Below are 57671 nucleotides of genomic sequence, written 5' to 3'. Positions count from 1 at the left end.
CACCGGCGCAATGGATATCGCCGCGCTGCTCGACCGGTCGGCATCGGCGGCCCGCACCGACGGCGGCAGCAACGCGGCGAAGGACGATGCCACGGCCGCTCTCCCGCGGATCACGCCGACGCCGGTCGATGGTGTGCGCCGCTGGGATGTCGATGGGCTGGCGGCGGCGATCACGACTGTCGCGAACCGGTTCACCGATACGCCCATCGATGCCGATACCGATTTCTTCGACGCGGGCGGCACCTCCGTCGCCGCGGTCGAACTGCTCGCGGCGCTGACCCGGGAACTGGATATCCATCCGGACCTGGACACCGTGTTCTTCGACGCGCGCCCCCGCAGGCTGGCCCGCCGGTGGCTGGCCGACCATCCGGAATCCACCGCACCACAGCCGAACTCGTGTTCCGAGCCGGACACCGACGACCTCGCGCAGCTCTTCGCCGATCTCGCCGACGCCGACCGGCTGCCGATCATCGCAGCACCGGAGCGCGTCGTCCCGCGCCACATCCTGCTGACCGGGGCCACCGGATTCCTGGGCAGCCATCTGCTGCTGGATCTGCTGCGGCACAGCGATGCCCACGTGGTCTGCCTGGTGCGCGCCGAGACCGACGACCAGGCCGCCGTCCGGCTGGAGCAGGCCGTCCGCCGCTTCGCACTGCCCTGGTCGCGGGAGGTGCTGCGCCGGGTGACGCCGCTGGCGGGCGATCTGCGCGAACCCCGGCTCGGGTTGTCCGAGCGGCGGTGGCGCGAGCTGGGCGAGGACGTGGACTCGATCGTGAACGCGGGTGCGGCCGTGGACTTCCTGCGCGGCTATCCGTCGCTGCGCCGCACCAATGTGCTCGGCCCGCTGACCCTGGCGGAACTGGCCGGTACAGGCCGACCCAAACCGCTGCACCACATCTCGTCCCTGGCCGTTTTCAACGGCACCGAGGCCGCCACCCTGGGCGAGGACGATCCGACCGCCCACGTCGCCGCCCTACCCATCGGATACGACCGCTCCAAATGGGCCGCCGAGGCGGTGCTGCGGCGGGCGAGCGAGCACGGCTTGGTGGCGACCGTGTTGCGCCCCGGTGGCATCGGCGCGCACCCGGATACCGGTGCGCACAATCCACGCGATCTCAATGCCGGAATCACCGCCGCGCTCATGCGCTTTCGCGCCGTGCCAGGATTCCGCCACCTCAATGCGGCCCCTGTCGACTGGGTCAGCCGGGTGGCCGCCGGAATCGTCACCACGCCGAGCGCCTGGGGTCACACCTACCACCTCACCGGCGTGCCGACCACGCTGGAACGGCTGCTGGCCGAAACCACGCTGGGCGGCTTGGGCGTTCGCGTACAGCACTGGGAGTGGTGGTGCGAGGACGTGATCCGGGCGATCGAGGACGGTCCAGTACCGGAACTGACGTCGCTGGCGCAGGTTCTACGCAGTCCCGTCGCCCGGCGGCAGCTGGCCGCCATGGTCACCGCTCCGCCCGCGACGGCCGCCCGCACCGACGCCTTCGTCGCCGCCCACGGCCTGCCCGGACCCGCCTCCGGGCCGGCGGCCCGGGGGAAGATGCTCGAAACCTTGGCCGGTGTGGGTCCCCTGCCCGGCGAGGAACCCTATCTGCGCTTCGCCGAAACCCTGTCCGGCACGATCGGAGCGGTCGGCGAGGCCGCCGATATCCCCTGCGAGCTGCGGCTCGCCCTGTCCATCGCCACCAGTGCGCAGATGTTCGGTGCCCGCACCCTGGACGTCACCGGCGAGCTGACCTGTGCGCGACTGCACGACGAACCGCTCACGGTCGACGGCACCGCGACGGTGCGACCGCACGACGGCATCCCGCTGCGCGGCGAGACGCGGCATCCGATCATGCACTACCGGTTGGCCCTGCGTGCCGCCTCCGGCGAGACGTGGTGGCTGCACGGATACAAGTTCGCGGCGGTCCGGCGACGGCTGGTGCGCCAACTCGGCAGCCAGGTGGTGGAGATCGGCCGCACCGGCGAGCCCGCCGCCTTCACCGGTGAGGTCACCGTGCCCATGCACACCTACCTGCCCGACCAGATAGACGGCATCCGGATCGATCCCCGGCTGTCCGAACGCCAGCAGCGTCTGGCGAAACTGCTGTGGCTCAGCTGGTTCGGCGGTCAGCTCGGCAAGAGCCTGCTGGAGCCGATGCTCCGGGTGGGCACCGACCTGCTGGATCTGCGCCGCGCGCTGCGGAAGGAGCACCGTTGAGGAATCTGTCCGCCGTTTCGCCGGAATACGCGGTGGCGGAGGAGTTCTCCTTCCGCACCGACGACGGCATCGACCTACGACTGCGTCGCATCGGCCCCGCCGACGCCCCCGCGGTACTGCTGGTGCACGGGCACGGAATCTCGTCCGATATGTTCGCGCTACCCGAGATTCGCAATGCGGCAGCGGTACTCGCGGATGCGGGTTACCAGTCGTGGCTGCTGGACTGGCGTGGCAGCGCCCGGCTGCCCTACAACGAATCCGGCCCCGACTACAGCCTCGACGATGTCGCCCTCTACGACCTCCCGGCGGCGGTGGCGCGGATTCGGGAGCGCATCGGTGACCGGCCACTGTTCGCCGTGGCGCACTGCGTCGGCGCGCTGGCGCTGGCACTGAGTCTGACCGGCGGGCTGCTGCCCGGACTGGCGGGCGTGGTCGCACAGGGCGTCTTTCTCACGCCGAAGGTCAGCACCTCGGCACGGATGCGCGTGCTGGTGGGCAGCGGGCTGCTCGGTTCCCGCGTCACGCATATCGAATCCGACTTCCGCAAGGTCGGCCTGTGGTCGCGGCGCACGCTGCTCTATGCCGCCCTGTCCCGCAAGGGCGAATGTCCGGATCCTACCTGCCGTATGGTCCACCACGGCTGGGGTATGGGCGGCGAACTGTTCGAGCACGACCATCTGGACACGCGCACCCACGACCGGCTGGCCGAACTGTTCGGCGCCATACCGCTGTCCCTGTTGCCGCAGCTGCGACAGATGGAGTTGGCGCACGCGGTGCTGCGCTGGCATGTCGACGACGACCGCTACCGCGCGCTGCCGGAGAACGCGCTCGACCGGGCCGATCGCATCGACTGCCCGGTGCTGCTGCTGTCGGGTAGCCGCAACGGTGCCTGGCTGGACTCCAACAAGCTGTGTTCGGAGGTATTGTCGGCGCGCAATCCGGAACTCGATGTCCGCTATCGCGAGATTCCGGGTTACGGCCACCTCGACACGATCATCGGCCGGGGCGCGGCCCTCGATGTCTTCGGGTATCTGATCGATTTCCTCGACGAGCTGTCAGCTCGGCAGGCGTAGCGGCAGACCGGCGGACTCGTAGATGGCATCGATGACGGTCATGGTGGCGACGGCGTCGTCCGGTCCGGTGGCGACCGGCGCACCCCGCAGCACCGCGGCGGCGAAGGCGTCGAGTTGATAGTCGTAGGACGTGCGCCGGGCGAATCGCCGTACCCGCCTGCCCTGCTCGGTGCGGATGATCAGGGCGTGTCCGACGTGCGGCAGCACCGGATTCCACAGTCGCATCCGGCCGCGCTCGCCGGTGACGGTTGCCGCGATGCGCAGCACGTCCGACGACCACATGGAACATTGGATACGGCCGGTATGCCCGGAGGGGAAGCGCAGGTCGGCGGTCATGGCACGGTCGATCTCCGGTCCGCGCGACTTCGCCCGCGCCGCCAGCACCACCGGCTCCTCGCCGCCGAGCACGCGTGCCAGGTGCACGGCGTAGCAGCCCGCGTCCATCAGGGCACCGCCCGCGAGCCGGTAGTCGTAGCGGATATCGGAGAACTTCGGCAGCGGGAAGCTGAACGCCGTCTCCACCCGCAGCAGCCGCCCCAGCTCCCCGGAGGCGATGATCTCCTCGGCCGCCGTCACCAGCGGGTGATAGCGGTAGTGGAACGCCTCCATCACCACGCGATCGGAATCTGCTGCCAGCTCGGCGATCTCGCGCGCCTCCGCGGCGTTCGCGGTGAACGGCTTCTCGCACAGCACATGCTTCCCGGCCCGCAGCGCGGCGGCGGTCCAGCGGCCGTGCAGGCCATTGGGCAGGGGGATGTACACGGCGTCGACATCGGGCGCGGCGATCAGTGTCGAATAGCTGTCGTGGACGCCCGCGATGCCGTTCTTGGCGGCGAACCGATCGGCTCGCGCCCGATCGCGCGCCGCCACGGCGGTGACGGCGACCTCCCGATTCCGGCGGGCGGGTGCGATCAGGGCGGCCGGTGCGATGCGGGCCGCACCGAGAATGCCGATCCGGAGTTCGGGGCGCGATTCTGCGGTCACCCCGCGACACTAACACCGGCGCGCGCACCGAGACCGAGCCGACATCGTGACAATGGCAACGAATAGCCAAGTACCCCAGCGGATTACGAACGGAGACGAGAGCATGCGGATCGCTTTGCTGACGGCGGGCACCCGGGGCGACCACCAGCCGTACCTCGCCCTGGCCGATGAGCTGCGCACGCGCGGGCACCGGGTCGAGATGACAGCCACCGAGAACTACGCGGATGTGGTGCGCCGCTCCGGATTCGAACCGCACGTGATCCCGTTCAATTCGGCGGAGCTGCTGGAATCCCCGGCCGCGAAACGCGGCCTGTCCTCCGGCAATCCACTGCCGTTCGTGCAGATCATGCGGGATACGGTCAAGATCATGGCGGGTGAGCGCGGTGAGCGGATGCACCGGGTGCTCAGCGAAGCCTGCGCGTCGGCCGAGGTGATCGTCTCGTGCGCCTCCACCCTGCCGTGGGCCATGGAACGGCGCGAGAAGACCGGCCAGACCGTGATCGGCGGCCTGCCCTATCCGCTGGAGCGGACCGCCGAATTCCCGTCGTCGTTCATGGTCAAGCAGATGGTGTCGTCACGTCGGCTGCGGCTGGCCAGCTATACGGCCTTCGAAGTCGCCTACGGGGCGGCGTATCACAAGATGGACCGGCGGGTGCGGGAGATGATGGGCCTGCCCGGCAAACCCCGCAATCCGTTCCGCCGCATCCGCGAGGACGCGATTCCACTGGTGCACATGGTGAGTCCGGTACTGCTGCCGAAACCCGCCGACTGGCCGGACCGCTCGACCATCGTCGGCGCGCCCGTACTCCCGGCGCGGCTGCGCGGGGCGTGGGGTGAGGCGCGGGTCGACCCGGAGTTGGACGCATGGCTCGACGAGGGCGAACCGCCGATCTACTTCTGCCTCACCGGGATGCCGATTCTCGACCCGACCGGCAGCTGCGATCTGATCGCAGCGGTGTGCCGCCGATTGGGCGCACGGGCGCTGGTGACGGTGAAGGGCGAGGGCTACCCCCGGGGTATCGGCCACGACCGGCGACTGCTCGTCCTGGACTCCTTCGACTACGACCGCGTGCTGCCGCGCTGCCGGGCGGTGGTGCATCACGGCGGCAGCGGCAATACCCACGACGTGCTGCGGGCCGGCTTGCCCGCGGTGGTGATCGGGGTGCACAGCGACCAGTTCTTCTACGGCTGGCGGATTTCCGCGCTCGGTATCGGCGCCGATTTCCCGTATCCGAAGCTGACCGAGAGCCGGCTCTACGACGCCCTGGTGCGCACCCTCGCCCCCGAGGCCCGCGACCGCGCCGCCGAACTCGGACGGCTCGTGTCCGCCGAGAACGGGATCAGCGCCACCGCGGACGAGGTGGAACGTCTCGCCGTCACGGCATCGGCCTGACCATGGCCGATACCCTGCACATCGCCATGTTCACCGACTTCCACCCGGACACCCTGGGCGGCGTCCAGACCGCCCAGCGGGCGCTGTGCGACGGCCTGCGCCGCCTCGGACACCGGGTGACCGTCTTCTGCCCGCCCGCGCCGGGATCCACGACACCGGACGGAAATACGGTGCTCCTGCGCACGACGCCGTTCTCCATGTCGAACGGGCTGCCGGTGGCCCTGCCGACCCGAGCCAACCGCCGCATCGTCGACACCGCGTTCGCCGCGCGCGGGCCGGTGCACATCGTGCACGCGCTGACCACCTACGGCTGCGGAATCGCCGGTGCGCGGGCCGCCCGCCGCCACGGGGTACCGGTCGTACAGACCATGCAGAGCCGTGACGATCTGGTCATCGAGAAGTACTCCCCCGCACCGCTTCCGGCCGCGTTGATCATGCGGCTGCTGCACGGCTGGTTCGTGCCGCTGGACCGGCGTCCGGCCGCCACCGGCGACGGCCGGGTCGCACGGCTGGCCTGGCGTCCCCTGATCGCGCAGGCCCAGGCGGCGGATCGAGTGATCGTGCCCACCGAACACTTCGCCCGCCGCCTCACCGACCGCGGCGTGGACCGGCCGATTCACGTGGTGTCCAACGGAATCGACGATGCCCTGCTCGACCGTGCCCGCGACACCCCGGCGGCCGGCACCGCACCGGGCGCACCGTTGCGGGCACTGTGGTGCGGTCGCCTGTCCACGGAGAAGCGCCCGCTGGAGGCCATCGAGGTGATCCGGCGGGTCGGCAACGCCACGCTGGACGTCTACGGCGGCGGGCCGCTCGCCGATGCCGCCCGCGCCGCCGTCACCGACGCGGATCCGGGCGGCCGCGTCCACCTGCACGGGGAGGTCGACCAAGCCGCCTGCCTGCACGCCATGCGCACCCACGACCTACTGCTGCTCACCTCCGACTGCGACACCCAGGGCATGGTGCTGCTGGAGGCGGTGGCCATGGGTCTACCCATCGTCTACTGCGATCCGGAACTGACCGAAACGGTGCCCACGACGGGCGGCGTCCGCACTGCCGACCCGTCCGTCGAATCCTTCACCGACACACTGCGATCCCTTGCCGAGGACCGCGAGCGCCTGACGGCGGCGCGGGTCGCCCTCGCCGCCCATTCCGACGAACCACGGCAGTCCCGCCATATCGACCGCGTCCTGGCGGTCTACGCCGAGGCGCTGAGCGCCGCGACTGGCTCGTCCCGCCGAAGCTGAACGTCCTCCGCGTGCGCGGTCACCGCAGCGCGGCCTCCAGAATCGGCCAGGAGCGGTGGAAGGTGTCCTGCCAGTACATCCAGGAATGCGTTCCGGCGGGCTGGAATTCGACCGTGGCGGGGATGCCCAGCTCGGCCAGGCGGCCCGCCAGCCGGTGGGTGCACAGGTTCGTCGCGGCTTCGATCATGCCCCCGAGCACGATCTGATTCGCCAGGGTGGCGGGTTCGCCGCCCACCAGCGGATTGGCGAGGGTGTCCGCGCGGCCGGGCAGTCCGGTCGCGCTGGAGATGTAGATGGTCTTGCCGCGCAGCTTGTCGGCATTGAGTACCGCGTCGTGGCGCAGCCAGGCGGGATCGTCGGGCTCACCCCACATATTGCGGACGTCGGCGTCGGCACGGGCGAGAACGAGTTCGATGTAGGTGCGGCTGATGGCGTCGCTGGTGGAGGCGCAACCGCTGTAGGACGCCACCGCCCGGTACAGGTCGGGGGCGGCGATCGCGAGATTGAGCGCCGACGTGGCCGACATCGACACGCCCGCGATGGCATTCACACCGGTGGTGCCGAGGGCCGCGTCGATGACGGGCGGCAGCTCGCGGGTGAGGAAGGTCGTCCACCTGTGACGGCCGATCTCGGGATCGTCGGCGTACCAGTCGGTGTAGTAGGAGAACGCGCCGCCGATCGGGGTCACCACATTGACGTTCTTGTCGGCGAGAAACTGCACGATATCGGTCTGCCGATGCCAGTTCGCGCGGTCCTCACCGCCGCCGGCGCCATTGAGCAGGTACAGCGTCGGCCGTGGCTCGCTGGTGTCGAACGCGGTGATCACGTGCAGTGTGATGACGCGGGCCATGGACGGTGAGTAGACGTGCATGATCTGCTGCCGCTGTCCCGCCCGGTCGGTGAACACCAGTTCGGCCGTGGCGGGATCGGCTGCGGCGGGGTCGGCCGCGGCCGTGCCGGACGCGCCGGACAGTCCCGCGGCGACCAGGAGGCAGCCGATCGCCACCAGTATCGACAATCTTCTCTCGCGCATTCGTTCACCCATCATCGCTCGTACGACGCACCGCCGCCCGCCCCACCATCGGGGCGGGCGGCCGCACTGCGGACCGTCAGCTGCCCAGGAACTTGCGCAGCGTCTCGGCCAGCACATCGCTGAACGAGCCGGTCGAGCTGAGCTGGCCGTCGTTGGATCCGAGGCCGTTGTCGTCGAGGCTGCCCAGCACGGTCTCACCCGGGTTGGCACCGCGCGCGGTGAAACACGCGGTCAGATTCGGCATCTCGTTGCTCACGCCGACCGTGCCCGCGACACCCACACCGCCGCTGGTGATCTGCTGGCCCGCGCGCAGGTTGTCCGGCACCGGGTAGGTGATGTGCAGGGTCACCGGATTGCCGGAGTTGACGAACCAGCCGGTGCTGGTGACCTTCCAGCCGCCCGCGTTCGGGGTGGCGGTCACATCCTCGGTCTGCTGGCCCCGGCCCGCGTGGTACGCGGTGACGGCGACCTTCACCGGCGCGCCGAAGCCCGCGGGCGGGAAGTCGGTGATGGTGTTGACGTACGGGTTGCCGATGCCGGTGGTGCCGATCTTCACGTCGTAGGTCACCGTGGTGCCGATGCCGATGCTCTCGGCGCTGGCGATCTTCTCGTAGGTGTGGGTGATCCCTACGGTGCTGACGTCCTTCTTGGTCTGATAGCTGCGCACCTCGCAACCCCCGTCCGCCGTGGCGATGCCGGTGGCGGCGCTCAGTCCCGCAAAGACGAGCGCGGTGGACGCCGTGAGTGCGGTCATCCTCGTGGTTCGGAACATAGTTCTCCTCGAATTGTCCCGAAACATGCTCCGGGACAAGGCAATACCAACAGGGCCCTGCGGACGGCCCCGGGGCGCCGGTGGTCACCCGGCGGCCAAGTTAACACAGTTAACTGGTCCCTCGTCCAGAAATCGGCCCAATTAGAACTATGGATGTTTCAGACAGTCGAAAACGCCCCTCGAACCGGCTCATCCCATCTACACGAATCACCAATGCGAAGGACGGATGACAATGCCCTCGATTCAGGTTGCGGTGTGCGGGCCCAGGGATTGCACGTCGGCCGACGCCGACACACCGGCGGCGGCGGTGGCGACCCGCTTTGTCGTGCCTTCCGCCGGTCAGGTGAGCTGCCTGCGACGCCGGGCGAGCAGGATGGCGAAGGCGGGTACGCCGAGCAGGGCGGTGACCACTCCGACCGGTACCTCGCGGGCACCGAACGCACTGCGGGCGAGGGTGTCCGCCCAGACCATGAACACCGCGCCGAGCAGTACCGTGACCGGCAGCAGCCGGGCGTGACCGGGGCCGACCAGGAAGCGGGCGGCATGGGGCAGCACCAGGCCGACGAAGCCGATCGCACCGGCCGCGCTCACCAGCGCCGCCGTCACCACGGCCGTGATCAGCAGCAGCAACAGCCGGGTCCGGCCCACCGCGACGCCCAACGTGGCAGCGGCATCGGAGCCGAAGGCGAAGGCGTCCAGCGTCGGCGCGTACCACAGGCAGAGCACGCAGCCGACCGCGACGACGGTGGCGCAGACGACCACATCCGACCAGGTCGCCCCGGCCAGCGAACCGAGCAGCCAGAACAGCACGCCGCGCGTCTGTTCGGCATTGGCCGACCACAGCACGGTCAGCGAGGTCAGCGCCGAGAACAGTTGCGTACACGCCACACCCGCGAGAACCACCCGGTCCGGGGTGCCGCCCGCGGCGTAGGCCAGGGCCAGCATGAGCGTGAACGACAGCACCGCGCCCAGGAACGCCCCGCCCGACAGCGTCAGCGCCCCCGCCCCGACGCCGACCACCGCCACCAGCACAGCGCCGGTGGACGCGCCCGAGGAGACGCCGAGGACGAAAGGATCGGCGAGCGTATTGCGCAGCAGCGATTGCAGAATCGCCCCGCACAGCGCCAGCCCCGCCCCGCAGATCGCCGCCAGCACCGCACGCGGCAAGCGCAACTGCCAGACGATGCCGTCGGCCAGTCGACCGGCCGACGACGTCCCCAATCCGAGATGCTGTCCGATGATGGAATACACATCGCGCACGGATATGTCGGCGGGGCCGATGGATACCGTGACGGCTATCGAAAGGCACAGCAGGACAGCGCACGCCAGGCAGATCGACGCCGCGCGGCGGGTGCGGGTCAACGCGCTGTCGCGAGACCGTTCGCCAACTTCTCGATGGCGTCGATCTCACGGATTCCCGGATCCAGCTCCGAGCCGGTCATGACGACGTAGCGCTTATCCTGTACCGCCCGCATCCGGTTGGTCGCCGGATTCGATTCCAGGAACTCGATTTTCGTGGTCAGCGCGTCGCCGTCGATGCGCTGGCGGCTGAGATCGGCGAGTACCAGCACATCGGGATCGCTGGCGACGACCGCCTCCCAGCTGATCTCGGGCCAGTCCTCGCGCTCGTCGGCGAAGACATTGCGCGCACCCACCTCGCGGGCGTACATACCGGGGGCGGAACAACATCCGGCCATGTAGGGGGTCTTGATTCCGGAGAACCAGAAGGCGACCGTCGGCTCCGAGGTCGCGTTCAGCTTCGCCGTCGCCGCCGCCAACCGCCCGCGCAGCTCGTCGACCAGCCGCGCGCCCCGCTCCTGCACATCGAAGATGCGGGCCAGTTCGGTGATCTCCTGGAACAGCGTCTCGATGCCGAGCGGTTCGGTGCGCGTGACGGTTTCGCCCTCGACCGTCGCCCCCGTGCACACCGACGGCGACTGATAGGTGGGAATGCCGAGCTGCGCGAACCGCGACCGCTCCGCCACCACGGCGGAAGTGAAGGTGTGCGCGCTCGCCGAAGTCACCAAATCGGGTTCGGTGGCGAGCACCGCCTCCAGCGACGGATCGTTGTCGGCCAGCCGGGGCACCGTCGCATTGTCGGCCGCCAGCTGCGGCAGCACCGGATCGAACCACGTCGACGTGCCCACCATGCGGTCGGCGAGGCCCAGCGACAGCAGGATCTCGGTGGACGCCTGGTACAGCGAGGCCGCCCGGGTGGGCGCCTGGTCGAAGGTCACCTCCACACCGCAGTTCTCGATGGTCAGCGGATAGCTGGTGCGGCCCGGAGCCCGCGGGGCGCCGCTGGCGGCGGTCTCCGCCGTATCGGCCGCGCCACCGCAGGCGGTCAGCCCGGCGACGAGGCAGCCGACCAGGCCCAGGAGCGAAAGCAGCCGTGTCGGGCGCGTCGTCGATGTCATGGCGAGCACCGTATCAAGATCGATGATGACGATATCCACGCCCGGACTTGCGGGTTAACCATCCGAGGTCCCGCTAGACCAGACGGAGTTCCTCGACGGGCGTGGTCAGGGTGGTGCCGTTGATCTCGCAGTACAGCAGGCGTTCGGTAATCGAGACACTCATGGCATTGCGACGGTCCAGCGTCGCGGCGGCCGCGTCGACGAAGGTTCGATCCAGGCTGTAGACCGGGATGTCCTCGGCGCGGTGGATCTTCTTGCCGACGAGTTGAGCCAGCACCTTGGCGGGGTCGCGATGGTGGGTGTAGACGGCGGCGCGGTCGGCGAGTTTGCTGCCACGGTGCAGTCTTTCGGCGTCGGGTGCGCCGACTTCGATCCAGGCGGTGATGCGGCCGGTGAGGTCGCGGACGAGGACCGCGGGTTCGTCGGTCGAGGAGACGCCGCCTTCGCTGAAGGCGATGCCCTCGGTGTATTCGAGGCAGTAGGCCAGCAGCCGGGTCAGCATGAACGCGGGTGTTTCGGATGGGTGGCGAGCGACGCGTAGCTCGACCTCCTGGTAGACGCCGCGATCGACGTCGGCCAGGTTGACGGAGAAGTTGTACATCGTCGCACTCAGGGCCATAGGCGCAGAAGCATAGTCGTGGGCCGGTTCGGGTCCACCGGCCACGCGGTGCTGTGATCCGCGGCACTCCACTCCGAAGCGGCTTGACCTGAATGATTGTTGAGGTTTCAGGATGGTCTCACACGAACTGCACAGCTTCGACTCAGGAGATCATCATGACGACCACGACCACCACCCGCACCGCCCGCGACGCCATCACCGTCCCCGCGCTGAGCCGCCCGGTCGCCGTACTCGGCTCGATCACGGCCGCCGTCGCGGTCAACCTGGTTGTCTGGTTGATCGGTGCCGCCGCGGGCGGTTCCTTCGAAATGACGAACGAGGGCGTGACGCAATCCGTCGCGCCGGGCGGCATCGTCATCCTGACCGTCGTTCCGATGCTGGTGGGCCTCACCGCCGCCGCACTGCTGTCCTACAAGTGGGTGGGCGTGCTGCGAACCGCGGCCGTGATCGGTTCACTCCTGGCGGTCGCGACCATCGCGCTCACCGTCGACGCCGATTTCGACACCGCCTCCACCATCGCCCTGTCGATCACCCACCTCACCCTGGTGCCCGCCCTGGTCATCGCCACCGAGGGCATGCGGCGCAAGCTGATCGAACGTTGAGCAGGCGACACGGCCCGCATCCACCACGGATGCGGGCCATTCGCGTACCGGCGACAACAGGCCGTGGCGGTCACAAGGCCGCGAACAACGCGCCCGCCGCGGCGGGATCGGCAGTGCGGCCGGTATCGGTGAAAAAGACTGTCATAGCGCCGAATACCTCCTCGGACATACGAAAGGCTCGAAATCCACAGGGGCCGGGTGGACCCGGCATCGACCGGGCCCACCCGTAACGGAGGAGTCGAACGAAGCGTTCGCGAGGGAAGATATCTGCCGTGTCGCGGCGACCGACGCGGGTCGCCTGCTGCGCCACAACGGTGACCGTGCACAGCGGGTCACCCGATCACGAAGGTGTCCGCGGAGTGCCGGAGGCAGGCGTGACAACGCGTGTCGGCCGCGAAACGGCTGTCGAGCGATTCGAATGGACAGGCACCACCTCACTTCCGTGCGCGACTGATATCTCGGCGTCTGCACGACGCGAGTTCGGGGCCCGTCGCCGGGTACGGGTCAGGCGTTGATGGCCTGGCGCTCGCGCTCGGGGCGGGCGACTTCGATCTTGCGTGGCTTGGCCTGTTCCGCGATCGGAATGACCAAGCGCAGCACGCCGTCTCGGTAGTCGGCGCGAATCCGCTCGGTATCGAGGCTCTCGCCGAGGAACAGCTGTCGGCTGAACACGCCGCGGGAGCGTTCCGCGGCGATCATCGAACGGTCCGAGTCCAGTTCCGGGCGGGTGGCCCGCACCGTCACCACATTGCGTTCGACATCCAGATCCAGGGAGTCCGGGTCGATGCCGGGCAGATCCAACTCCACCAGGAACTCGTCGCCGTCACGCCAGGCGTCCATCGGCATCACCGCCGGACGTGCCGCCGTGCCGAACACCTGCTGCGTCCACCGGTCCAGATCGCGGAACGGATCCGCGCGCATCAGCATGGTCGCCACTCCAACTCACTCCAATCTCATTCGAAGTGGATTAGATAACTTGTGTCTGCTGACATAGATATTATTTAGCACTCCCCACAGGAGAGTGCAAGCCCTACTTCGGCGTCAGTCGCCAGCCCCGCGCCCGTTCCCGTTCCGTCAGAAGTGGCGGTAGCGGCCGGGGGAGGTGAGGTTTCGCTCTACACTGACCGCGTGCGCATTCGACGTCTGATCGCCCTGTCCGCCTGTGCCGTCTTGACCCCGCTCGGCGTGGCCGCCTGCACCTCGGAGGGCCCCGGATCCAAGACCGAGTGCCAGGTCAGCGGCTGCACCATCACCTTCGACCGGGGTGTGAACGCCAAGGCCAGCGTGCTGGGGGTGGAGGCGGAACTCGTTGCCGTGAACGGCAATCTGGTGACGTTGAAGGTGGCCGGACAGGAGGTGTCGGTGCCGGCCGGGGAGACGCAGCCCGCGGACGGCATGAACGTCTCCGTGCAGGAGGTCACGCCGGATCAGGTCGTGGTGAAGATCGCCACGGGTATCCAGACCAACTGACCGTTCACGGCGCGGGCTCCAGGGCGGGCGGCCGCCATTCGCCGCGCAGCACACTCGGTTGCGGCGCGTACAGGCGCATGGTCAGCGAGAACGGTCCCGCGTCCGGAATGGGCAGCCAATTGCCCGGCGGGACAGCGGAACCGGGATGCTCGTACTGCACCGCGATCTCCAGCGACCCGTCCGGATTCGGCACCGGCGGAATATGGTGACCGACCGAGTGCACGCCCGAGGGATGCGGGATCAGGAAGCCGTCGCCGTCGTAGGCGGTGATCGACCAGAAGGCGTCCACGGGCGGGATCTGATCCGGCGGGAAGCGCAGCCGGTAACGGTTGGGCGTGCCGTCGGTGTCGGCCAGCCCGTCCAGATTCGGATAGATCGCATGCTCGGGCAGATTCGCGCCCAGACCCTGCTGGGCCACCCGGGCGCGCAACCGGTAGTCGGTGCCGTAGTCGCCGAGTTCGGTGGAGTACTCCCAGCCGTTGGCGACCGTGGTATCCGGATCGGTGTAGGTCGGGAGCTGCCGCCGGGCGGTGGCCACCCCCGCGGCGAGGTCGGCGGCGGAGATCCCGGTGACCGCTCCCCCGGGCCGGATGCCGATCCGCGCGAAACGCGCCAGGGCGGGCGCGTCCTCCGGCGCGGGCGGATTCACCGCCATGAGCGCGCACAGGCGGGTGAAGAAGCTGCTCGCGTCCATGCTGCCGACCCGGAAGGCGGGCGGGGTCGTGGTCTCGACGGGTTTGACCGATCCCTCGGGGGCGGGCCGCCCGGCCAGCCAGTCACCGAGTGGCACCAGCGCCAACTCGCGTTGACGGGCCCGCACCGCGGGCACATCCTCGACGCCGTCGACCTGGATGCGGCCGATCAGCCACACCGTGGGCGTCGGCATCTCCAGGCGTACGGCGTCGTCGGGCACCTCTCCCGCCCACCCCGGCCCGGTGACCACGTACGTATAGGGCGGTCCGGGCGCGTCGGGCCCCACCCGCGGCTGGATGCTGCCCGGACTGTGCACGGTATTGGTCCAGGCGTCCAGGAACTGCATCACCCAGAACCGGCCCGATTCCACCGCGGGCACCCGCAGCACGATCGGCTCCGCGGCCAGATCCAGCCAGGAGATGGAGTACAGCGTGTCGATATTGACGCGCACCAGATCGCGACGGGCCGGGGTGGGCAGGCTGTCGGCGTGCAGGAAGCGATTCGTCGGGACAATGGCCTCGAACGCGGTGCGGGTGGCGTCCATGAGCACCAGCGGGTAGCCGAAGACGTAGGCGTCGGCGGCGATCCCCCGGAGATCGGCGGCGTCGGTCGACGTCGCACCCGCGCCGTCGTCGGAACGTCCGCAGGCGGCCAGGGTGACACCGGCCGCGGCGGCCAGCCCGAGGACGGTGCGGCGCGAGACGCGCGTCGACAACCGATCGAGTTCGCCGTTCATGGCCTCCCATTCTTACCCCGCCGCACCTTCGCCCCTTCACCCGATTCGGGTGAAGCGCCTGTGCAACGGATCAGGAACGGCTGACCCAGCCGCCGATCATCTCCGCGGTCTCGTCGATGAGCCGGTCGCGGTCGAGCTCCGGCGGCGGTTTCAGGCCGATGCGCAGGGCCGCGGCCAGGCCCGCATTGGCCATGACGAAGGCACGGACGTCCAGATCGTGATCGGGCAGCGGCCCCAACTGCTGGAGCAGGTAGGCGCGGGTGAGCAGCAGCAGGCGGCGTTCCAGGCCGCCGAAGCCCGCGCCGTCCACCGTCGCGTCGGCGGTGAGCGCGCGCACCAGCGGCTCCCGCTCGGCCAGCACCGCGACGATGGCGCGCAGGCTGGTGGCCACCGAATCCCGTGGGGACAGGCCCATGCCGTCGAGTACGGCCGCGGTGAACCGCTCCTCCAGTTCCGCGAGCAGCCGGGCCCGCAGCACCTCCACGATCTCGTGTTTGTCGGTGAAGTAGCGGTAGAGCGTGCCGATGCTCATATTGGCGCCGGCGGCGATCCGATTGGTGGAGGTGTCGGCGATTCCGCGTTCGGCGAAAAGTCGAGCCGCGGTCGCGACGATGCGCTCGCGGGACTCCCGGGCCCGCTCCTGCATCGGACGTTTACGCCGGTGATTTCCGGTTTCAGCCATGGAACCGGTTCGCCACGAAAAGTGAGTAGAACCTGAGCATCAGCTCACTTTACGCTGCAGACATGGCCCGCGAGAATGTGATCCCCACCGAATTCCATTACTGGGACCGGCTCGCCGATCCTCGGGTGCAGCAGGCGCGCCGCATGTTCCGCACCGTCTTCCGATTCGACCCGCAACCCTCGGAGGACCTGGTGCGCGCCTTCGGGGAGGCGTATTACCAGGCCGACCCGGTGGCCGAGGCGTTCGTGGACGAGGTGTACCTGGGTGAGCCCGGCCCGAAGGCGGGCCGGGCCATGCTCGACCGGGCCCTGGAGTACGGCGTGGATTCGGTGCCCGACGCACCACCCTCCCTCATCCGGCTGTTCGAGGAGTTCGAGACGCCGCCGGACTGGCTGGACCCGGAACTGGTCGCCCAGGGCGCGCAGGTGTTCCGACGGTGGGGCACTTCGGTATTCAGCTTCGCCACCACCAGCACCCTGGAAATGTATTCGGAGAGCTCCATCGCCAAACCGCTGTCCTACACCGGCGGCTACGCGGGCGACCGGGCGCACAAACGGCAGCTGGAGACCGTGCGCTTCTGGATCGACGTATCCGAACCCGGCGGACTCGACCCCGGCGCTCGGGGACGGCAGACCGCCATGCGGGTCCGGATCATGCACGTATTCATCCGCCGCAAGCTCATGGCCCGACCGGAATGGGACTACGACGCCTGGGGCGTGCCGATCAGCGTGGGCGACGCGACGCTCACCCTGATGGGCGGCAGCGTGGTACCCGGTCTGGCGCTGTGGAGCATCGGGCACCAGACCACGGTGCGCGAAATCGAAGCGACACTGCACTTCTGGCGATACGTGGGACATCTGCTGGGTGTACAGCCGCGGTGGTACCCGCGGGATTTCCAGGAATCGGTGCGGCTCATGTTCGCGGCCTTCGTCAAGCGCGCCCACACCGCGGGCACGGACGGCGCGGAGCTGGTGGAGTCGTATCTGCCCGCCTTCGAACCGAAGCCCGGGACGCCGTGGCGCAAACGACTGCGCGACGAGATCAACTACCGGATGCAGATCGGTTACACCGGCGTCTGGCTGCTGCCGTCCACCTACGCGCGCCACACCATGCCGCGCCGCTTCCCCTGGGTGCTGCACCCCATCGTCCAGGCCCCACTCATCTTCGGCGCGGAAACCCTGCGGCGCACCATCCCCGGACTGGATGCCGTCGCCGACCGCGTGCAGCGCCACCGGCGGGAGCAGTGGTACCGCAACGAGGTCGGGGACCGCGCGGCGGAATTCCAGCCGGTCGAGGAATTCCGGCGCTGAGCCCGGTGGCGCACACGTCGACGTGACGCGCATGCGATCGGCTCGGCACAGGGTGAAGCCGGGCTCCCTCCGCAGCTGGGAGCCCGGCCCCCTGTCGACACACCGGTGTGGGCGGTGGGCCGACGTCTACGCGCCGGGTGGCGCGGGGTCAGTGGGCGTGGCGCACGGCGTCCAGCGCCCGGCCCAGCAGGTCCAGGCCGTGGTCGAGCTCCTCGTCCGTAATCGTCAACGGTGGCAGCAATTTCACCACTTCGTCCTCGGATCCGGAAGTCTCCACCAGCAATCCCATCTCGAAGGCGATCTGGCTGACCTTGGCGGCCTCGGAGGCTTCCGCGAAAACCAGCCCGTGCACGAGGCCGCGGCCGCGCGTGGACACGCCGTCGAAATGCGCGACCAGGGCGGTGAGCCCGGTGCGCACCCGCTCCCCCTTCGCCAGGGTCGCGGCTTCCAGCGCGCCGTCGGACCAGTAGTGGCGCAGCGCCGCGGCACCGGTCACGAAGGCGGCATTGTTACCGCGGAAGGTGCCGTTGTGTTCGCCAGGCGTCCACTGGTCGAGTTCCCGCTTCATGAGTACCAGCGCCATGGGAAGTCCGTATCCGCCAATGGATTTCGACAGCGTCACGATATCGGGGGTGATACCCGCGACCTCGAAGGAGAAGAACGGGCCGGTGCGCCCGCAACCCATCTGCACATCGTCGACGATGAGCAGGATGCCGCGCTCGGAGCACAGTTCGGCCAACTGTCGCAGCCATTCGGCGCGCGCCACGTTCACCCCGCCCTCACCCTGCACGGTTTCCACGATGACCGCGGCGGGGCGGTCCAGGCCCGAGGAGGAGTCGTCGAGCGCCCGGCGCATCCAGGCGAAATCGTCTGCCGCACCGAGGTAGCCGTCGTAGGGCATGGGGGTGGCGTGCACCAGCGGCACACCCGCGCCCGCACGCTTGGCGGCATTGCCGGTCACCGCGAGCGCGCCCAGGGTCATGCCGTGGAAGGCGTTGGTGAAGTTCAGGACGGTGCCGCGGCCGGTGACCTTGCGGGCCAGTTTGAGCGCCGCCTCCACCGCATTGGCTCCGGTCGGGCCGGGGAACTGCACCTTGTAGTCCAGCTCGCGCGGGTCGAGGACCACCTCGCGCAGGGATTCCAGCAATCCCCGCTTGGCCGCGGTGGACATGTCGAGGCTGTGCGTGACCCCGTCCGCGAGCAGGTAGTCGATGAGCGCCTGCTTCAGGATCGGATTGTTGTGCCCGTAGTTGAGCGCGCCCGCCCCGGCGAAGAAGTCGAGATAGTCCTTGCCGCTCTCATCGGTCAGCCAGGCCCCCCGGGCGGTCGCGAAGACCGTCGGCCAGCACCGGCAGTAGCCGCGCACATTTGATTCGAGCGTCTCGAACACGGTCGTCTCGGCGGTGGTCATGGGCGTCCTCGCAGTGCAGCAAAGTGAAACGTGACTGTTTCTATCACTGCGGGACGGCGGATCGGACCGTTTTCGCCGAATCCCGGCGGGGTGGCCAGAATAAATCCTTTGCGCCATCGGCGCGGCCACCATACTGTCGACGTCTTGTGCGTGCTGACGTAGGGATCTACTGGCAGCTGGTCCGGGCGGGATTCCGCCGACAGTCCTATTACCGATTGGCCATGGTCGCGGGCCTGATCACCAATGTGGTCTTCGGCTTCGTCCGCGCCGCCGTGCTGATGACCGCCGTGGACAGCGGCAGTGATTTCGGCGGCTACGACGAAGGCACCATCGGCGCCTACACCTGGCTGTCGCAGGGACTGCTGGGCGCCATCGCATTCTGGGGCGTGCCGAATATCGTGGAGCGCATCAAGTCCGGCGATGTCGCCATCGACTTCCTGCGCCCCATCGACATCCAGCTGGCGCACCTGGCGGAATACTTCGGACGCGCCGTCTACACCCTGCTGCCGCGCGGGCTGCCCAGCGTACTCATCGGCGCGATCACCTTCGGACTCGCCGTGCCCGCCACACCGGGACCCTATCTGCTCGGCGCGATCAGTCTCGTCCTGGCCATCGCCGTATCGTTCCTGTCGCTGTTCACCGTATGCCTGGCCGGGTTCTGGGTGGTGGAGACGCGCGGACTGCGGACGCTGCACATGATCCTCGGCACCTTCCTGGCCGGACTCTTCGCACCGGTGCACCTGTTCCCGGAGTGGCTGCGCATCCTGGCCTACTGCACGCCGTTCCCGTCCATGCTGCAATGGCCCATCGACGTGCTCTCCGGGCGCACCGTCGGCTGGCACGCGGTGGGACTGGTCGGGGCGCAACTCTGCTGGCTGTTCGCACTGCTGGCCGCCGGGCAACTGTTGCTGCGCGCCGGACAGCGCAAGCTGGAGGTGCAGGGTGGGTGAGGCGCCCTCGCGACTGGCTCCCTATCGGGCCGTGCTCGCATCCCGGCTGCGCGCGCAACGCGCCTACCCGCTGTCGTTCGGGCTGGACCTGTGCAGCGCGCTCCTCATCGGCCTCGTCGAATTCGCGGAGATGTACGTGATCTTCGCCAATGTGCCGCGGCTGGGCGGGCTCGACCTCACCGCCATGCTGCTGCTGTTCGGCCTGAGCAATACCGCCTTCACGGTGGCGGACATGCTGGTGGGACACCTCGACACGCTGCCGAACTACATCCGCATGGGACAGCTGGACGCGTTCTATCTGCGCCCGCAGCCGCTGCTGCTGCAATTGGCCACCAGCGATATCGCGCTGCGCCGCATCGCCCGGCTCGCGGTGGCGGTGACGATCCTCGGCCTCGGCATCGCCCACAACGACATCGACTGGACCCCAGCGCATCTCGCGTTGTTCGCACTGACGCTGCTGTCCGGGATCGCGATCTTCGCGGGTTTGTTCGTCTGCGCGGCGGGGCTCCAGTTCTATCTGATCGACGGCGCGGAGCTCACCAACTCCTTCACCTACGGCGGCTCCTACGCTTCGATGCAACCGACCTCGGTGTTCCCCACACCGATGAAACTCATCTTCGGATTCCTGGTACCCGTGGCCTTCACCTCCTATCTGCCGACCATCGCACTGCTGGACCTCCCCGGCCCGGCCATGCTGCCGTCCTGGCTGGCCTGGGCCGCACCGCTGGCGACGATCTGGGTGTGGGCGGCGGCGCTGGGACTGTGGCGGCTGGGGACCAGGCACTACCAGGGAGGCGGCGGATGACCGGACAGATCATCGATATCGAGGAACTGACCAGGACTTTCGTCCTGCGCCGCCGCGAGGGGCGTTGGCGGCGACGACGCGAGGAGCTGACGGCGGTGGACGCCATGAGCTTTCGCGTCGAACCGGGCGCCGCGGTCGGCTATATCGGCGCGAACGGGGCCGGGAAGTCGACCACCATCAAGATGATCACCGGCATACTGGTGCCCTCGTCCGGGACGGTGCGCACCTGCGGGCTCGATCCGGTCCGGCAGCGGCGGGAACTGGCCGCTCGAATCGGGGTGGTGTTCGGACAGCGCTCCCAGCTGTGGTGGGATCTGCCGCTGCGCGAATCCTTCTCGATTCTCGCGGCCATCCACCGGCTGCCCGAGTCGGCGGCGCGGCGACGCCTGGACGAACTCGTGGAGCAGCTGGAGATGGCCGAGACCCTGGACACTCCGGTACGGCAGCTCTCCCTCGGGGAGCGCATGCGCGCGGAAGTCGCCGCGGCCCTGCTGCATTCGCCCGAGCTGGTCATCCTCGACGAACCGACCATCGGCCTGGACGTGCTGTCCAAACAGCGTCTGCGCGAATTCCTGCGCCACGAACGCACCCGGCGCGGCACCACGCTGCTGCTCACCACCCACGATATGGGCGATATCGAGCGACTGTGCGAGCGCGTCCTGGTGGTCGACCGCGGCCGTCTCGTCTACGACGGCTCGCTGACCGGACTGGCCGCCACCGTCGGTGCGCAGCGGGTGCTGACCGTGGACCTGGTCGAGCCCGCCGCCGAACTCACCGACCTGCCGGGCGCGAAACTGCTCGACAGCGAGGGCGCGGGGCTGCGGCAGCGGTTCGCCTTCGACTCCGAGCGCACCACGGCCGCGGAGCTGCTGGCCGCCATCTCGGCCCGCACCCAGGTGCGTGACCTGTCGCTGGAGGAACCCGATATCGAGGATGTGGTGCGGCGCATCTACGAATCCAGCGCGAAACCGCTCGGCTCGTAACAATCCCCGCGATACCGCCCGCGGCGACCGGCCGAACCGCCGCGGCTCTCGCGTACCGCCGACACGGCGGTGAGCCGATGGACATCTCGTTGTTTCCCGCCGGACCCGAACTCCACATCCCGCCCGAGCAGGATCGTGTGCGCATGTGACATGCCGTCCTCGACACGGTAACCGATCGAGCAGGAGTCGAATGGTGTTATTCCGACCTGCGGCATTGCTGCCGAACGGTAGCGGGAAGCGCGCGCTGGCAACCGCATTGGTACGGCCGCGCACGATCCGCGCCCGGCTGCGGCGCATCCTGCTGGTATCGGTGGCGATGGTGCTCGGACTGCTCGCGATCATCATCTCCCGGGAGGTCGCGGCCTACCGCGACACCGGGTCGACCGTGCGGGCGGTCACCCTCGCCCTGGCGGTCCAGAATCTGGTACACGAGGCGCAGCGCGAGCGCGGCCTCACCAATGGGCTTCAGGGCGGCGATGATTCGCTGCGGCCGGTGGTGGAGCAGCAGCGCGCCGCCACCGATAACGCCCTGCTGGCGCTCGAACGCGCGGTGGCCGCGCGGCCCGCCGGTGCCGACCAGGTGCGTTCGGCACTCACGCATGTGGCCGGATTGAGCGCCAACCGCGCCGACGTCGACGCCCGCCGCATCGACCGCTCGGCCTCCTTCCAGTTCTATACCGGCGCCATCACCGCACTGAACCAGGCCCGGCCCGGACTCGACAAGGCCCGGGACACCGAACTGTGGCACGGACTCCAGGCGCTGTACGCACTCGGCGACGCCAAGGAATACACCGGACAGGAGCGCGGGTTCCTGCACGGCGTCTTCGCCGCGGGCGGCTTCGAACCGGGCGAATACGTGCGGTTCCTCGATATCCGGGCCGCCAAACAGGCCGCGATCACCGCCTTCGACCGCGACGCCACTCCCGAGCAGCGCGCCCTGCTCATCGCCGCCATGCGTTCCGAGGACGCGGTCGGTGCCGGCGCTGCCGAGGCCGTCGCCATCGCGTCCACCGCGGGACCGCTGCTGGAACCGGTGAGCACCGCCGACTGGTGGCGGCAGATGACGGCCGTCGTCGACCTCGAACACGAGGTGCAGCAGTCGGTCGCAGCCGATATCCGCGCTCGCGCCGACACCCTGCGGGACCGGGCCGCGCTGCTGCTGGGCGGGTACGTGCTCGCGGCGCTGCTGGCCGTGCTGGCACTGGTGGCGCTGGTGGTGGCGACCGTGCGCTCCATCGTGCGGCCGCTGGCGCGACTGGCGTCGGAAGCCGACGACGTGGCAGGTCATCGGCTGCCGGAACTCATCGCGGCCTGGCACCGGGATGCGGACGCGGACCCCGCGCCGCCGCCACCGGTACGGGTCAGTGCCGGGGCGGGCGAGGAAATCGTCTCGGTGGCACAGGCTCTCGACCGCGTCCAGACCACCGCCTTCGACCTGGCCTCGGAACAGGCGCTGCTGCGGCGCAATACGACCGAATCCCTGGCGAATCTGGGACGGCGCAATCAGAATCTGGTGCGTCGCCAGCTCGGGCTGATCAGCGAATTCGAGCGGGCGGAACTGGATCCCACCGCACTGTCCAACCTGTTCGAACTCGACCATCTGGCCACGCGCATGCGCCGCAATGCCGAAAGCCTGCTCGTACTGGTCGGGGAGGCCAGCCCACGGCGCTGGTCGGAGCCCATTCCACTCAGCGATGTGATCCGGGCCGGGCTGTCCGAGGTGGACGACTACCGCCGGGTGGTGCTGCGGCGGGTGGACGAGATCGCCGTCGTCGGCTCGGCGGTCAGCGAGGTGGCGCATATGCTCGCCGAACTCATCGAGAACGGATTGTCCTTCTCCCCACCGGATCTGGAGGTGGAGATCTACGGGCGGCGGACCGGCCAGCGCTACCTGATCGCCATCGTCGACCACGGCGTCGGCATGCCGCCGGACCAGCTCGCCATCGCCAATGCCCGCCTGCGCGGCGAGGCCGACTTCCTCGTCGCCCCCACCCGCTTCCTCGGCCACTACGTGGTCGGCCGCCTCGCCCGCCGCCTCGGCGTGCAGGTGGAGCTCACCATCTCGCCGGTCAGCGGCGTGGTGGCGCGACTGCTGCTGCCGCCGGATCTGGTGGTGGACCAGCGCGCGGAGCAACCCGCACTGACGGCGAAAGACACTGCGCCCCAGAAGATCAGCGCACCGTTGACACGGGAATCGAACGGCGCGGCCATCCTGCCGCACGTGTCCGAGGACTCGCCCGCGCCGGTGCGGCAGTCGGGGGACGCTCCGGGGTCGGCGGACCCGGCGTGGCCGACCCCTGGCCGCCACCACCGGCCCGGACCTGTCGCCTCGACGACCGGGCACCGGTCCGCCCCCGCGACCAACGGCGCGGCCACCTGCGAGCGGCAGTCGTTCCCACTCGACCACGCACCGACCGATCGGACAGCGGGCCCGTCCCCGGTAGTCGAGGTGACGAACCCTCTGCCGGGCAACGCTTCTCGGATTGAGGACGAGGCGAACGGCACGGAGGTGCAACGCACTCGAAACGGGCTCGTCAAGCGGAACCGGAAGGCTCGGGGGCACACCGGTGCGGCGGAGAGCGTGCACCCCGCGCCGACCCGGCAGCCCAGCGCCGCGCTCGCACAACGCTCCCCCGACGAGGTGCGCGGCATCCTCGCCGGATTTCGTGCCGGGCATCAGCGCGGCGCGTCGAACACCCAGGAGGACCGCAGGTGACCACCCACTACACCGAGACCGATCCGCACACCTTCAACTGGCTGCTCGCCGACTTCGTCCGCACCACCGACGGGGTGCGCGACGCCGTCGCGGTGTCCTCGGACGGACTGCTCATGGCCATGTCGGCCGGACTGGACCGCACCGGCGCCGACCGGCTCGCCGCCATTGTCTCCGGCCTCACCAGTCTGAGCCGAAGCGCGTCCCGCAGTTACGATTTCGACGGCCTCCGGCTCATCATGATCGAGATGGGCCGGGGCTTCCTGCTCGTCTCCGCCATGGCCGACGGCAGCAGCGTCGGCGTCATCGCCGACAACACCTGCGATGTCGGACTGGTCGGCTATCAGATGGCGGTGCTGGCCGACCGCGCCGGAGCGCTGCTCACCCCGGCGCTCATCACCGAACTGAGAGAGTCGCTGTCGCGATGAACGATCGGCAACGGCTCCCGGACCCCCGCATGATCGCGCTGAACCAGCCCGCGGGCTGGGCTCGGCCCACCACCGCCCCGCGCGACAGCCAACTCCGCCCCGACCCCGCCGACGAACTCGTGGTACGCCCGTTCATGGTGACCGCGGGCCGCACCACCCCGCTGGTGGACGGTCTGCGCCTGGAGACCCTGGTTCGCGCCACCCCCGCCGCGCTGTCCGCCCCGCTGCGCTTCGAACTCGAACGCGTGGTGCGGTTGTGTCAGCACACCCACTCCATCGCCGAAATCGGCGCGGCCCTGCGGGTTCCGGTCGGCGTCGCCCGCGTGCTGGTCAGCGATCTGGTGAGCGCGGGCCACGTATCGGTCAGTGGGGCCGATGAACTGTCCACCGCCGCCATCGAAAGGATCCGGGACCTTGTCCGGGCACTCTGAGCACGTCACCGCCGCACCCGCCCTGGCCTCCTCCGTGAAGATCGTCGTGAGCGGCGGCTTCGGGGTCGGCAAGACCACCTTCATCGGGGCCATCTCCGAGATCGAGCCGCTGGCCACCGAGGCCGCCATGACCGAGGTCTCGGTGGGCGTGGACACTCCCGGCCGCGACACCGGCAAGACCACCACCACGGTGGCACTCGACTTCGGCCGCCTCACCCTGGACCGCTCCCTGGTGCTGTACCTGTTCGGCACGCCCGGCCAGGAGCGCTTCGAATTCCTCTGGGACGATCTGCTCGACGGTGCCCTGGGCGGCGTCGTGCTGGTGGACACCGACCGGATCGAGGACTGCTATCCGGTGCTCGACTTCTTCGAACGGCGGCGCACCCCATTCGTGGTGGCGGTCAACCGATTCGACGCCGGGCAGCGGTTCGAACTCGACGAGGTGCGCGAGGCGCTGGAAATCGATCCGGCCATCCATCTCATGGATTGCGATGCGCGCGACCGGAAATCGGTGCAGGCGGTGCTGGTCGCGCTGCTGGAGCAGGTCCTGCTGCGCCGCCGCGCGCCCGCGCTGGCGGGATGAACACGGCTCGCACGAAGACCGCCCCGGATGCGCTCGCATCCGGGGCGGTAGCCCGAAAACCCTTCGCGGGCGGTATCAGCCGCCGAAGGAACCCGTCCAGAGGGTGCTCAGAATGCCGTGCAGCGCGGCCGAACCGGTGCTGAACAGACCGTTCAGGGCGGCGCTACCGGTGTCGATGATAACCGGGATCATGGAATCAACCTCTCTGTCGTATGGCGCCCCCGGCGAGGATTTCCCGCCGTGGACGTGACCACACTGCCGACGCAGACTTACAGCGCACTGGCCGGTAGCTGAGAGATCGCTGAGTCCCGTTGTGGGTAGTGTCACCGTAACGAAAGCCGATGCGCGCCTATCCCGGCGGCTGCGCCCCGGCCGAATACAGACTCACCTCGCCGTCCTCCCCCAGGAAGGCGTTGACCAGCATCGTCGCCGAGGTACGCAACTCGTCCGGCTCGGGCGCGGCGGTGGTGATGGAGATCTGCGGAATGGCGGCCCAGTTGACGACATAGCGCTCCGGCGGGCCGTTGTCGGTGGACAGGTGCGCGAGCCGGAACACCGACACGGTCCGGCGAACCATGAGCGTGCGCACCACTTCCGCGATTCGCTCCGGGTCTTCCAGAGCGAACATGAAACCGAAGGTCAGCTCCGGTGAGGACACGTATGCTGGCACGAATATCGAGGCTATCCCCGCGGACCCGTCCGGCCCGGTCGCCACGCCCTGCGGATTGCCATCGATGCGCCTGGCGATCACCGGGCCGCATGCGCCGACGGTCCCGGCGCGTGGCCCACCCGCGCCGGCAAGCCGGGCACTCAGGTGTCGAATCGCCTCGAACCGCACCCCGTGTGTGACCGTCCCGTAATGGTGTATAACGATTCCCCGGCAGCTTCGGCGAATCGCGCGCCCGCTGGTTGCGCGTCTCCGACAGTCGCGCCAACCTGAATATGTCCCGTATTTCGGACAGTCTTCTCATCGCATCGTCGCGGATTTCCCGGTTTCTTCACCGTGTCGTTTGAGTGGTGGGCTGTGCGTTCCGCCATACGGGGCTGCGCCGGAGCCGAGGGGAGCCCCTCCCCGAAACCCCCTCGGCCCTGGCGCATCCAACACCACAGACAGTCGAGGGTGGAAGTATGACAACCGACTACGGCGCAGCGGTTTTCGGGGACGAGCTACCGGTCTCCGGGACGCGGCTACCCGCGCCCGCCACCCTGTTACGCGCCTTCCGCGAACCCGTCACCACCGAGCGCCCGGACCGGGAGGTCCTGGATGCCGCCCACGAGCTGGTGCGATGCCACGAATGCCGCCGCCACGCGCAGCAGGCCGCGCACGCCACCGGCGCGACTCCCCGCCGGGTCGCCGAGTGCAGCCAGCTCGTGGAGAACATCGACGCCCGCCGCGGCGAACTCGTCGAACGCATCGACACCTGGGTGGCCGCCAATATCGCGCATCGCAGCGGAGCCTCGCTGCACACCGAGACCCTGGGCGCGGTCATCGATCGAATGGCGGCGAAATGGGTTGCGGCACAACAGGCTTTGGGCATGCCCAGCAGTTCCGCCCGGCCCCCCACGGCCGACGGCCGCCCCCGCCCCCGCACCGGACCCCATCGAGGTGACGGACCACCGGTCCACACCGGCGACGGCCCACGCGGCGGTGCCGACGATTCCGCACGAGGCAATGGCACCGGCCGGGAACACATCGCCAGGAACGGCGACGACGCCGCGCGGCGCAATGGCCGGCGCGGCGTCGACCGGGAAACTCATCTGCTCTGGTATCGCCTGGCCGAGCTGGCCGACGGCTACCGGGATCTGATCACCGACGTGGCCGAGCACCGGCGTCGGCTACCGGTGTGGTGACCCGCGCGGATGATCGGTCGCAGGACCCGGCGACACGGGGCGTCGCCGGGTGGCGCGCCGTTATGACGGGTCAGTAGTGGCGAGGTTCAACCACGACCTCGGCGTCGATGACGTCGCCGGACGGCGAACGCTTGGTCGAGATATCTTGCGGCGCAGCGCTATCCGCGTCATCGTCGCGACCATCGGCACTGCTCGCCGCATCACCCTCCGCGGCACGCTGTGCCTCGGCGTCCCGGGCGGCGGCCGCGGCGGCCTCACGCATCTCGATGGCGTCGGTGATCCAGTCGCCGATCTCGCGGGTCACCTCGGCCACGGTGCCGGTGATGATGTTCGCGATATTGCCGACGTGCTTCGCGCCCGACGACGTCAATTCCTGGATCAGATCCTTGTTGCTCTCGAATTTTCCGATCATCTAAACGCCCACTTCGCTCGGCTTCCCCCGCCGCATGACGATAACACCCGGCTGCGGCGACTTCTTGACGAGGAAGTCCGGCAGTGCCAGCTTGAACAGCTTTGCCCACACCGAGCCGATCTGCTTGCCGAGCCGACCGGTGTTGTACGGCAGGCCGTACTTCTCGCACAGCGCGCGGACCTGGGGCGCGATCTCCGGGTAGCGGTTGGCGGGCAGATCCGGGAACAGGTGGTGCTCGATCTGGTGCGACAGGTTGCCCGACATGATGTGGAACAGCTTGCCGCCGGTGATATTGGCCGAACCCAGCATCTGCCGGACGTACCACTCACCGCGGGTCTCCTCGGCGGTCTCCTCCTTGGTGAACGTCTGTACGCCGGAGGGGAAGTGCCCACAGAAGATGATCGAGAAGGCCCATACGTTGCGGATCAGGTTGGCGGCCGCATTGCCCGCCAGCGTGGACAGGAACAGCGGCCCGGTGAGCGCCGGGAACACGATGTAGTCCTTGAGCACCTGCCGCCCGGACTTGCGCCACTGTCCGATCAGCAGCGGCTTGATATCCGCCCACTTGCGCTTGCCCTGCACGATGTTCTCGGCCTCGAGGTCGTGCAGCATGACGCCCCACTCGAACAGCACCATCAGCCAGAACGCGTAGATGGGGTTGCCGAGGTAGTAGGGGTTCCACTTCTGGCCCTCGTCGATACGCAGGATGCCGTAGCCGATATCCCGGTCCATGTCGTGGATGTTGGTGAAGGTGTGGTGCATGTAGTTGTGCGAGTGCTTCCACTGGTCGGCGGGGCAGACCGTATCCCACTCGAACACCCGCGAGTTCAGGCCCGGCTCACGCATCCAGTCGTACTGGCCGTGCATGACGTTGTGGCCGATCTCCATATTGTCGAGGATCTTGGACACGCCCAGGGCGGCCACGCCCGCCAGCCAGAACGGCGGCAGGAAGCCCAGGTACATCAGGCCGCGCCCGGCGATTTCGAAACCGCGCTGCGCCTTGATGATCTTGTAGATGTATTCGCGGTCGCGCTCGCCCAGATCGGCGACGACACGGGCGCGCAGTTCGTCGAGTTCGCGGCCGATCTCCTCGACCTGCTCGGCGGACAGGACCAGGGGTCCCGCGGTGGTTTCGGTCAGAATCGCCATGATGAACCCTCCTTTTCAGATGGCGATGTCAACGTCCCCGACCGGGGCGTTGATGCAGAGCTGGATGGGCTGATCCGGGTCGCTGTCGAGCTCCCCGGTGCGCAGGTTGCGGGTGCACCCGCTGGTCTTGACCGCCGTGCAGGAGAAGCAGATCCCCATGCGGCAGCCGTATTCGGGCGTGAGTCCGGCGGCCTCGGCCTGCTCGAGCAGGGTCGCGCCGGAATTGGCGGCGGTGACGCCGCTGCCGGAGAAGGTGACCTCACCCTCGGCGGCGTCCGGATCGGCCGGTGCCACCGAGAGCGTGAACTCCTCGCTGTGCAGGTGGTCGGCCAGTTGCTCGGCCTCGTAGACGGTGCGCACGGCGTTCATGAGCGCGGGCGGGCCGCACAGGTAGGTCTCGGCGTCGGCGAACCAGGGGGCGAACTCCTCCAACTGGTCGTAGGAGAAGCGGTGCCCCGGATCGCGTTCCGGATACAGCAGCTCGATGCGCACATTGCCGTGCTGCATGGCGATGGCGTCGAGTTCGGCGCGGTGCGGCACCATTTCCGGAGCACGGTTGTAATGCAGGAAGACGACCTGGCCGGCGTAGCTCTCGGCCGCCAGCGTACGCAGCATGGACAGCACCGGGGTGATGCCGCTGCCACCGCTGATGAGCACGATCTTGTCCGGGCGCGGGTCCGGCAGGTGGAACACCCCAGCCGCCGGGGACAGGTCCACCACCATGCCGGGAATGGCGTGCGCGTTGAGGTACTGGGAGACGAGGCCGTTCGGGTGGGCCTTGACGGTGAGTTCGATATGCCGGTCGCGGCGGTTCTGCGTATTCACCGGTGAATAGCAGCGGGTGTGGCGCACCCCGTCGATGACCACGCCGATCTGCACGTACTGGCCCGCCAGGTGTCCGGTCCACTGCCGGGTGGGGCGCAGGGTCAGGGTCACCGAGCCCTCCGCGCTGCCCGGCCCCGGATGACGGCGCACGTGGGTGATCTCGGCGCGCATATCGCGCACGGTCAAGGTCGGGCGCACCAGCTCGAGATAGCGGTCCAGCGGGTGCGGGCTGGTGAGCGTCTGCACCAGTTCGAGCAGTCCAACCATGCGGGCCTCCTGTCGCGTCGCCGAGTTCGCCTCGGCGCGCCCCGTCGATCTTGCGGTGCACCGGGAGCACTAGCTCGCCAACTTTTCGGTGCACATCTGTACACTGAACTAGTCTGCCGAGTACCCAGCCTCGAGTGCAACCAGCAGTTCGTGTGACCCACGCGACATCTCGTGAAGGAACTGAATGTGAACGCATGTATGCTCATCGACGTGAGCGAGCAGGCAGCTACCCGAGTCGAACGCAAGGAACGCACCCGCGCCGCGCTCCTCGAAGGCACCCTCGCTCTCGCCGCCGACCGCGGTTTCGCCGCCCTGAGCCTGCGCGAGATCGCCCGCTCCGCGGGCATCGTGCCGACCGCCTTCTACCGGCACTTCACCTCTCTCGACGAACTCGGCGCCACCCTGGTCGATCAGGGCGTGCGCGAACTCCGCCTGGCCCTGCGGGAACTGCGCCGCACCCCCGACGCCCGTCTGGCCGAGACCGTCCGCTTCGTCTTCGAGCAAGTCGACGGCAAGGAAGATCTCTACGGATTCCTGCTCCGCGAACGCCACGGCGGTTCCGCGGCCCTGCGCGGCGCCATCTCCGTCGAACTACAGCTCATAGTCCGGGAACTGGTGGTCGACCTCTCCCGCATCCGCGCCCTCGACACCTGGTCCCACGACGACCTCGAACTGGCCGCCGACCTCATCGTCTCCACCGTCGCCGCCCGCATAGCCGACTACATCACCGCCGCCCCCCGCGACCGCGCCCACCTGATCGACACCGCCGTCCGCCAGGTCCGACTGATCTCCCTCGGCATGAGCGCCTGGCGCCCGTGAGCCGTCAGTCGGCGCGCAGCGCGGGGGCGCGCACCGGCAGCAGGGCGAGTAGGCCGATCGTCAGCACCAGCAGCAGGCCGACTATGCCCGCGCGGTCGGCGTCGAAGGCGTAGGCGAAAAGGCCGAAAAGGGTGGGGGCGAGGAAGGATACGGCTCGGCCGGTGGTGGTGTAGAGGCCGAACATCTGGCCTTCGCGGCCGGGTGGGGCGAGGCGGGCGAGGAAGGAGCGGGCGGAGGCTTGGGCGGGGCCGACGAAGACGGTGAGCAGGAGGCCGAAGATCCAGAACATGAGGGGGCCGGAGACGGCGAGTAGGGCGGTGCCGCAGATGATCATGGACACCAGTGACACCACGATGACGGATTTGGGGCCGACGCGGTCGTCGAAACGGCCCGCGACGACGGCGCCGAGGGCGGCGACCACGTTCGCGGCGATACCGAACAGCAGCACGTCGGCGTCGGCGATGCCGTAGACGTTCACGGCCAGGACCGCGCCGAAGGTGAAGACGCCGGCCAGGCCGTCGCGGAAGACCGCGCTGGCCAGCAGGAAACCGACCGTGCGGCGGTCGACGCGCCAGAGTTCACGCAGGTCTCGCCACAGCACCCGGTACGAGGTGAGCAGGGCGCGCCACCAGCCGGTCAGTCTGCTGCCGGTCCGAACCCGCACGGCCGCACCGGGATCGGCGTCGGTACGCGGCAACTCCGGAACCAGGAACAGCACCGGCAGGGCGAAGGCGGCGAACCAGACGGCCGCCAGCACCGCCACCAGCCGGATGTTCAGGCCGGTATCGGTGGGGACGCCGAACAGACCGCGGAAATCGCCGTCACCGCTGATGAAACCGAAATAGCAGATGAGCAGCAGCAGGATGCCGCCGAAATAGCCCATGGCCCAGCCGAATCCGGAGACGCGGCCCACCGTGGCGGGCGTGGAGACCTGGCGCAGCATGGCGTTGTAGGGGACGTTCGCGAGTTCGAAGAAGGCCGAGCCGAAGGCCAGCAGCACCAGACCCAGCCACAGGTAGTGATAGTCGTCGCGCACGAAGAACATGAGCGACATGCTCAGCACGGTCAGTCCGGTCAGAATCGCCAGGGAGAGTTTGCGTTTGGCGGTGGCGTCGAACCACTGACCGCTCACCGGCGCGGTGAGGGCCACCACAAGACCCGCCGCCCCCAGCGCCCACCCCAGCCAGGCGCTCGCCGAGATGTCACCGGGCAGATTCTCGCCCACCTTGTCGGTGAGGTACACCGAGAATACGAAGGTGAGGATCACGGCATTGAACGCCGCCGAACCCCAGTCCCACAGCCCCCACGCGACCACCTGCCCGCGGCCACTGGCCTGCCCGACCGTCGCCTGACCCGAAACCTCCGCCATCAGCGCAGGGTATGCGACGAATCGGAAACGGCGGCGGGAAACACGCCACCGTGCACGCGGCGGCCCTGCGGCCGTGCCCAGGCTCACTATGCACCGAGTTGCATAGTACAAGTCGTCGCAGTTATTCTCGGCACATGGCCCTCGAACACGCGTTGCTGGTATCGCTGACCGAGCGCGCCAGTTCGGGCTACGAACTGGCGCGTCGCTTCGACAAATCCATCGGCTTCTTCTGGAACGCCACCCACCAGCAGATCTACCGCGTTCTCAAGCGTATGGAAGAGCATGGCTGGGTGAGCGCCGAGGCCGTGGCACAGGACGGGCGACCGGACAAGAAGGTGTACACGGTCAGCGACGCCGGGCGAGCCGAACTCACCCGCTGGATCGCCGAACCGCTGGATATCGGCCCCATGCGCAACGAGCTGGGCGTGAAGCTGCGCGCCGCCTCACACGGCGACATCCCCACGCTCTGCACCGAGGTGGCCCGCCTGCGCGATCAGCACGCCCAACGACTGGAGCTGTATCGCGCCTTCGAGAAGAAGGACTTCTCCGCACCGGATCGACTCTCCGGAACGGCCCTGCACCAGTACCTCGTCCTGCGCGGCGGCATCCGCGTCGAGGAGGGGTTCGTCGACTGGTGCGATGAAATCCTCGCCGCCCTGCGGCGGGACACGGACCCGCGAGGCGACACAGCCCCGTCGCCCGCGCCTTGAGAAAGGCAGTGCTCAGCGATGAGTAGTTATCCGCACCTCGTCGAACCGCTCGACCTCGGATTCACCAGCCTGCGCAACCGGGTGGTGATGGGTTCCATGCACACCGGCCTGGAGGATCGCGCGTGGAACACCAACAAGCTCGCCGCCTACTTCGCCGAACGTGCCAAGGGCGGTGTGGGACTCATCATCACCGGCGGCTACGCCCCCAACCGCACCGGCTGGCTGCTGCCCTTCGGCGCGAAACTGACCAATAAGACCGAGGCGTACCGGCATCGCGCCATCACCAAGGCGGTCCACGCCGAGGGTGGCAAGATCGCCCTGCAGATCCTGCACGCGGGCCGCTACTCGTACATGCCCGGCAGTGTGTCGGCCTCCTCGATCAAGGCCCCGATCAACCCCTTCCGCCCGCGCGCCCTGTCGTCCAAGGGCGTCGAGCAGACCATCGACGACTACGCGCGCTGCGCCCAGCTGGCCAAGTTCGCGGGCTACGACGGCGTCGAGATCATGGGCGGCGAGGGCTATTTCATCAACCAGTTCCTGGTGCCGCGCACCAACAAGCGCAAGGACAAGTGGGGCGGCAGCTCCGAGAACCGCCGCCGCATCGCCGCCGAGATCGTCGAGCGGGTGCGCGCGGCCACCGGACCGGATTTCATCATCGTATTCCGGCTCTCCATGGCCGATTTCGTGGAGAACGGCCAGACCTGGGACGAGATCGCCGCTGTCGCAAGGGATGTGGAGGCCGCCGGGGCCACCATCATCAATACCGACATCGGCTGGCACGAGGCGCGCGTGCCCACCATCGTCACCTCGGTGCCGCGCGCGGCGTTCGTGGAATGGACCGCGAAAGTCAAAGGCATCGTGAGCATTCCGGTGTGCGCGTCGAACCGCATCAATATGCCCGAGACCGCCGAGGAGATCCTCACCCGCGGCGACGCCGACCTCATCTCGCTGGCCCGCCCGCTGCTGGCCGACCCGGACTGGGTGGTCAAGGCGCAGGAGGCGCGCACCGACGAGATCAACACCTGCATCGCCTGCAACCAGGCCTGCCTCGATCACGCCTTCCAGGCCAAACACGTGTCCTGCCTGCTGAACCCGCGCGCGGGACGCGAGACCGAACTGAAACTGCTGCCCACCCGGCGCACCCGGCGCTTCGCCGTGGTCGGGGCGGGCCCGGCCGGACTCTCCGCGGCGGTCAGCCTGGCCCAACGCGGTCACCACGTGGACCTGTACGAATCCGATGACAAGATCGGCGGCCAGTTCGACATCGCCCGGCGCATTCCGGGCAAGGAGGAGTTCACCGAGACCATCCGCTACTACACGCGGATGATCGAGGTCGCGGGCGTGCGCCTGCATCTGGAGACCCGCGCCACCGCCCAGCAGCTCATCGACGGGAACTACGACGAGGTCATTCTGGCCACCGGCGTGCGGCCCCGCATTCCGAAGATCCCGGGCATCGACCACCCGAAGGTGCTCACCTACGCCGAGCTGGTGCGCGACGGCAAACCGGTCGGCAAGAAGGTGGCCGTGATCGGCGCGGGCGGCATCGGCTTCGACGTGAGCGAATTCCTCACCGTGGAAGGGCATCCCAGTCTCAAGCTGGACGAGTGGAAAGAGGAGTGGGGCGTCACCGACGACGAGAACGTGCGCGGATTCGTCACCACCCCCAAGCCCTCCCCCGCCGCCCGAGACGTCGTGCTGCTGCAACGCAAGACCTCGTCCTTCGGCAAGGGACTCGGCAAGACCAGCGGCTGGGTGCACCGGGCGGCGGTGAAAGCCAAGGGTGTCGAGCAGATCGGCGGCGTGAACTACGAGCGCATCGACGACCGCGGCCTGCACATCAGCTTCGGCGAGAAGCGGGAGCGGCCGCGCGTCATCGAATGCGACAACGTGATCCTCTGCGCCGGACAGGAATCCGTGCGGGAACTGGAGGAGCCGCTGCGGACGGCGGGCGTGCGGGTGCATCTCATCGGCGGTGCGGACCTGGCCGCCGAACTCGACGCCAAACGCGCCATCGAGCAGGGCACCCGCCTGGCGGCGGCGCTGTAATGCCGCTGCTGACCCGCCTCGGCCTGCCCGGAGACGAGCGGGCCTGGGCCGCACTCGGGTTCACCGTCACCGACGGCACCGTGCGTATCGGCCAGGTGACGTGCACCTTCGGCGAACCCGCGTGGGGCTTCGACGAGGTGCACGCCGACCCGGCGCTGCTGGATGTCCCGGCCCTGCTGGATACGACCGACGCACCGCCCGCGGCGCCGCATCCGAACGGCGTGACCCGCGTGGACCACATCGTCTACTGGGTCCCCGACCTGGACACGGCGGTCGAGGACCTGAACGCGGTCCTCGGCGTGCCCCCGCGCCGCCGCTTCCACCCGCGCGGCCCCGACGGCCCGGAAATGGCCTTCTACCGCGTCGGCGAAGCCTTCATCGAGGTCGTCACCTCCGGCCTGCCCCGAGCCCTGGTCGGCGTCGCCTTCATGGCCGACGACCTGGATGCCACGGTCACGGCCGTTCGCACCGCCGGCGGCCCCATCGGCGACCCCAAACCGGCGGTCCAGGGCGGCCGCATCGCCAGCGTCTGGCGAGGACATGTCGACTGGGGCATTGCTTTCATGGAGAAGTAGACCGCAGACGCGACAACTGATCTCGTGAGGCGATGGGAACTCGTCGGGTACGCCCAGCATGGTTTCGGCACTCACCGCCGGCGCGCGTGCACGACTGGCGACGGCTGTCAACCGCGCGCTGAAGGTTCGGGGAGGCGGGTAAGCTCGCCAACCGTGAGTCTTCCCGCACCCACCGCTGACAACCGTGCCGTCGTCACCGGAGCCTCGTCCGGTATCGGCACCGCCCTCGCCACCGAGCTCGCGTCGCGCGGCTACAACGTCATCCTCGTCGCCCGGCGCGAGGATCTGTTGAACCAGCTGGCGCAGCGGCTGACCGAGAAGTACGGCGTGATCGCCGAGGTGCGGGCGGTGGACCTGTCCGATCGGGAGCAGCGGGCTCCGCTGGCCAAGGAGCTCAGCGGCCGCGATATCGCGATCCTGTGCAACAACGCCGGGGTGGCCACCTTCGGGGCGCTGGCCGACCTGGATCTGGACTACGAGCGCGACATCATGGAACTCAATGCCGTCGCCGTGCACGATCTGTCCCTGGCGGTGCTGCCGGGCATGCTGGCGCGGCGCGCGGGCGGCATCCTGATCACCGGTTCGGCGGCGGGCAATATGCCCATCCCGAACAATGCCACCTACGCCGCGAGCAAGGCGTTCACCAATACCTTCTCCGAATCGCTGCGCGGTGAACTCAAGGACACCGGCGTTCACGTCACGCTGCTGGCCCCCGGCCCGGTGCGCACCGACAATCCGGATCAGGAGGATGTGGGCAACAAGATCCCGGACTTCGTCTGGGTCTCCGCCGCGCACGCCGCCAAGATCTCCATCGACGGCCTGGCCCGCAACCGGATGCGCATCGTCCCGGGCGTGCTCAGCAAGGGGATGAGCCTGGCCGGGCAGTTCGGCCCGCGTTCCATCACCTCGGTGGTCGCCGGCTCGGTTTACAAGAAGCTGGGCAGCTGACCGGCTGAGGATCAGGAATCCGTCAAGATCGACCGGGAGGCCGTCAAAGCAGCGTTACCGGATGCGCCGGTCCCCCGGAACCGGCGTAGTCCTGACATCGGCCCCGCATACCGAACGGCGGGGACGACAGCTGGAGACACCGTGACGCTGCTCGACATGTTCCCCTCCCTGGGATCGACGATGGTGCCGCGACTGGCCCCGTCGGTCTGGCCGACCGACACCCACTACGACACGGACGGCCGCATCACCGTCGGCGGGGTGGCCCTCTCCGATATCGCCGACCAGTACGGCACCGCCACCTACGTGCTCGCCGAGGACGAGGTGCGCGCCCGCTGCCGCGCCTACCGCAAATACTTCCCGGACGCGGAGGTCATCTACGCGGGCAAGGCGCTGCTCACCCGGGCGGTAGCGGAATGGGTTACCTCCGAAGGGCTTTCGCTGGACGTCTGCTCGGCCGGAGAGCTCGCCATAGCCCTGGCGGCCGGTGTCGATCCCAAGCGAATCATCCTGCACGGCAACGGGAAACCGTTTCACGAGATGCAGGCGGCGGTGCGCGCCGGTGTCGGTCGCATCGTGATCGACTCGCTCACCGAGATCCCGCTGCTGGCCGCGCTGGCCACCACACCGCAGCGGGTGCTGCTGCGCATCTCCCCCGATATCGACATCGACTCGCATCCGGCCGTGCGCACCGGCGTCGCCGACCAGAAGTTCGGCTTCCCGGTGGGCAGCGACCTGGCCGCCGAAGCGGTGGAACGCGTACTGCGGCAACCGAATCTGCGCCTGGTCGGCTTTCACTGCCACCTCGGATCGCAAATCCACGACACCTTCCCGTTCGGGGAGGCGGTACGCCGCCTGGTCTCCGCCATGGCACGGGTGCGCGACGACCACGACCACCTGCTCACCGAACTGGATCTGGGCGGCGGGCACGCGGTGGCCTACCGGTGCGGTGACGCCGAGATGAACCTGCCCGAACTCGCCGACATCGTCGAGGACGCCCTGGACGCCGCCTGCGCGCGCTACGGCTTCCCGCGCCCGACGATCGCCGTCGAACCCGGCCGCGCCATCGTGGCGCGGGCCGGGATCACGCTGTACCGGGTGCTGTCCATCAAGCGGATCGACGACGGCCACACCTATGTGACGGTGGACGGCGGCATGAGCGACAACCCGCGCGTGGCGCTGTACGGCGCGCGCTACGACGCCGTGGTCGCCAACCGGCACACCGTCGGCCCGGAGATGACCGCCACCGTCGCGGGCCGCTACTGCGAAGCGGGCGACATCCTCGCCGCCGACGTGCGTCTGCCCGCCGACCTGCGGCCGGGCGAGGTGCTGGCGATGCCGTGCACCGGCGCGTACCACCACAGCCTCGCCTCCACCTACAACGGCGTCGGCCGCCCACCCATCGTGGCGATCGGCGGCGGCCGCTGCCGCGAACTGCTGCGCCGCGAGACGGTCGACGACCTGCTGCGCCGCGACGTGGGCTAGCGGCGGGCGGTCACCGCTTCCTGGTGCCGAAGATGCTGCGGCCGATCTCGCGTCCGGCCACGGTGGCGGCGGAGCGCAGGAAGTTCTTGAAGGCCGCGTTGTTGACGATCTTCTCGGCCATGGACTCCTCCACCGGCTCGGCCCGGCGGGAGCGGGAGCGTGTGGGCGCGGGTTCGTCCTCGGCCCGCTCCGCCGCGGCGGCGACCTTCTCGGCGAGGATCTCGTAGGCCGAATCCCGGTCGACGGTCTGGCCGTATTTGGCGTACAGGGTGCTCGACTGGGCACGGGAGCGGATGCCGTCGTCACCGATGGTGTCCATGAGCGAACGCGGCGGCTGCATACGGGCCCAGGCCACCGGGGTGGGCGCGCCCTTCTCCGACAGCACGGTGACCACCGCCTCGCCGATACCCAGTGAGGTGAGCGCCTTCTCGAGGTCGTAGGTGGCGGTCTTCGGGTAGGTGCGCACGGTCTTGGACAGCGCCTTCTGGTCCTCCGGGGTGAAGGCGCGCAGCGCGTGCTGGATGCGCGCGCCCAGCTGCGAGAGCACCGAGTTCGGGATGTCGGTGGGCAACTGGGTGCAGAAGAACACGCCGACGCCCTTGGAGCGGATGAGCTTCACCGTCTGCTCCACCTGGTCCAGGAACGCCTTGGACGCGTCGTTGAACAGCAGATGCGCCTCGTCGAAGATGAACACCAGCTTCGGCTTGTCCATATCGCCGATCTCCGGCAGCGTCTGGAACAGATCGGCCAGCACCCACATGAGGAAGGTCGAGAACAGCTGCGGCCGCGCGGCCTGCGAACCCAGTTCGAACAGCGTGATCACGCCCTGACCGCCCGCGGTGCGCAGCAGATCCGCCGGATCCAGTTCCGGTTCGCCGAAGAAGGTGTCACCGCCCTCGGCCTCCAGGTTCACCAGGGCGCGCAGGATCACGCCCGCCGTGGCGGCGGAGACGCCGCCGATACCCTTGAGATCCTCCTTGCCCTCCGGGCTGGTGAGGAACTGGATCACCGACCGCAGATCCTTCAGATCCAACAGCGGGAAGCCGTTCTTGTCCGACCAGTGGAAGATCAGGCCCAGGGTGGATTCCTGGGTTTCGTTGAGTCCCAGCACCTTCGACAGCAAGATCGGCCCGAACGAGGTGATGGTGGCGCGAATGGGCACCCCGATGCCACCGGTGCCCAGCGAGACGAACTCGCACGGATACCCGGTCGGCTGCCAGTCCGGATCGCCGGTATCCTCGGCACGCTTCAGGATCTTGTCATTGGACTGTCCCGGCTGCGCGAGCCCGGACAGGTCTCCCTTGATATCGGCGAGCACCACCGGCACCCCCGCCGCCGACAACTGCTCGGCGATGCCCTGGATGGTCTTGGTCTTACCGGTGCCGGTGGCCCCTGCGACCAATCCGTGCCGGTTCATGGTCTTCATCGGAATACGCACGCGCGCGGTCGGATTCACCTCACCGTCCACGATGACGGTGCCCAGCTCGAGGGCGAGCCCCTCGAAGGCGTAACCGGCCGCGATGGCCTCCGCCGGAGCCGCCGCAGCGTCCTCAGTCGCCGCAGCGTTCTTCGTCGCCGCATCCGATTCCGCCTCGGCCGCCTTTGCCGCGTCTGTTGTCGCCGCAGCCTTTGTCGCCGCAGCCTGCTCCGCGGCTTCCTGTTCGGCCGCTTCCCGCTCGGCGGCCTCGGCCGCGGCGGCCGCCTCCGCCGCGACGCGCGCCGCTTCCTCCGCGGCCTTGCGGGCCGCCGCTGCCTTTTCCTGCGGGGTTGTCATCGCGCCGTCCTCCGTTGATCTGCCACTGCCTGCTCTGCCGAACACACCGCCGAACAACAAACCGACCGCCTGATAACGCGCGGATCTGCCGCAAACAGTATCGCGCGGCCGGTCCTCCACCCCGCCCCGACGCGGCCGAGAGACCGGCACCCGTGGCAGCGCGCAGCCGTCAGGCAACCGCGCCACGCCCGCGCGGCGATGCATCGCACGCCCGGCGCACCCGCACGGCATGGACCCACACCGTCGCGCCGGATCGGAACGGCCCGCATCGCGCGACGCCACGCTGAACACGCTGGGCCGACGCCATCCGGGTGCGCCCGGCGGACCACGACCGAACGGCTACTGTGTCTCCGGTGAGCGACAAGTACCTGGTGTGGATCGACTGCGAGATGACGGGCCTACGGCTCGACAGCGACAAGCTGATCGAGGTGGCCGCGCTCGTGACCGACAGTGACCTCAATATCCTCGGCGACGGCGTGGACATCGTGATCCACGCCGACGATGCCGCGCTGGCCGCCATGCCGCCGGTGGTGACCGAGATGCACGCCCGCTCCGGGCTGACCGAGGAGGTCCGCCGCTCCACCGTCACCGTCGCCGAGGCCGAACAGCAGATCCTCGACTACATCAAGCAGTACGTGCCCACCCCGCGGACCGTGCCGCTGGCGGGCAACTCCATCGCCACCGACCGCGGTTTCATCGCCCGCGACATGCCCACCCTGGACGCGCATCTGCACTACCGCATGATCGATGTCAGCTCCATCAAGGAACTGGCCCGCCGCTGGTACCCCCGCATCTACTTCGGCCAGCCGGAGAAGGGCCTCGCCCACCGCGCCCTGGCCGATATCCGCGAATCCATTCGCGAGCTCGAGTACTACCGCCGCACCGCGTTCGTCCCCGCCCCCGGCCCCTCCACCGCGGAGATCGCCGCCGTGGCCGCCGACCTGACCGGCACCGAATCCCGCCCCGGAAACACCCCCTCATCAGCCGATTAGGAACTGGACGCCGGTTCGCGCTACGATCTACCGCGCCGGAAGTTACCGGCGATGGTGACCGTAGTTCAGTTGGTAGAGCACCAGGTTGTGATCCTGGCTGTCGCGGGTTCGAGTCCCGTCGGTCACCCCGAGCGGAAGCCCGGTCCATCGCGGACCGGGCTTCTCGCATATCCGGCCCGAATGTGTTTCCGGCCGCAGTGCGCCATCGGGGTTTTCGCCCACCATGATCGTGGGAATCCCCAGGGGACGGGAAATCCATGAGGACGGATGCGAAAGATGTTCGGTAGGAATGCTGTTGCCACCACCGTCCTGGCAGTCGCGCCGCTGTTCGGCGCCGCCGGGACCGCGGTATCCCCCGCGTCTCCCACCACGGCGGAACCGGAGTCTCCGGCCGAGGTCGACGTCAAGGGCATGCTGCGCGATCACCGCGGGCGCGTCGGCGAGCAGGCGCGCGTCTACGGTCTCGTGTACTCCGACGCGGCGGTATGGACGCTGGCCTTCGTGTCCGGCGCACCGGAGGAGTACTACACCATCAACGGATCCCGCGCACAGGTGGTCGGCACGGGCGGCGACGCCGTCCGACAGGGGGACGTCTTCACCGGCACCATCACCCTGACCGGCAAGGACAATCTCGGCGATCCGGTGGTCCGGCTCGACGACGTGACGATCATCGGGCACCGCTGGGAATGACCGCCCCCGGCGTCCGGGGCGCACCGGAAACGCTGTGCCACAATGCGGCATGACCATCAAGATCGACGCATTGGACTCCGCGCTGCTGGCGGAGCTGGCGTCCGACCCGCGTGCGCCGATTCTCGAACTGGCGCAGCGGCTGGGCATCGCGCGCAATACCGTGCAGGCGCGGATGAAGCGGCTGGAGGCCGCGGGCGTCGTGGTCGGTTACCCGCCCAGTATCGACCTGCAGGCCATCGGCTTCGCGGTACACGCACTGCTGGGCATCGAGCTCGATCAGAACAAGATGGATGCGATCGTGGCGGCGCTGCGGGAGTTCCCGCATGTCCTCGAGGTGCACGCGACCACGGGACGGTCGGATCTGCTGGTGCGCATCGCCGCGGAGACCCAGCAGGATCTACTGGAGATCATCCAGCGGGTGCATGCCATTCCCGGCGTGAAGCACACCGAGACCATGCTCGCGCTGGCGACGCCGATCCCCTACCGGGCCCTGCCGCTCGTGGAGTACCTGACCGGCCGACAGTAATGTGACCGGCGACACCCGCACTCGAGCAAAATGACGCGCGATCCCGAGTGCCCTAGATCACTTTTGAGCAATCTGATCAACGTTTTGCCCGACTGTTGACACAGATCACACCTTCACGGCAGATTTCGCTGCACCGATCGCTAGTCCCTTCGTTCGCAGCTCACGATCTGGGTTGTGGAAAGTGTGGTGAAGAGTTCATGACCAGCGTTGCCTGCCCGTCCTCGCTACCGCAGGCCGAGCCGACCGCGCCGTACGACCTCGCCGACCGGTATCGCTCCGGGGCCGGACCGGTCCTGCTCACCGGTGTCCAGGCCATCGCCCGGCTGCTGGTCGAACAGCATGTGCGTGATATCCGCGCGGGCCGTCGGGTCGCGACCTTCGTCTCCGGCTATCAGGGCAGCCCGCTGGGCGGCGTGGACAAGATGCTGCTCGGCATGCCGAACGTGCTGGCCGAACACGACATCACCTTCGTGCCGGGCCTGAACGAGGAGCTCGCGGCCACCTCGGTGTGGGGCAGCCAGGCCGATCTGCCCGCGGGCACACCGACACATGACGGCGTGGTCGGCGTCTGGTACGGCAAGGGGCCCGGTGTGGACCGCGCCACCGACGCGCTGCGGCACGCCAATATGTACGGCGTCAACCCGCGCGGCGGGGTGCTGCTGCTGGTCGGCGACGATCCGGCCTCGAAATCGTCCACGGTGCCCGCGGTGAGCGAACGTTCGCTGGCGGCCATGGGGATTCCGGTGCTGTTCCCGCGCAACGCGGAGGAGATCATCACCATGGGCATGCAGGGCGTGGCGCTCTCGCGCGCCTCGGGCTGCGTGGTGGCCATGAAGATCGTCGCCGATGTGGCGGACGGCGCGTGGACCGTCGATGCCTCGGTCGCGGACCGGCCGTTGACGGTGCCCGAGATCACCTGGGAGGGGCGGCCTTTCGTCTACCGCCAGCGGCCCATGGCGGCACCGACCGACAGTGTGCTGGCCGAGGCCGACCTGTACGGTCCGCGCTGGGAGCTGGTGCGCACCTTCGGCGCGGTCAACGACCTCGATGTCATCGAGGTGAACCCCACCGATGCCAAGATCGGAATCGCCGCCACCGGAACCACTTTCGACGCCGTGCGGCAGGCGCTGCTCGATCTCGGCGTCGACGACGCGGCCCTGCACCGCGCGGGCATCCGGCTGCTGCGCATCGGCATGCCCTATCCCCTCGGCGCGGCGCGGATCACCGAGTTCGCCCGCGGTCTCGACCAGCTCATCGTGGTCGAGGACAAGACCGCCTTCATCGAAACCCAGATCCGCGAAATCCTCTACGGCACACCCGATGCCCCGCGCGTACTCGGCAAGCAGGACGAGCGCGGGGCGCTGCTCATGCCCTTCGACGGCGAACTCACCCCGGGTCGCCTGCTCGGCCCGCTGCGCCGGGTGCTGCGCGACCACGTGGAATTGAAGAAGGCCGCGCCGCCGCCGCTGTCGCTGGAGGTGCTGTCCGCCAAGCGCACCCCGTACTTCTGCTCCGGCTGCCCGCACAATCGCTCCACCGCGCTGCCCGAGGGCTCCATCGGCGGCGGCGGAATCGGCTGCCACACCCTGGTGACCATGTCCGGCCGCGACGACAGCGCGGTGACCGGGCTGACCCAGATGGGCGGCGAGGGCAGCCAGTGGATCGGCCAAGCCCCGTTCACCGATGTGCCGCACCTGTTCCAGAACATCGGGGACGGCACCTTCTTCCACTCCGGGCAGCTCGCCGTGCAGGCGTGTGTGGCCGCGGGCGTGAACATCACCTACAAGCTGCTGTGGAACGAAGTCGTCGCCATGACCGGCGCACAGGACGTCGAGGGCGGGCTCACCGTCGCGCAGCTCACCCACAAACTCGCCGTCGAGGGCGTCGAGCAGATCATCATCTGCGCCGACGAACCCAAGCGGCACAACCGGAAAGCCCTCGCCAAGGGCACCCTGCTGTGGCATCGCGACCGGCTCGACGAGGCCCAGCGGATGCTGCGCGAGATCAAGGGCGTCACCGTGCTGATCTACGACCAGCACTGCGCCGCCGACGCCCGCCGCCAGCGCAAACGCGGCAAGCTCCCCGTGCGCAACACCCGCGTGGTCATCAACGAGGCCGTGTGCGAGGGCTGCGGCGACTGCGGGGTCAAGTCGAACTGCCTGTCGGTGCAGCCGGTGGAGACCGAATTCGGCCGCAAGACCCGTATCGACCAGACCTCCTGCAATACCGACTACAGCTGCCTGGACGGCGACTGCCCGTCGTTCGTCACCGTCGAGCTGACGCCGGAGGACAAGCAGAACCGCAAGCGGGACAAGCAGCTCGAACCCCCGACGGTGCCCGATCCGGGGCTGGGCGCGCCGCGGCGCACCCAGAACGTGCTCATCGCCGGTATCGGCGGCACCGGTATCGTCACGGTCAACCAGGTGCTGGCCACCGCCGCGCTGCGAGCCGGATACCAGGTGGAGAGCCTCGACCAGATCGGCCTGAGCCAGAAGGCCGGACCGGTCATCTCCCATCTGCGGTTCTCCGCAACGGAATTGGAGCCGTCCAACCGGCTCACCCCGGGCAGCGCGGATTGCGTCGTGGCCATCGACCTGCTCACCGCCGCCGACCCCAAGAACCTCCAGTACGGCGATCCGGCGATCACCGTGGCGGTCGCCTCCACCAGCCAGACCCCCACCGGTGACATGGTGTACGACAAGTCGGTCGGCTACCCGGCCACCGACTCGCTGCTGGAACGACTGGCGTCGGTGTCGAATTCGCTGCGGCAGTTCGACCATCTGGCGGCGGCGCAGCAGCTGTTCGGCAATACCGCCGCGGCCAACTTCCTGATGGTCGGCGCGGCCTTCCAGACCGGCGGTCTGCGCCTGCCCGCCGCCGCCATCGAGGAGGCCATCGGCATCAACGGTGTCGCGGTGGCCGCCAATATCGCCGCCTTCCGGTGGGGGCGGGTCGCGGTCGCCGATCCGGCCGCCTTCCAGGCCGCGGTCGAGCCCGCCCGGCAGCGCCGCGAGCGACCCGCCGTGCCCGCGAACCTGTTGGCCGACACCACCTTCGACGGTGAGGTGCGCCGACTGGTGGAACTGCGCGCCGCCGAACTGGTGGGCTACCAGAACGCGAAGGTGGCCCGGCGCTACGTGGAGACGGTGCAGTTCGTGTGGGATGCCGAGCGCACCGTCACCGAGCGCACCGACTTCAGCGCGGCCGTGGCGCGCGGACTGCACAAGTTCACCGCCTACAAGGACGAGTACGAGGTCGCCCGGCTACTGGTGGATCCGGACTTCCTCGCCGACGTCCGGGCGCAGGTGCCCGGCGGCGCGAACCTCACCTACAAGCTGCACCCGCCGGTGCTGCGCGCCCTCGGCCGTAAGAAGAAGATCGGTCTCGGCCCGAAATCGCATGTGGCGCTGAAGGTGCTCGCCAAGGGCAAGGCGCTGCGCGGCACCAGGCTGGACCCGTTCGGCTACGCCCACGTGCGCAAGGTGGAGCGGGAACTGCTGTCCCACTACACCGCCATGGTGCGCCGCCTCGCAGTCGAGCTCAGCACCGACACCTACGACACCGCCGCCGAGGCCGCCGCCCTGCCCGATGTGGTGCGCGGCTACGAGGACATCAAGCTCGGCAATGTCGAGCGCTACCGCTCCGCACTGCGCGAACTCGGCATCGAGTTCTGAACCGACTCCACCACCGTCACACCCGCACGTCATACCGCCGTGTCTGCCTACGCCACATCCCTTGTGCCCGAATGCCATTCGTGACGCACGGACACCCGCCGCGAACCCGCGGCACCCGACACCGCCACACCCCGGCGGTAACCACCGCCGCCGCACCCCGGCGGCAGCCAGAAAGGAACCATTGTGACCGCGATGCACACCGACGCAGGGGTTTTCGCCCGCTCGCACGAAGTGAGCGCCCGAAGCCACGAACAGGTCGTGTTCTGCGAGGACGACCGGACCGGACTGAAGGCGATCATCGCTATCCACTCGACCGCGCTCGGCCCCGCGCTCGGCGGCACCCGCTTCTACCCGTACGCCAGCGAGGCCGCCGCACTCGAGGACGTGCTGCGGCTGTCCTGGGGCATGACCTACAAGGCGGCCGCCGCGGGCGTGAATCTGGGCGGCGGCAAGGCCGTCATCATCGGTGATCCGGCCGTACACAAGACCGAAGCGCTGCTGGCCGCCTACGCGCGGTTCGTGGAAACCCTCGGCGGCCGCTACATCACCGCCGGTGACGTCGGCACCAACACCGACGATCTCGACATCATCGGCAAGCACACCGGCCACGTGACCGGCCGCAGCAAGGCCGCGGGCGGTTCCGGTGACAGCGCCCGGCTGACCGCCCTGGGCGTCTTCCACTCCATGCGCGCCGGTGCCGAATCCGTCTGGGGCCAGCCCACTCTCGCGGGCCGCACGGTGGGGGTCGAAGGCGTCGGCAAGGTCGGCCGCGAACTCATCGCACTGCTGCTCGAGGACGGTGCGGAGGTCTGCGTCACCGATGTGAACGAGGCCGCGCTGCAGCAGGTTTCGCAGGCGCACCCGGCGGTGCGGCTGCTGAGTTCGGTGGCCACCGCGCCCGTGGACGTGTACGCGCCCTGCGCGCTGGGCGGCACGCTCACCGCCGCGAGCGTGGCCGATATCGAGGCCAAGCTGGTCTGCGGCGCGGCCAACAACCAGCTGGCGACACCCGCGGTGGAGGACGCGCTCGGCGAGCGCGGCATCACCTGGGTGCCCGACTTCGTGGCCAACGCGGGCGGACTCATCCAGGTCGAGGGTGAACTGCGCCGGGCCGACGCGGCCGCCGTCGAAGCCGATGTGACCCGCATCTTCGAACGCTGCCGCGACATTCTCGCCGCGGCGCGAACCGAGGGCATCGGTTCCGGCGCCGCCGCCAACCGATTCGCCGAGCGGCGACTCGACGCCATCCCGCGCGCGATCTGACAGCGCCGCAGGGAGTTTCAGAGAGGAGACAACAGTGGCGATCGCGAGCGGATTACTCCGCACCAAATCCGTCGAACAGTCGATTCGGGATACCGATGATCCGGATGCCAAGCTGCGCAAGGATCTGACGGCCCGTGACCTCACCATCTTCGGTGTGGCCGTGGTGATCGGCGCGGGCATCTTCACCCTCACCGCCCGCACCGCGGGACACGTCGCTGGTCCGTCGGTGTCGCTGGCCTTCGTATTCGCGGCCATCGCCTGCGGGCTCACGGCGCTGTGCTACGCCGAATTCGCCTCGACGGTGCCGGTGGCGGGCAGTGCGTACACCTACGCCTACGCCACCTTCGGTGAGATCATCGCCTGGATCATCGGCTGGGATCTGATCCTGGAGTTCGCGCTCGCGGTCTCGGTGGTGGCCAAGGGGTGGTCGCAGTATCTGGGCGCGGTGCTCGGCACCGACGCGCCGATCCTCACCATCGGATCGATCCACTTCGACTGGGGCGCGGTCGCGATCATCGCCGCCGTCGGCGTGCTGCTGGCCACCGGCACCAAACTGTCCTCGCGGGTCTCGGCCATCGCGGTGGCCATCAAACTCGGCGTGATCGCGCTGGTGCTGGTGGTCGGTGCGACCTATTTCAAGGCGTCGAACCTGTCGCCCTACATTCCGCCCGCGCAGGAGTCGGAGAAGGCCGAGGGGCTGCGGCAGTCGCTGTTCGCCTTCCTGACCGGTTCCGGCGGCACCAGCTTCGGCTGGTTCGGACTGCTGTCGGCGGCCAGCCTGGTGTTCTTCGCCTTCGTCGGCTTCGACGTGGTCGCCACCACCGCCGAGGAGACCCGCAACCCGCAGCGCGATATGCCGCGCGGCCTGTTCGGTTCGCTGGCCATTGTGACCGTGCTGTACGTGGCCGTCTCGCTGGTGCTCACCGGCATGGTGTCCTACACCCAGCTCCAGGGCGAGAATGCCACCCTGGCAACGGCTTTCGCCATCCACGGCGCGACGTGGGTGAAGAACATCATCGCCATCGGCGCACTGGCGGGCCTGTCCACCGTGGTCATGGTCATGTATCTGGGCCAGACCCGGGTGCTGTTCGCCATGGCGCGCGACGGGCTGCTCCCCCGCAGTCTGGCCCACACCGGCTCGAAGGGCACGCCCGTGCGGCTGACCGTCATCGTCGGCGTGGTCTGCGCGCTGCTCGCGGGTTTCGTGGACTTCGGCACCCTCGAGGAAATGGTGAACATCGGCACGCTGGTCGCCTTCGTCATGGTTTCCATCGGCGTGCCCATCCTGCGCCGCACCCGACCGGACCTGCCGCGCGGCTTCCGCGTCCCGTTCGTCCCGGTCCTGCCCATCGTGGCCGCGCTGGCCTGCCTGTGGCTGATGGTCAACCTCTCCATCGAGACCTGGCTGCGCTTCGTGGTCTGGATGGCGCTGGGCATCATCATCTACTTCGCCTACAGCCGCCACCACTCGGTGCTGGGACGTAAGCGCGATCTCGACGACCCCGTCGTCACTCCGGTGCGGTAGCCACCCGCCGAACGCGGAAACCCCGGCCCGATCATGAGGGGGGCCGGGGTTTCTCGCCGTCTCAGCGCTGGAATCGCGCGACGAAGGGCGTGTCCACGCCCACCGCCTCGCCGAATTTCAGGGGTCCGCCGGGAATGCCGAGCGGTTCGTCGCGGCCCGGCAGGGTCTCGCTGAAGAAGCGGGCGTTCTCGGTGACGAACTCCACCTGGCCCGCCGGCACATCGTCCTCGTAGTAGATGGCCTCCACCGGGCAGGCGGGTTCGCAGGCCGAGCAGTCCACGCATTCGTCGGGCTGGATGTAGGCCATGCGGTCGCCGACGTAGATGCAGTTGACGGGGCATTCTTCGACGCAGGCGCGGTCCAGGACGTCGACGCAGTCCGCGCCGATGACATAGGTCATGGTGTCTCCTCGGGAAGTGTCGCCCCTCGAGCCTCCGGCCGGCGCACGCTTTCCGGTAGCCACCGAATCGGATGCACCCCATAATCGACGCTTATGAGTCTGCCGCCGGGAATGCCCGACCTCGAGGTGCTGGATCTGCTCGCCTCGGTCGGGGAACTGGGCAGTCTGGGCGCGGCGGCACGGCGGCACGGCATCACCCAACCCGCGGCGAGCATGCGGATCTCGGCGCTGGAGCGACGGCTCCGGCTGCGGCTGCTCGATCGCGGCCCCACCGGCTCCGCGCTCACCGAACCGGGGCGGGCGGTGGTGGACTACGCGCGCCCGATACTCGCGGCGGCGCACACCTTCGCCGCGGGCGTCGCCGCCCTGCGCGCGGCCGACCGGCCGAGGTTGCGGATCGCGGCGTCGAAAACCATTGCCGACCACCGGATGTCGCACTGGCTCACGGCGCTGCGGGAGGCGCGGCCGGAGGTCGCGGTGGCCCTCGAGGTGGGCAATTCGCGACAGGTGGAGGCGTGGGTGCGTGCGGGACAGGCCGATCTCGGCTTCGTCGAGGGCCCCCACCCCCCGGCCGAACTCGGCAGCCGGGTGCTGGGGGCCGACGATCTGGTCGTCGTGGTCGGCATCGCGCATCCGTGGGCGCGGGAGCGGGTGCCGGTGACGGCACGGGAACTCGCGGGGACCGCACTGCTGTGGCGGGAACCGGGTTCCGGCACCCGGGACACGCTCTGGGAGATCTTGGGCGCGCAGACCGAACCGGCGCCGCCCGCCGCCGAACTCGGCTCCGCGGCGGCCATCCTCGCCACCGCCCGCACCGGTATGGCACCGGCGGTGCTGAGCCGCCTCATCGCCGACGCCGACCTGCGCAGCGGGGCACTGGTCGAGATTCCGCTCACCGACGCGGTGCTCACCCGCAAGTTCCGGGCCGTCTGGCGCAAGCAGTCGCCGCCCGCCGATCCGGCCGATGTGCTGATCCGCTGCGCCGAGCGCTTCGAACAGCGCCGCGCGGCGGACTAGCGCGCAGCTCGCCGGCATTCCGATGAAGAAATTGTGGTTGAAACAACATCGCTTCGAATTTGTGGCGCGGCCCACTCGATCTTCGTAGACTTCATCCGAACACGGGGGAGGTCGGGGCCCCCGAACCAGCTCGATCAGAAAGACCGCACTTGTGAATCGTTGCGCCGTAACCACATTCCTGGCGACCGCCGCCATCCTCACCGCCGCTCCAGCCACCGCCTCCGCCGTTCCCCTGGAACCGTTCGTCCCGGCCACCGACGTGGCCGACGATCCGATGGAATCCGAGGTCACCGGCTCCGGCTCGGTGCAGAGCAGCGGTTCCACCGGCGGGCTGGTCACCAGCGGCTCCACCGGCACCGGATCGTTCGGCCTGCCGAATCTCGACAAGCTGCTGTTCGGACCGTTCGACACCATGTGCGCGGTCACCGGCAGCGCCTTCGCGCTGGCGGGCAAGGCCGGACTGGGCTGCGATCTCATCAAGGACAACAAGCCGCCGCAGACCATCGCCACCGCCGCCGCCATCATCTAGGCGCGGCGCTTTCTGACAGAGCGCACGAAAAGGGGCTCCAGCCGTCGAGCTGGAGCCCCTTTCGCTGGAATCAGCGGTTGTCGTCCGCGTTTCCGGCCTTCCAGGTTTCCCACGGGATATTCCAGTCACCCAGGCCGTCGACGCCGGAGAGGGTGCCGCCGACGGTGTTCTTGATGATGGTGATGTCGCCGCGCTTGGCGTTCTCGTACACCCAGCGCGCGTTGGCGGGGCTCAAGTTCAGGCAGCCGTGGCTGGTGTTGTACGAACCCTGCGCACCCACCGACCACGGAGCCGAGTGGAAGAAGATGCCGGAGTAGGAGATGCGCGTCGCGTAGTCCACCGGCGTCTTGTAGCCATCGGGCGAGTCGACCGCCACACCGTAGGTCGAGGAGTCCATGATGATCTTCTCGTGCCGGTCGGCCACGATGTAGATGCCGTTGTCGGTGGGTGTGCTGTTCTTACCCATGGAGGTCGGCATGGTGCGGATCACCTCGCCGTTCTTCTCCACCGTCACCTGCTTGGTGTTGTCGTCGGCGGTGAAGATCACGGCATCGCCGATGGTGAAGGTGGACGTGATGTCCGCGTCACCGACCAGTCCGTTGCCCAGATCCTTGCCGTACACGTCGACCTCGATGTCGACCTTGGTGCCCGGAGCCCAGAAATGTTCGGGCCGCCAGCGCACCTCGCGGTTGTTCACCCAGTAGAAGGCGCCCTCCACCGCGGGTGTGGTGGTGATTTTGATCGCGTTCTGCGCGGCCTTGCGGTCCGGGATGTTCTCGTCGAACTGGATCGCGATCGGCTGTCCGATACCGACCACCTCGTTCTCACCCGGAATCAGGTACGGGTGGGTGCGATTGTTCGGCGAGATCGTGGTGAAGCTCATGCTGGTGGTGTTCGCGCCGCCGAGCCCGATGGCGTCCACGGTCAGCTGGTAGGTCCGCCCGAAGCCCAACGGCTCGGTCAGCGCCCACGACTGCCCGTCGGCGGCCAGCTCACCGCTGACCTCCCGCCCCTCCGGATTGAGCAGGCTCACCTTGTTGATCTTGCCGTCCTCGACCTTCAGCACCAGCGGATCACCCGGCGACACCCCGATCTGCCCGTCCTTGACCGGCGCGACGAGCTTCGGCTTGATCAGCTCGCTGATCGGATTCGAGTCGATGGCGACCGCGGACGAATCCGTCCCCGACCCGGATGAACATGCCCCCAGCGCCAGCACTAGCGCCGACAGCACGGCCACTGCGCCCAGCAGCTTCCGCGATCGGCGTCGGCCCTGACCATTCCTCATATTCACAACCCCACTTCACGTCTCGGTGCGTGCGCGGGGTCCGCTGCCTACCCCGACTACGCCTGCTCGACCCACCACGCCTGCGGGGAGCGGTCGAGACACGATCATTCTGCCAGGCCCCACGGACACCGGCACACGACCACAACCACCCTCCACAGGGCTCGCCCCCTTCATCCGTTCCCGACCCCATTCCGTTAACACGGATGATCACATCCGTCCACCGCAACAAAAACCCCAGCTAGACCCCACGATTTCACTTTCAGAGCCACAGCCTGTTAAGGTTTCTTCCGCACCGCAGAGCTCCCGAAACACCGGCGAGCACACGGCACGCGCCATTAGCTCAATTGGCAGAGCAGCTGACTCTTAATCAGCGGGTTCGGGGTTCGAGTCCCTGATGGCGCACAGAAATCAGCCCCTGACCTGGCAGTGCCGGTCAGGGGCTGCGTAGTTGTCACCGGGGTTGTTGTCACCGGGGCGAATCGGACCGTGCTCAACTACCGGCAGCCCATGTCGCCCCTCAGCGAAGATTCGTTAGGGCGCGGTCGACGACGCCGCCACCTAACTGCTCTCGAGGTCCTCTCTGAGCTGCTGTACCTCGCGCTCGAGTCGATTGCGCCACAGCGGGCAGTAGCGACTGATCGGCATGTCGGCGACGGCGCGACTCTGAACCGCAGTGAAGCCGAAACGCTGGGACAGCTTGGCGGCGAAGTCGTCTTCATTCGTCGAGGATTGCGCGAGTTGCATCACCTCGGCACCGTGGTCGACAGCGTCCATCAGAGCAGTGAGAACCGATATTCGATGCTCCTCGAGAAACCGCTCTTCGTCCTGCACCCGCCGGGAGGACCGGCGGAGGATTACTGCCTGAGTACGAAATCCGTTGCGGAAACAGCAAGCTTCTTTGCTGCCCGCTGTCTACCGCGGGCACGCTCGAGTCATGAAGCGAGACAGCACCACCGACAGTCTTCTCGATGTCGTCGTCATCGGCGGTGGCGCCGCCGGCCTGACCGCCGCGCAGGTGCTCGGACGTGCCCGCCGCACCGTCGCGGTGGTCGACAGCCACGCCCCTCGGAACGGGCCCGCCGCACTCATGCACGGGTTCCTGTCGCGCGACGGAATGCAGCCCGCCGCCCTGGTCGCCACCGGACGACAGGAAGCGCGCGAGTACGGCGTCGATCTCGTCGACGAACATGTCACCGAAATCTCTTGGCGTGGAGTCGATCCGGGCTTCGTTCTGCGGTTGACCGATGGCCGAGAACTCGAGACCCGGGCGATCCTGGTCAGCACCGGACTCCGGGACGAGCTGCCGGACATCCCCGGGCTGTGGCAGCGGTGGGGCATCGATGTCCTGCACTGCCCCTTCTGCCACGGCTACGAGGTCCGCGACGAACCGATCGGCGTCCTGGGGGGCGAGGTCCGAGAGCTGTCCATCCACCAGGCCCTGCTGCTCCCGCAGTGGTCGAGCGATGTGGTCTTCTTCCTCAATGGCATCGAGCTGACGGGCGGTGAACGAGCTCGCATCCGAGCTCGCGGTGTCGAGATCGTCGAGGGGCCCGTGCGCGGCATCGTCGCCAGCGATGATCGGCTCCGCGCGGTCGAGCTCGGCGACGGGCGACTCGTCCCCCGAGCAGTGCTCTTCGTGGGCCCCAGATTCGTACCCAACGACTCCCTGCTGACCGGAATCGGATGCGATGTCGGACCCCACGGTTTCGTCACAGTGGACGGCACCGGCCGCACCAGTGTGCCGGGCATCTGGGCGGCCGGAAACGTGGCCGACCCGCGAGCGCAGGTGATCACCGCCGCGGGCGCCGGTTCCGCCGCCGCGATCGCCATCAATGGATACCTCCTCGACAGCGATGTCGCCGCGGCCCTCGCCCAGCGAGACCGAGTGCCATCGGACGGCAACTTCTCGCCTGCGATGGAACGAGAGGTCAGCGCGATCGTCCTGCGCGCGAAGCGTTCCGACCCCCGCTCATCGCTGTCCTAACACCACATCTCGCACGACAGCACGGTCACGCACCCGCGTGACCGGCGCCGAACCGACGAGCGCACCACCCGACCATCAACCACTGCAAGAGGAGCAACTCAGATGAAGAACCACGAGAAGACAGCCACCGATGTGCGGCTTCCCACCGTGTGCGCCCCGGGCGAGGGCCTGCGCGTCGCATCGGGCGGGATCGTCTACCGCTTTCTGGCCACCAAAGCCGAAACCAACGACAAGTACTCCCTTTTCGAAGCCACTCTGCGTCCCGGGGAAGGCTCGCCGTTCCACGTGCACAGCCGCGAGGAGGAGGCGTTCTTCGTCCTGGACGGCGAGGTCGCCTTCTATACCGAGGCCGAACGCGTCCCGGCCGGGCCGGGGACGTTCATCAACGCTTCGATCGGCGTGGTTCGTGGTTTCCGCAACGAAACCGACCGCAATGCGCGGATGCTCATCCTGGTGGCGCCCTCCGGGCCCCACCGCCACAATGATCACTGGCGGACAGTGAGGGACTACCTGCTGTACATGGGGCTGCTCATGACTTCCATCCGGAACGCCGCCACCCGGATCGTGGGGACCAGCCTCGACCGGGCCGAGCTCGAGGCGACAACCAGCGGCCTCTGCGATCGGTACCGGCGCGCCAGCCTCCGCACACCGATCGCTCTTCATCGACTTCGCGAGGTGCAGAAGCGATTCAGATCGACGTTCGACCACGTCGACGTATTGCTGTCGCCCGCGGTCGCGCACTCGACGCCAATTCTCGGCCACCTGTCGCCGGATCAGCCGTTCGATTCGTGGTTCGAGCGACTGAGCGCCTTCGACTGTTACGCGCCGCTGAACAACATCTCGGGCACACCTGCCATCACACTCCCTCTCCACCGAACACGATCGGGTCTGCCGCTGGCATCACACTTCTCGGCGAATATCGGAGACGAACGCACCCTGCTCGAACTGGCCTTCGAACTCGAGGAGGCGATGCCGTGGGCGCGAATCGATAACCAGCCACAGCCGATCCCGGCCCCCGACGAGGTCGGGAGTATCGATACCGGCCGAGATACCGCTCGTCGGCCGGGGTGATCGGAATCTCGATATCTCTGAGACCCATCCGCCCGTCCCTTGTACAGCACCGATAAGCCTAGGTAATCAACAGTCGCCGAACCGGGGTTGTTCAGCGAGCGCACACCGGGCAGTCTGGGCATCCGTTGGCAACCAACAGAACGGACCTTCATGCGTAATTGCTTCCGCGCCAGTGTTTTCGCCATCATCCTCGCGGCCGCTCCGGTGGCCGCCGTCGCCCCTGCCGGGGCGGTCTCGTCGGATGAGTCCAGGCCGAACGCGGCCCAAGCAGTGGGCGATCCCTGCTACAACCCTCGTGATCTGCCATCCCACCTCTTCTGCTTCCTGACCCGGATACCGATCCCCAGCGGTCTCTCGTCCCAGTGATCGGCGGCCACGACACGACGCGGGCGCGTTAGCGGTGTCGGTGCGCCGACCGACGGCACGGTTCGTACGCTGACCACATGATGCCGATCATGTCCTGTTCACCCGTATCGCGCGGAGGTGGGCGCGATGTTTGAGTCACTCGGGATCACCGTCGAGGGGGCGCTGGCGGTCGTGTTCGCGACCGCCGGGATGTACTTCGTGATGGTGGTGCTGGTGCGGCTGCTCGGGCAGCGGGTGCTGTCGGGGATGTCGAGTTTCGACCTGGTCGCGGTGATCGCGTTCGGGGCGGTGATCGGGCGCGCGGCGTTGGGGGATTCGCCGCGCCTCGCGGGTGGGATCGTCGCGCTGGTGACGCTCATGACGATCCAGGCGCTCGTCGGCGTGGTGCGGGGTACGCGGGTCGGTTCCCGGGCGGTGGTCAACCGGCCGGTATTGCTGATGGCGGGCCGGGAGGTCCTGGAATCGCATATGCGCACCTGTCATGTGTCCCGCGCTGAGCTGTACTCCCGATTGCGGCAGGCGGGCATCGCGCACACCGAGGACGTCGGTGCGGTGATCTTCGAACCCTCCGGCACCATCAGCGTGCTGCGCGCGGGTCGGCCCATCGACCCGAACCTGCTCACCGGTGTCGTCGGCGCGGAGCTGCTCGACCAGGACCCCACACACCCGTGACCCGGCCGATTCGCCGCCGCCGCAGCCCGCGTCGCCGGGTCCTGACAGGTCCGTGGTCGCACCGCCGACACCTCGCTGCCGGAAAACACTATGGTCGAAGCTGCCGCAGGTCGGGCAGCAGCCGGTCCCGGCAGACGATTCGCTGTGTCGAGGAAATAGGACGAGGAGGAAATCACGATGGGTGTCAGCCTGGCCAAGGGTGGCAATGTCTCGCTGTCGAAGCAGGCACCGAATCTGACCGCGGTGGCGGTCGGGCTCGGATGGGATGTGCGGTCCACCACCGGTACGGACTTCGATCTCGACGCGAGCGCGTTGGCGTGCGGCGCGGATCGGAAGGTGCTGTCGGATCAGCACTTCATCTTCTACAACAACCTGCGGTCGCCCGAGGGGAGCATCGAGCACACCGGCGACAACCTCACCGGTGAGGGTGAGGGCGACGACGAGGTGATCAATGTCGATCTGGCGAATACGCCGCCGACGATCACCAATATCTTCTTCCCGGTGTCGATCCACGAGGCCGCGACGCGGCAGCAGTCGTTCGGGCAGGTTCGCAATGCGTTCATCCGGGTGGTGGATCGCAGCAACGGCACCGAGCTGGCGCGCTACGACCTCACCGAGGACGCCTCCACCGAGACCGCGATGGTGTTCGGGGAGCTGTACCGCAATGGTGCGGAGTGGAAGTTCCGGGCCGTCGGGCAGGGGTACGCCTCGGGACTTGCGGGCATCGCCCGCGACTACGGGGTCAATATCTGAGGCCGGCCTCGGCCACGGCCCGGGCGGGCAGACCCGCACGCTCCCAGGACCATCCGCACGATTCGACACGACATCCGCTCGATGCCAAGCTCTCCGGGGTTCGAACTCCGAAAGAGAGTGTGGCGGTGGAGGATACGGTGGGGTCTGCAACCCGAGCAGACTGGCGGATGGCCCTGGAGCGGTGGGTCGACTCACCGCGGGTACGCAGCGCGACAACCGCGCTCATCCTGGGCAATGCGGTGGTGCTCGGCGTCGAGACCTCCGCGGCGGCGCGGGCGCATGCCGGAGATCTGCTGGCGGGCCTGGACCGCGCCTTGCTGGCGTTCTTCGTGGTGGAGCTGCTGCTGAAGCTGATCGCCACCGGACCGCGGTTCTTCCGATCCGGTTGGAACATCTTCGATTTCGCGATCATCGGCATCGCGCTGGTGCCCGCCGTGGGGCCGCTGTCGGTGCTGCGCACCCTGCGGGTGCTGCGGGTGATGCGGCTACTGTCGACGGTGCGGCGGCTGCGCATGCTGGTCGACTCGCTGGCTCAGGCCCTGCCCGGCATCGGCTGGTCCGCGGCGCTGCTGGGACTGCTGTTCTACGTGTTCGCCGTCGTCGGCACCGAGATGTTCGGCCAGCGGTTCCCGGACTGGTTCGGCGATCTCGGCCGCAGCCTCTACAGCCTGTTCCAGATCATGACGCTGGAAAGCTGGTCGATGGGCATCGCCCGCCCGGTTATGGCCGAATACTCCTACGCCTGGCTGTATTTCGTGCCGTTCATCCTGCTCACCAGCTTCGTGGTGCTGAACCTGTTCATCGCGATCATCGTGAGCGCCACCCAGGAAATCCATGACCAGGATCAGCGCGCCGAGCTCGAGGCGCGCGAGACGGCCGCGCACGCAGAGCGCCAGGAAATGCTGGAGCTGCTGCGTGCCGTGAACGCCCGGCTCGACGCGCTCGAACGCGGCCTGGACCGAGAGCGACTGGTGTAGAACGCCTTTCCGGTCGGGCGGAGCGGTCAGTTCACCCAGGGTGGTTCGACCACGGTGCCGTCGAGCAGTTCTCCGGTGAAGCCGACGGTGGTGGACACCAGCACGGTGGCGGGGCCGTCGGAGTCATTGCCGAGGGCGATGGTCGAGCCGGTGGGGGCGACGGCGGCGTCACC

At 68.5% G+C, this 57671-nt stretch carries 54 protein-coding genes and 2 tRNA genes (2 of these 56 cut by a window edge); 36 read left to right on the top strand and 20 right to left on the bottom strand.

Translation table 11 applies throughout. The features are described from left to right. Both ON31_RS08160 and ON31_RS08155 read left to right on the top strand, forming a co-directional pair. Window positions 1-2212: the 3' portion of a thioester reductase domain-containing protein gene (locus tag ON31_RS08160; protein ID WP_051036977.1), read on the top strand. The gene continues 80 nt to the left of window position 1, outside the view; the window shows 2212 of its 2292 coding nt (coding positions 81-2292); its start codon lies off the left edge, out of view; its stop codon occupies window positions 2210-2212. After that, window positions 2209-3285, top strand: coding sequence for an alpha/beta hydrolase (locus ON31_RS08155; protein WP_255222020.1), 1077 nt, complete (start codon window positions 2209-2211; stop codon window positions 3283-3285). The genes ON31_RS08160 and ON31_RS08155 overlap by 4 nt, the downstream gene beginning before the upstream one ends. Here the strand turns inward: ON31_RS08155 and ON31_RS08150 are convergent. Continuing rightward, window positions 3268-4269 carry a Gfo/Idh/MocA family protein gene (locus ON31_RS08150; protein ID WP_039811047.1) on the bottom strand — a complete coding sequence of 334 codons (1002 nt, stop codon included), beginning with the start codon at window positions 4267-4269 and terminating at the stop codon, window positions 3268-3270. The genes ON31_RS08155 and ON31_RS08150 overlap by 18 nt on opposite strands. Window positions 4270-4372: 103 nt before the next feature. On the opposite strand from ON31_RS08150, the gene ON31_RS08145 reads away from it, so the two are divergent. Then, window positions 4373-5662 (top strand): glycosyltransferase, encoded by a 1290-nt coding sequence (locus tag ON31_RS08145; protein WP_039811045.1) that lies wholly within the window; start codon window positions 4373-4375, stop codon window positions 5660-5662. A 2-nt stretch (window positions 5663-5664) separates the two neighbouring features. Next, on the top strand, window positions 5665-6909 hold the full coding sequence (locus ON31_RS08140) for a glycosyltransferase (RefSeq protein ID WP_255222019.1): 1245 nt from the start codon (window positions 5665-5667) through the stop codon (window positions 6907-6909). A 19-nt stretch (window positions 6910-6928) separates the two neighbouring features. Here the strand turns inward: ON31_RS08140 and ON31_RS08135 are convergent, their stop codons facing one another. From ON31_RS08135 to ON31_RS08115, 5 genes are all read right to left on the bottom strand, one after another. Next, entirely contained in the window at window positions 6929-7942 is a 1014-nt protein-coding gene (locus ON31_RS08135; RefSeq protein ID WP_039811097.1) for an alpha/beta hydrolase, read from the bottom strand. Between the two features lie 76 nt (window positions 7943-8018). Then, window positions 8019-8696, bottom strand: a complete 678-nt coding sequence (locus ON31_RS08130; protein ID WP_228814613.1) for a hypothetical protein — start codon at window positions 8694-8696, stop codon at window positions 8019-8021. Window positions 8697-9053: 357 nt separating this feature from the next. Next, window positions 9054-10076 carry a FecCD family ABC transporter permease gene (locus ON31_RS08125; protein WP_039811042.1) on the bottom strand — a complete coding sequence of 341 codons (1023 nt, stop codon included), beginning with the start codon at window positions 10074-10076 and terminating at the stop codon, window positions 9054-9056. Then, complete coding sequence (locus tag ON31_RS08120) at window positions 10073-11131, bottom strand: ABC transporter substrate-binding protein (RefSeq protein ID WP_039811094.1); 1059 nt, start codon at window positions 11129-11131, stop codon at window positions 10073-10075. The genes ON31_RS08125 and ON31_RS08120 overlap by 4 nt, the downstream gene beginning before the upstream one ends. A 73-nt stretch (window positions 11132-11204) precedes the next feature. Next, window positions 11205-11750, bottom strand: coding sequence for a YaeQ family protein (locus ON31_RS08115; protein ID WP_039811040.1), 546 nt, complete (start codon window positions 11748-11750; stop codon window positions 11205-11207). A gap of 155 nt (window positions 11751-11905) precedes the next feature. Here ON31_RS08115 and ON31_RS08110 point away from each other — a divergent pair, with 155 nt between their 5' ends. Then, complete coding sequence (locus tag ON31_RS08110) at window positions 11906-12352, top strand: DUF6069 family protein (protein WP_039811038.1); 447 nt, start codon at window positions 11906-11908, stop codon at window positions 12350-12352. A 504-nt stretch (window positions 12353-12856) separates the two neighbouring features. Here ON31_RS08110 and ON31_RS08105 read toward each other — a convergent pair. After that, window positions 12857-13279, bottom strand: coding sequence for an Hsp20/alpha crystallin family protein (locus ON31_RS08105; RefSeq protein ID WP_039811091.1), 423 nt, complete (start codon window positions 13277-13279; stop codon window positions 12857-12859). A gap of 201 nt (window positions 13280-13480) precedes the next feature. Here ON31_RS08105 and ON31_RS08100 point away from each other — a divergent pair, with 201 nt between their 5' ends. Then, window positions 13481-13822, top strand: a complete 342-nt coding sequence (locus tag ON31_RS08100; protein WP_029926885.1) for a hypothetical protein — start codon at window positions 13481-13483, stop codon at window positions 13820-13822. 4 nt (window positions 13823-13826) lie between these two features. Here ON31_RS08100 and ON31_RS08095 read toward each other — a convergent pair whose 3' ends face one another. Further along, window positions 13827-15251 (bottom strand): DUF1254 domain-containing protein, encoded by a 1425-nt coding sequence (locus ON31_RS08095; protein WP_039811036.1) that lies wholly within the window; start codon window positions 15249-15251, stop codon window positions 13827-13829. A 70-nt stretch (window positions 15252-15321) separates the two neighbouring features. Further along, window positions 15322-15933, bottom strand: coding sequence for a TetR/AcrR family transcriptional regulator (locus ON31_RS08090; RefSeq protein WP_039811033.1), 612 nt, complete (start codon window positions 15931-15933; stop codon window positions 15322-15324). 62 nt (window positions 15934-15995) lie between these two features. On the opposite strand from ON31_RS08090, the gene ON31_RS08085 reads away from it, so the two are divergent. Beyond that, window positions 15996-17243 carry an oxygenase MpaB family protein gene (locus ON31_RS08085; protein ID WP_039811031.1) on the top strand — a complete coding sequence of 416 codons (1248 nt, stop codon included), beginning with the start codon at window positions 15996-15998 and terminating at the stop codon, window positions 17241-17243. Window positions 17244-17391: 148 nt separating this feature from the next. On the opposite strand, the gene ectB is transcribed toward ON31_RS08085, so the two are convergent. After that, window positions 17392-18654 carry a diaminobutyrate--2-oxoglutarate transaminase gene (gene ectB, locus ON31_RS08080; RefSeq protein WP_039811029.1) on the bottom strand — a complete coding sequence of 421 codons (1263 nt, stop codon included), beginning with the start codon at window positions 18652-18654 and terminating at the stop codon, window positions 17392-17394. A 146-nt stretch (window positions 18655-18800) separates the two neighbouring features. Between ectB and ON31_RS08075 the strand changes: the two genes are divergently transcribed. The 7 genes from ON31_RS08075 (at window position 18801) to ON31_RS08040 (ending at window position 25547) form a co-directional block, all read left to right on the top strand. Then, window positions 18801-19604 (top strand): ABC transporter permease, encoded by an 804-nt coding sequence (locus tag ON31_RS08075; RefSeq protein ID WP_039811026.1) that lies wholly within the window; start codon window positions 18801-18803, stop codon window positions 19602-19604. Next, complete coding sequence (locus ON31_RS08070) at window positions 19597-20409, top strand: ABC transporter permease (protein WP_039811024.1); 813 nt, start codon at window positions 19597-19599, stop codon at window positions 20407-20409. Before ON31_RS08075 ends, ON31_RS08070 begins: the two co-directional genes overlap by 8 nt. Further along, window positions 20406-21392, top strand: a complete 987-nt coding sequence (locus tag ON31_RS08065) for an ABC transporter ATP-binding protein (protein WP_039811022.1) — start codon at window positions 20406-20408, stop codon at window positions 21390-21392. Before ON31_RS08070 ends, ON31_RS08065 begins: the two co-directional genes overlap by 4 nt. Before the next feature lie 190 nt (window positions 21393-21582). Continuing rightward, the gene (locus tag ON31_RS08055) at window positions 21583-24108 is read left to right on the top strand and encodes a sensor histidine kinase (protein ID WP_081592289.1); all 2526 of its coding nucleotides are present in this window, start codon (window positions 21583-21585) and stop codon (window positions 24106-24108) included. Continuing rightward, window positions 24105-24533 carry a roadblock/LC7 domain-containing protein gene (locus ON31_RS08050; RefSeq protein WP_039811017.1) on the top strand — a complete coding sequence of 143 codons (429 nt, stop codon included), beginning with the start codon at window positions 24105-24107 and terminating at the stop codon, window positions 24531-24533. The genes ON31_RS08055 and ON31_RS08050 overlap by 4 nt, the downstream gene beginning before the upstream one ends. Continuing rightward, on the top strand, window positions 24530-24964 hold the full coding sequence (locus ON31_RS08045) for a DUF742 domain-containing protein (RefSeq protein ID WP_039811015.1): 435 nt from the start codon (window positions 24530-24532) through the stop codon (window positions 24962-24964). The genes ON31_RS08050 and ON31_RS08045 overlap by 4 nt, the downstream gene beginning before the upstream one ends. A 22-nt stretch (window positions 24965-24986) precedes the next feature. Next, a complete protein-coding gene (locus ON31_RS08040) occupies window positions 24987-25547 on the top strand; it encodes a GTP-binding protein (RefSeq protein WP_029926863.1) in 561 nt (186 codons plus the stop codon). A 349-nt stretch (window positions 25548-25896) separates the two neighbouring features. On the opposite strand, the gene ON31_RS08035 is transcribed toward ON31_RS08040, so the two are convergent. After that, window positions 25897-26217, bottom strand: coding sequence for a hypothetical protein (locus ON31_RS08035; RefSeq protein ID WP_039811086.1), 321 nt, complete (start codon window positions 26215-26217; stop codon window positions 25897-25899). A gap of 458 nt (window positions 26218-26675) precedes the next feature. Here ON31_RS08035 and ON31_RS37790 point away from each other — a divergent pair, with 458 nt between their 5' ends. Then, window positions 26676-27398 carry a DUF4254 domain-containing protein gene (locus ON31_RS37790; protein ID WP_051036974.1) on the top strand — a complete coding sequence of 241 codons (723 nt, stop codon included), beginning with the start codon at window positions 26676-26678 and terminating at the stop codon, window positions 27396-27398. Window positions 27399-27468: 70 nt separating this feature from the next. Here the strand turns inward: ON31_RS37790 and ON31_RS37785 are convergent, their stop codons facing one another. Genes ON31_RS37785 through ON31_RS08015 form a run of 3 tightly spaced genes read right to left on the bottom strand, consistent with a single transcriptional unit; the run spans window position 27469 to window position 30051 of the window. Then, window positions 27469-27810, bottom strand: a complete 342-nt coding sequence (locus tag ON31_RS37785; RefSeq protein ID WP_039811011.1) for a hypothetical protein — start codon at window positions 27808-27810, stop codon at window positions 27469-27471. Further along, window positions 27811-28959 carry a fatty acid desaturase family protein gene (locus ON31_RS08020; RefSeq protein WP_051036973.1) on the bottom strand — a complete coding sequence of 383 codons (1149 nt, stop codon included), beginning with the start codon at window positions 28957-28959 and terminating at the stop codon, window positions 27811-27813. A gap of 15 nt (window positions 28960-28974) precedes the next feature. After that, window positions 28975-30051: a ferredoxin reductase gene (locus tag ON31_RS08015; protein ID WP_039811007.1), complete on the bottom strand. Its 1077-nt coding sequence runs from the start codon at window positions 30049-30051 to the stop codon at window positions 28975-28977. Window positions 30052-30249: 198 nt separating this feature from the next. Here ON31_RS08015 and ON31_RS08010 point away from each other — a divergent pair, with 198 nt between their 5' ends. Continuing rightward, window positions 30250-30870, top strand: coding sequence for a TetR family transcriptional regulator (locus ON31_RS08010; RefSeq protein ID WP_029926853.1), 621 nt, complete (start codon window positions 30250-30252; stop codon window positions 30868-30870). Window positions 30871-30874: 4 nt separating this feature from the next. Here ON31_RS08010 and ON31_RS08005 read toward each other — a convergent pair whose 3' ends face one another. Then, window positions 30875-32239 carry an MFS transporter gene (locus ON31_RS08005; RefSeq protein WP_029926850.1) on the bottom strand — a complete coding sequence of 455 codons (1365 nt, stop codon included), beginning with the start codon at window positions 32237-32239 and terminating at the stop codon, window positions 30875-30877. 134 nt (window positions 32240-32373) lie between these two features. On the opposite strand from ON31_RS08005, the gene ON31_RS08000 reads away from it, so the two are divergent. The 5 genes from ON31_RS08000 to lysA all read left to right on the top strand — a co-directional run bounded on the left by ON31_RS08000 (window position 32374) and on the right by lysA (window position 38000). Next, the gene (locus tag ON31_RS08000; protein ID WP_029926848.1) at window positions 32374-32949 is read left to right on the top strand and encodes a PadR family transcriptional regulator; all 576 of its coding nucleotides are present in this window, start codon (window positions 32374-32376) and stop codon (window positions 32947-32949) included. Window positions 32950-32967: 18 nt separating this feature from the next. Continuing rightward, the gene (locus ON31_RS07995) at window positions 32968-34995 is read left to right on the top strand and encodes an NADPH-dependent 2,4-dienoyl-CoA reductase (RefSeq protein WP_039811005.1); all 2028 of its coding nucleotides are present in this window, start codon (window positions 32968-32970) and stop codon (window positions 34993-34995) included. Further along, window positions 34995-35570, top strand: a complete 576-nt coding sequence (locus tag ON31_RS07990) for a VOC family protein (protein WP_039811004.1) — start codon at window positions 34995-34997, stop codon at window positions 35568-35570. The genes ON31_RS07995 and ON31_RS07990 overlap by 1 nt, the downstream gene beginning before the upstream one ends. 153 nt (window positions 35571-35723) lie before the next feature. Further along, window positions 35724-36518, top strand: a complete 795-nt coding sequence (gene cmrA / locus ON31_RS07985; RefSeq protein ID WP_029926843.1) for a mycolate reductase — start codon at window positions 35724-35726, stop codon at window positions 36516-36518. Window positions 36519-36659: 141 nt separating this feature from the next. Continuing rightward, window positions 36660-38000, top strand: a complete 1341-nt coding sequence (gene lysA, locus ON31_RS07980) for a diaminopimelate decarboxylase (protein ID WP_039811002.1) — start codon at window positions 36660-36662, stop codon at window positions 37998-38000. 10 nt (window positions 38001-38010) lie between these two features. Here lysA and ON31_RS07975 read toward each other — a convergent pair whose 3' ends face one another. Next, on the bottom strand, window positions 38011-39774 hold the full coding sequence (locus tag ON31_RS07975; RefSeq protein WP_039811000.1) for a helicase HerA-like domain-containing protein: 1764 nt from the start codon (window positions 39772-39774) through the stop codon (window positions 38011-38013). Window positions 39775-40127: 353 nt separating this feature from the next. Between ON31_RS07975 and orn the strand changes: the two genes are divergently transcribed. From orn to ON31_RS07940, 7 genes are all read left to right on the top strand, one after another. Then, window positions 40128-40766: an oligoribonuclease gene (orn, locus tag ON31_RS07970; RefSeq protein WP_039810998.1), complete on the top strand. Its 639-nt coding sequence runs from the start codon at window positions 40128-40130 to the stop codon at window positions 40764-40766. A gap of 54 nt (window positions 40767-40820) precedes the next feature. Then, window positions 40821-40893, top strand: a tRNA-His gene (locus ON31_RS07965). A gap of 149 nt (window positions 40894-41042) precedes the next feature. Continuing rightward, window positions 41043-41456 (top strand): hypothetical protein, encoded by a 414-nt coding sequence (locus tag ON31_RS07960; protein WP_039810996.1) that lies wholly within the window; start codon window positions 41043-41045, stop codon window positions 41454-41456. Window positions 41457-41505: 49 nt separating this feature from the next. After that, the gene (locus ON31_RS07955; protein ID WP_029926833.1) at window positions 41506-41982 is read left to right on the top strand and encodes an Lrp/AsnC family transcriptional regulator; all 477 of its coding nucleotides are present in this window, start codon (window positions 41506-41508) and stop codon (window positions 41980-41982) included. Window positions 41983-42179: 197 nt separating this feature from the next. Further along, entirely contained in the window at window positions 42180-45656 is a 3477-nt protein-coding gene (locus ON31_RS07950; RefSeq protein ID WP_039810994.1) for an indolepyruvate ferredoxin oxidoreductase family protein, read from the top strand. A gap of 192 nt (window positions 45657-45848) precedes the next feature. Further along, the gene (locus ON31_RS07945; protein WP_039810992.1) at window positions 45849-46919 is read left to right on the top strand and encodes a Glu/Leu/Phe/Val dehydrogenase dimerization domain-containing protein; all 1071 of its coding nucleotides are present in this window, start codon (window positions 45849-45851) and stop codon (window positions 46917-46919) included. Window positions 46920-46953: 34 nt separating this feature from the next. Continuing rightward, entirely contained in the window at window positions 46954-48444 is a 1491-nt protein-coding gene (locus ON31_RS07940; protein WP_029926827.1) for an amino acid permease, read from the top strand. Between the two features lie 61 nt (window positions 48445-48505). Here the strand turns inward: ON31_RS07940 and fdxA are convergent, their stop codons facing one another. Further along, on the bottom strand, window positions 48506-48844 hold the full coding sequence (fdxA, locus tag ON31_RS07935; RefSeq protein ID WP_039810989.1) for a ferredoxin: 339 nt from the start codon (window positions 48842-48844) through the stop codon (window positions 48506-48508). A 93-nt stretch (window positions 48845-48937) separates the two neighbouring features. On the opposite strand from fdxA, the gene ON31_RS07930 reads away from it, so the two are divergent. Together ON31_RS07930 and ON31_RS36195 are read left to right on the top strand one after the other, a co-directional pair. Next, window positions 48938-49861 (top strand): LysR substrate-binding domain-containing protein, encoded by a 924-nt coding sequence (locus tag ON31_RS07930; protein ID WP_029926823.1) that lies wholly within the window; start codon window positions 48938-48940, stop codon window positions 49859-49861. 151 nt (window positions 49862-50012) lie between these two features. Continuing rightward, window positions 50013-50390, top strand: coding sequence for a hypothetical protein (locus ON31_RS36195; protein WP_029926821.1), 378 nt, complete (start codon window positions 50013-50015; stop codon window positions 50388-50390). A 70-nt stretch (window positions 50391-50460) separates the two neighbouring features. Here ON31_RS36195 and ON31_RS07920 read toward each other — a convergent pair whose 3' ends face one another. Further along, a complete protein-coding gene (locus ON31_RS07920; RefSeq protein WP_039811081.1) occupies window positions 50461-51675 on the bottom strand; it encodes a L,D-transpeptidase in 1215 nt (404 codons plus the stop codon). A gap of 329 nt (window positions 51676-52004) precedes the next feature. Here ON31_RS07920 and ON31_RS07915 point away from each other — a divergent pair. Continuing rightward, window positions 52005-52077 (top strand) — tRNA-Lys (locus tag ON31_RS07915). A gap of 156 nt (window positions 52078-52233) precedes the next feature. On the opposite strand, the gene ON31_RS07910 is transcribed toward ON31_RS07915, so the two are convergent. Next, entirely contained in the window at window positions 52234-52449 is a 216-nt protein-coding gene (locus ON31_RS07910; RefSeq protein ID WP_039810986.1) for a hypothetical protein, read from the bottom strand. Window positions 52450-52609: 160 nt separating this feature from the next. Between ON31_RS07910 and ON31_RS07905 the strand changes: the two genes are divergently transcribed. The 5 genes from ON31_RS07905 (at window position 52610) to ON31_RS07885 (ending at window position 57498) form a co-directional block, all read left to right on the top strand. Continuing rightward, window positions 52610-53659 carry an NAD(P)/FAD-dependent oxidoreductase gene (locus ON31_RS07905; RefSeq protein ID WP_039810982.1) on the top strand — a complete coding sequence of 350 codons (1050 nt, stop codon included), beginning with the start codon at window positions 52610-52612 and terminating at the stop codon, window positions 53657-53659. Window positions 53660-53806: 147 nt separating this feature from the next. Beyond that, window positions 53807-54730 carry a cupin domain-containing protein gene (locus ON31_RS34545; protein WP_169335003.1) on the top strand — a complete coding sequence of 308 codons (924 nt, stop codon included), beginning with the start codon at window positions 53807-53809 and terminating at the stop codon, window positions 54728-54730. Window positions 54731-55222: 492 nt separating this feature from the next. Further along, a complete protein-coding gene (locus ON31_RS07895; protein ID WP_039810979.1) occupies window positions 55223-55768 on the top strand; it encodes a DUF421 domain-containing protein in 546 nt (181 codons plus the stop codon). Window positions 55769-55945: 177 nt separating this feature from the next. Beyond that, the gene (locus ON31_RS07890) at window positions 55946-56521 is read left to right on the top strand and encodes a TerD family protein (RefSeq protein ID WP_029926806.1); all 576 of its coding nucleotides are present in this window, start codon (window positions 55946-55948) and stop codon (window positions 56519-56521) included. Between the two features lie 137 nt (window positions 56522-56658). Beyond that, window positions 56659-57498 carry an ion transporter gene (locus tag ON31_RS07885; RefSeq protein ID WP_039811075.1) on the top strand — a complete coding sequence of 280 codons (840 nt, stop codon included), beginning with the start codon at window positions 56659-56661 and terminating at the stop codon, window positions 57496-57498. A gap of 26 nt (window positions 57499-57524) precedes the next feature. Here the strand turns inward: ON31_RS07885 and ON31_RS07880 are convergent, their stop codons facing one another. Continuing rightward, window positions 57525-57671, bottom strand: partial view of a cupin domain-containing protein gene (locus ON31_RS07880; RefSeq protein WP_039810976.1) — the final stretch only. Its footprint extends 228 nt past the window's final position; 147 of the gene's 375 nt are visible here — the last part of the coding sequence; the start codon falls outside the window, past its right edge — the gene reads right to left on this strand; its stop codon occupies window positions 57525-57527.

Origin of the sequence: Nocardia otitidiscaviarum NBRC 14405 (assembly GCF_000308635.1) — a bacterium.
In the GTDB taxonomy this organism is placed as follows: domain Bacteria; phylum Actinomycetota; class Actinomycetes; order Mycobacteriales; family Mycobacteriaceae; genus Nocardia; species Nocardia otitidiscaviarum.
This window is presented reverse-complemented; position numbering and strand designations above follow the sequence as displayed.

Bases quoted from the DNA above. Each gene is read 5' to 3' on its own strand.
- ON31_RS08145 (WP_039811045.1), top strand. From the start codon at position 4,373: ATGCGGATCGCTTTGCTGACGGCGGGCACCCGGGGCGACCACCAGCCG.
- ON31_RS08140 (WP_255222019.1), top strand. From the start codon at position 5,665: ATGGCCGATACCCTGCACATCGCCATGTTCACCGACTTCCACCCGGAC.
- ON31_RS08135 (WP_039811097.1), bottom strand. From the start codon at position 7,942: ATGCGCGAGAGAAGATTGTCGATACTGGTGGCGATCGGCTGCCTCCTG.
- ON31_RS08130 (WP_228814613.1), bottom strand. From the start codon at position 8,696: ATGACCGCACTCACGGCGTCCACCGCGCTCGTCTTTGCGGGACTGAGC.
- ON31_RS08120 (WP_039811094.1), bottom strand. From the start codon at position 11,131: ATGACATCGACGACGCGCCCGACACGGCTGCTTTCGCTCCTGGGCCTG.
- ON31_RS08115 (WP_039811040.1), bottom strand. From the start codon at position 11,750: ATGGCCCTGAGTGCGACGATGTACAACTTCTCCGTCAACCTGGCCGAC.
- ON31_RS08110 (WP_039811038.1), top strand. From the start codon at position 11,906: ATGACGACCACGACCACCACCCGCACCGCCCGCGACGCCATCACCGTC.
- ON31_RS08105 (WP_039811091.1), bottom strand. From the start codon at position 13,279: ATGCTGATGCGCGCGGATCCGTTCCGCGATCTGGACCGGTGGACGCAG.
- ON31_RS08095 (WP_039811036.1), bottom strand. From the start codon at position 15,251: ATGAACGGCGAACTCGATCGGTTGTCGACGCGCGTCTCGCGCCGCACC.
- ON31_RS08090 (WP_039811033.1), bottom strand. From the start codon at position 15,933: ATGGCTGAAACCGGAAATCACCGGCGTAAACGTCCGATGCAGGAGCGG.
- ON31_RS08085 (WP_039811031.1), top strand. From the start codon at position 15,996: ATGGCCCGCGAGAATGTGATCCCCACCGAATTCCATTACTGGGACCGG.
- ectB (WP_039811029.1), bottom strand. From the start codon at position 18,654: ATGACCACCGCCGAGACGACCGTGTTCGAGACGCTCGAATCAAATGTG.
- ON31_RS08065 (WP_039811022.1), top strand. From the start codon at position 20,406: ATGACCGGACAGATCATCGATATCGAGGAACTGACCAGGACTTTCGTC.
- ON31_RS08055 (WP_081592289.1), top strand. From the start codon at position 21,583: ATGGTGTTATTCCGACCTGCGGCATTGCTGCCGAACGGTAGCGGGAAG.
- ON31_RS08045 (WP_039811015.1), top strand. From the start codon at position 24,530: ATGAACGATCGGCAACGGCTCCCGGACCCCCGCATGATCGCGCTGAAC.
- ON31_RS37790 (WP_051036974.1), top strand. From the start codon at position 26,676: ATGACAACCGACTACGGCGCAGCGGTTTTCGGGGACGAGCTACCGGTC.
- ON31_RS37785 (WP_039811011.1), bottom strand. From the start codon at position 27,810: ATGATCGGAAAATTCGAGAGCAACAAGGATCTGATCCAGGAATTGACG.
- ON31_RS08020 (WP_051036973.1), bottom strand. From the start codon at position 28,959: ATGGCGATTCTGACCGAAACCACCGCGGGACCCCTGGTCCTGTCCGCC.
- ON31_RS08015 (WP_039811007.1), bottom strand. From the start codon at position 30,051: ATGGTTGGACTGCTCGAACTGGTGCAGACGCTCACCAGCCCGCACCCG.
- ON31_RS08010 (WP_029926853.1), top strand. From the start codon at position 30,250: ATGCTCATCGACGTGAGCGAGCAGGCAGCTACCCGAGTCGAACGCAAG.
- ON31_RS08005 (WP_029926850.1), bottom strand. From the start codon at position 32,239: ATGGCGGAGGTTTCGGGTCAGGCGACGGTCGGGCAGGCCAGTGGCCGC.
- ON31_RS08000 (WP_029926848.1), top strand. From the start codon at position 32,374: ATGGCCCTCGAACACGCGTTGCTGGTATCGCTGACCGAGCGCGCCAGT.
- ON31_RS07995 (WP_039811005.1), top strand. From the start codon at position 32,968: ATGAGTAGTTATCCGCACCTCGTCGAACCGCTCGACCTCGGATTCACC.
- ON31_RS07990 (WP_039811004.1), top strand. From the start codon at position 34,995: ATGCCGCTGCTGACCCGCCTCGGCCTGCCCGGAGACGAGCGGGCCTGG.
- ON31_RS07975 (WP_039811000.1), bottom strand. From the start codon at position 39,774: ATGACAACCCCGCAGGAAAAGGCAGCGGCGGCCCGCAAGGCCGCGGAG.
- ON31_RS07960 (WP_039810996.1), top strand. From the start codon at position 41,043: ATGTTCGGTAGGAATGCTGTTGCCACCACCGTCCTGGCAGTCGCGCCG.
- ON31_RS07955 (WP_029926833.1), top strand. From the start codon at position 41,506: ATGACCATCAAGATCGACGCATTGGACTCCGCGCTGCTGGCGGAGCTG.
- ON31_RS07950 (WP_039810994.1), top strand. From the start codon at position 42,180: ATGACCAGCGTTGCCTGCCCGTCCTCGCTACCGCAGGCCGAGCCGACC.
- ON31_RS07945 (WP_039810992.1), top strand. From the start codon at position 45,849: ATGCACACCGACGCAGGGGTTTTCGCCCGCTCGCACGAAGTGAGCGCC.
- fdxA (WP_039810989.1), bottom strand. From the start codon at position 48,844: ATGACCTATGTCATCGGCGCGGACTGCGTCGACGTCCTGGACCGCGCC.
- ON31_RS07930 (WP_029926823.1), top strand. From the start codon at position 48,938: ATGAGTCTGCCGCCGGGAATGCCCGACCTCGAGGTGCTGGATCTGCTC.
- ON31_RS07920 (WP_039811081.1), bottom strand. From the start codon at position 51,675: ATGAGGAATGGTCAGGGCCGACGCCGATCGCGGAAGCTGCTGGGCGCA.
- ON31_RS07910 (WP_039810986.1), bottom strand. From the start codon at position 52,449: ATGGACGCTGTCGACCACGGTGCCGAGGTGATGCAACTCGCGCAATCC.
- ON31_RS07905 (WP_039810982.1), top strand. From the start codon at position 52,610: ATGAAGCGAGACAGCACCACCGACAGTCTTCTCGATGTCGTCGTCATC.
- ON31_RS07895 (WP_039810979.1), top strand. From the start codon at position 55,223: ATGTTTGAGTCACTCGGGATCACCGTCGAGGGGGCGCTGGCGGTCGTG.
- ON31_RS07890 (WP_029926806.1), top strand. From the start codon at position 55,946: ATGGGTGTCAGCCTGGCCAAGGGTGGCAATGTCTCGCTGTCGAAGCAG.